Here is a 55846-nt window from a genome sequence, read left to right on the forward strand (position 1 = left end):
GACGCCGTTGACTGCCAGGGTCAGGAACGCTCCGACGCCGTCCGCGCCACGGTTGTACGCCTCGTAGACGGTCGCCTCAATGCCGGCCCGTCGCAGTGCCATCGCCGTGACCGGACCGGCGATGCCGCCGCCGATCACCAATGCCTTGATAGTCATAACATAACTATACATATCATGACTATCGAGTCAAGGCGGCGGTTAAGGTCGTTGGCGTGGCGAGGAGCATTCATCGGCGGTCCGTGCTGGCACTCGTGCTGCTCTCCCTGCTGGCTGAGCAGCCCATGCACCCGTACCGCATGCGCGAGCTGATCAAGGGGCGCGGCAAGGACCGGATCGCGAACGTTGCGCAGCGCAACAGCGTGTATCAGACCATCGACCGCCTGTTGCGCGCAGAGCTGATCGCCGTCCGGGAGACCGAGCGCGACGAGCGCCGTCCCGAGCGCACCGTCTACGAGATCACCGACGCCGGCCGGGCGGCCCTCCGCGACTGGACCGCCGAGATGCTCGGCAGCCCAGCGCGCGAGTTCCCGGAGTTCCCGGCAGCGCTCGCCACCCTCATGGTCCTGACCCCGGACGAGGCGCTCGCCCGGCTGTCCGACCGTGCGGCCGAGCTGTCCGCCTCGCTGGCGGCCGACCGCGCGGCACTCCAGGCGGTTCCCGGCCTCCCGCGCCTGTTCCTCCTGGACGAGGAGTACTCGATCGCCGTTCGCGAAGCGGAGCTGAAGTGGGTCGACCGCCTGCTGGCGGCGCTCCGGTCCGGCGAGCTCACCTGGTCGGAGGCCTCGATACGCGCCGTGGCGGAGAAGTTCGCGTAGGTGTCAGCGGCGGCGTCAGCGCGGTGGCGGCCCGGTGTCAGCGCTCCCGGCGAAAGTTGTCCTCGACAGCAGGAACAACGACCACAGGAGAGCACGATGCAGAACTTCGGCACCCCCGCCCCGATCGCCGCCGTCGCCGACATTCCCGCCGGGAGCATCCGGTTCGTGGCCGCCGACCGGGCCGGCACCACCGTCGAGGTCCGGCCGGGGGACGCCGCGAAGAGGCGGGACGTGCGGGCGGCCGAGCAGACGACCGTGGCCTACGCCGACGGCGTGCTGCGGATCGCCGGCCCGGCCGGGAACCAGGTCCTCGGCAGCTCCGGCTTCGTCGCGGTGACGGTACAGCTGCCCGCGGGGTCGCGCGTCGAGGCGACCGGCGCCGGCCTCGATCTGCGTGGCACCGGGCGGCTCGGCGAGGTCGTCGTCGAGGGCGCGCACGGCGAGGTCGAACTCGACGAGGCGGCGGCCGTCCGGGTCGAGACGCAGGCAGGCGACGTCACGGTCGGCCGCCTGACCGGCTCTGCGCGGATCAGCACCCGCAAGGGCGACATCCGCATCGCCGAGGCCGAGCGCGGCGAGGTCGTGCTCCGCACCGAGGCCGGTGACGTGTCGGTCGGCGCCGCCGCGGGGGTTTCCGCCTCGCTGGACGCGGGCACCAGCTTCGGCCGGATCCGCAACGCGCTCCGCAACGACGGGACCGCCGGCCTGACGATCCGCGCGACCACGGACTACGGCGACATCCACGCGCACAGCCTGTGAAGCGGGTCAGGTCCCGAGCCCCAGGGCCGCGCACGCGCCGTCCACGGCAAGGCGCAGCGCGTCCTGGGGCACATCGGGGAACTGGACGGTGCAGTCCTGGATCCCGCCGAACGCGATCACCGCGCGGGCGGCCTGCTCCAGGGTGGGCTCGGGATCTTGCAGCAGCCTCACCAGCCGATCGCGCCAGGTGAGCACGCGGTCGATCAGGCCGAGGTCGACTTCGACTCGATGCCCAGCTCCGCATGGAAACCTGGTCCCGGGGGAGGGTGACGCTCGTCGGCGACGCGGGCTACTGTCCCGGCCCGGCCGTCGGTGGCAGCACCAGCCTGGCCGTCGTCGGCGCGTACGTCCTCGCGGGAGAGCTGGCGCGCGCTCAGGGCGGCGAGAACCCTGGTTCCCCAGTCGCCTGGGCGTGCGGGCTCTGGTCCGCGTCGAGGACTACGGCGCCGCGCGTTGAGAGGTGCGGCTCAGGTGCGGTCGCGCCCCGCGACGAGGCTGGAGATCCGGCGGAGCAGGCCGCGCGGCAGCAGGCCGCCGATGGCGACGATCGCCTTGTACTGGGGTGACGGGATGGAGATGACCTTCCCGCGCCGCAGGTCGGCCAGGCCCTCGGCGACCACCCGGTCGGCCTTGAGCCAGAACGCCTTCGGGCCCGGCTTCTCCAGCCCGGCCCGCTCGTGGAACTCGGTCTCGGTGAAACCCGGGCACAGCGCGGTCATCCGAATGCCGGCAGGCAGCGCCGCCGCGATGCCTTCGGTGAATGAGGTGACCCAGTTCTTGCTCGCGGTGTACGTCGAGCCGCGGCCGGAGAAGAAACCGGCCACGCTGGACACGTTGATGATGTCGCCGCGGCCGCGCTCGATCATGCCGGGCAGGGCCGCGCGGGTCAGCCGCAGCACGGCGGTCACGTTCACGTCCAGCTGCGCCTGCAGCTCGTCCACCGGCGCGGTCCAGAACTCGCCGGCCAGGCCGAACCCGGCGTTGTTGACCAGCATGTCGACCGGCTCCGCGGCCAGACGCTCCTCGACGGCCGCCCGGCCCTCCGCCGAAGCGAGGTCCGCGGGCAACGTGACCGCCTTGATCCGGTGCCGCCGCGACAGCTCACCGGCAAGCGCTTCCAGCCGCTCCGCGTTGCGGGCGACGAGGACCAGGTCGTAACCCTCCTCGGCGAGCCGGCGCGCGAACGCGGCGCCGATCCCGGCGGTCGCGCCGGTGACGAGCGCCGTGCTCACTGGGCGGGCCCGGCCGGCGGCGGCGTGCTCAGGCCCGGCTGCTCGGACTGACCGGGCTGCCAGTGGCGGCCGGCCGCCGGGTACTCCTCGTCGAACGGGTCCACGATGTCGGCGATCTCGCCGAGGTCGCGGAGCAGGCGCTCCAGCCGGGACGGCCCGGCCTGCGGCGCGACGCTGGCGAGCACCCACTCGTTCTCCAGCCACGCCACGCCGACGTCGCCGCCGAGCGCGTCGGCGGCGTCCACGAGCTCCTGGGTGATGACCGCGCGGGCGCCTTCGGGGTCGTCGGCGAACGCGTAGCGCTGGCCCACCGGACCGAGCAGCTCCGGCATGTCCGCGCGCTGGAACGGCACGCTGGCCAGCCACAGCTCGACGAGCACCGGGTGCACGCGGTTGCAGCGCACGGCGACCACGACCGCCGGGATCTGACCGTCGGCCTCGATGTCGAACACGAACACCGGGCGGCGGCCGTCGGCGGTGAAGGTCGAGCCGACGACGACGTTGACCGCCGTCTCGGCGCGGAAGTACCCGAGCGCGCCGCCGGACCACTGCCGGACGAGCCGCTCGTCCTCCTCCACGAACTGCCATCCGCGCAGGTCGGACCAGCGCATCCGCTCCCGGTTGCGGGAGCCCTCCCTGGTCCGGTCGACGGCGAGCAGCAGCAGCCCCGCCACCAGTGCGACGGCGGCGATGACGAACCAGACCCACGCCGGAATACCCACGAGGGTGAGGGTAGCGCGCCGGGCCGCTGAACCAAGGTCAGCGGCCCGTGTCGCAACCCGTTAGTCCGCCCGGGTGACCACGAGCGTGTCGCCCGCGTTCAGGTCCGGCACGTCCACGCGCACGGTGTCACCGTCCCGGACCTCGCCTGCCAGCAGCTTCTTCGCCAGCTGGTCGCCGATCGCCGACTGCACCAGCCTGCGCAGCGGACGGGCGCCGTAGATCGGGTCGAACCCGTTCAGCGCGAGCCAGTCGCGGGCGCCGGGGGTGACGTCCAGCGTCAGGCGGCGCTGCGCCAGCCGGGTGGCCAGCTTCGCGACCTGGATGTCCACAATGGACGTCAGCTGCTCGGTGTCGAGCGAGTGGAACACCACGATGTCGTCCAGCCGGTTCAGGAACTCCGGCTTGAAGTGCCGCTGCACCGTGGACAGCACCGCGTCCCGCCGCTGCTGCTCGTCGAGGGAGGCGTCCGCGATCGCCTGCGAACCGAGGTTCGAGGTCAGGATCAGGATCGTGTTGCGGAAGTCGACCGTGCGGCCCTGGCCGTCGGTCAGCCGCCCGTCGTCGAGCACCTGCAGCAGCACGTCGAACACGTCCGGGTGCGCCTTCTCGACCTCGTCCAGCAGCACCACCGAGTACGGCCGCCGCCGGACGGCCTCGGTCAGCTGACCGCCCTGGTCGTAGCCGACGTAGCCCGGGGGAGCGCCGACCAGCCGCGCGACGCTGTGCTTCTCGCTGTACTCGCTCATGTCGATGCGGGTCATCGCGCGCTCGTCGTCGAACAGGAACTCCGCCAGCGCCTTGGCCAGCTCGGTCTTGCCGACGCCGGTCGGGCCGAGGAACAGGAACGAACCGGTCGGCCGGTCCGGGTCCGCGACGCCGGCGCGCGTGCGGCGCACCGCGTCCGACACCGCCTGGACCGCCTCGCGCTGGCCGACGACCCGCCTGCCCAGCTCCTCCTCCATGCGGAGCAGCTTGCCGGTCTCGCCTTCGAGCAGGCGGCCGGCCGGGATGCCGGTCCACGCGCTCACCACGTCGGCCACGTCGTCCGCACCGACCTCTTCCTTCAGCATGACGTCGGCGCCGGACGAGCTGTTCGCGGTGTTGCGCTGCGCGGCTTCCAGGTCCTTCTCCAGCGCCGGGATCTTGCCGTAGCGCAGCTCGGCGGCGCGGCCCAGGTCGGCGTCGCGCTCGGCCCGGTCGGCCTCGCCACGCAGCTGCTCCAGCTGCTCCTTCAGCTCGCGGACCTTCTCGATCGAGCCCTTTTCGTTCTGCCACCGGGCGGTCAGCGCGGAGAGCTCCTCGCGCTTCTCGGCCAGCTCGGCGCGCAGCGCGGCCAGCCGCTCGATCGAGGCCGGGTCCTCCTCCTTGGACAGCGCCATCTCCTCGATCTCCAGGCGCCGCACGGCGCGCTCGACCTCGTCGATCTCGACGGGTCGGGAGTCGATCTCCATGCGCAGCCGGGACGCGGCCTCGTCGACCAGGTCGATCGCCTTGTCCGGGAGGAAGCGCGCGGTGATGTAGCGGTCGGACAGCGTCGCGGCCGACACCAGCGCGGCGTCCGTGATGCGGACACCGTGGTGCACCTCGTAGCGCTCCTTGAGGCCACGCAGGATGCCGATGGTGTCCTCGACCGACGGCTCGCCGACCAGCACCTGCTGGAAGCGCCGCTCCAGGGCCGCGTCCTTCTCGATGTGCTGGCGGTACTCGTCGAGCGTGGTGGCGCCGACCATGCGCAGCTCACCGCGGGCGAGCATCGGCTTGATCATGTTCCCGGCGTCCATCGCGCCCTCGCCGGTCGCGCCCGCGCCGACGATGGTGTGCAGCTCGTCGATGAACGTGATGACCTGGCCGGCCGACTCGGTGATCTCCTTGAGGACGGCCTTGAGCCGCTCCTCGAACTCACCGCGGTACTTCGCGCCGGCGACCATCGAACCCAGGTCCAGCGCCACGACCCGCTTGCCGCGCAACGACTCCGGCACGTCGCCGGCCACGATCCGCTGGGCGAGGCCCTCGACGATCGCGGTCTTGCCGACGCCCGGCTCGCCGATCAGGACGGGGTTGTTCTTGGTGCGCCGCGACAGCACCTGGACCACGCGGCGGATCTCCGCGTCGCGGCCGATCACCGGGTCCAGCTCGCCCTTGCGGGCGCGGTCGGTCAGGTCGACGCCGTACTTCTCCAGCGCCTTGAACGTGCCCTCGGGGTCGGGGCTGGTGATGCGGGCCGAGCCGCGCACCTTGGTGAACGCCTCGCGCAGCGCGTCCGGGGTGGCGCCGTGCCGCTTGAGCAGGTCCGCCACCTGACCGCCCTCCGCGGCGAGGCCGACCATCAGGTGCTCGGTGGAGACGTACTCGTCACCGAGCTCGGTCGCGAGCTTCTGGGCGTGCGTCAGCGACTTCACCGCGGGCGGGTCGAACTGCGGAGTGGACACGGTCGCGCCGGTCGCCGAGGGCAGCCCCTGCGTGATCGGCTCCAGCTCCTTGTGCACCTGCCGCGGATCGGCGCCGACCGCCGTCAGCAGCGGGCCGGCCAGCCCGTCGCCCTGCGCCAGCAGCGCGCCGAGCAGGTGTGCGGCGGTGACGCTGGGGTTGCCCGCCACGGTCGCCGCCTGCGCCGCCGACGAGATCGCCTGCTGGGTCTTCGTCGTCGGGTTGAAAGCGTCCATCCCACACTCCATGTCGCATACCTGCCGGAGACCTTCCTCCAGGTCCCTCGACATCTACAACGTCAACAAACTTGAGCGTGTTCCGCTCAACCCTGATTTTTCCCCTTGCGTAATGGTCAAGAATCGTTGACCATTGCTGGCATGCCTGCCGATGATCAGTCCGAGACGTTCCGCGTCACCACCGACGAACAACTGCGCGCCGTGTCCAACCTGACGCGCCACCGGATCATGGCCGTGCTCCGCTTCGAGCCGGCCACGATCACGCAGATCGCCGAGCGGGTCGGTCTGGCGAAGGGGAGTTCCAGCTACCACGTGCGGCTCCTGGAGAAGGCCGGCCTGGTGAAGGTCGTGCGGACGCGCAAGGTCCGGGGGGTCGTCGAGCGGTACTACGCGATGACCGCGCGGAGCATCGAGCTGCCTGATCCGGGCGAGGGCGGGCCGGACGTGCTGATGCGGCACGCCGTGGCGGACCTGGAGGCATCGCCCGCGGACGGCGAGCGGCACGTGCGGATGGCGCACCTGCGGCTCACCGACGAGCAGTTCGCGGAGCTGGGAGCGCGGCTGCACGCGCTGGCGGACGAGTACCGGAAGCTGTCCGATCCGTCGCTGCCGGACACCTCGCTCGTCTTCGCGTTGTTCCACCCGGCGCAGGGCGCCAAGCCCGAAGGAGGCGCCAGATGACCTCGGACGTCCGGAAGACGCTGCCGACCGGGTTCGGCCGGCTGTGGACCGCGCAGACGATCTCCTCGCTCGGCGACGGGGTCACGCACGCCGCGCTGCCGCTCATCGCGTTGACGCTGACACGGGAGCCGATGGCGCTCGCCGTCGTGACGGCCGCGGGAACGCTGCCGTGGCTGCTCTTCGGGGTGCTCGGTGGTGCGCTGGTGGACCGCTGGGACCGGCGCCGCACGATGTGGGTCGCGGACGCGGCACGCGCGGTGCTGCTCGCGGTCCCCGCCGCGGCGGCGGTGTTCGACCTGCTGTCCATCCCGCTGCTCGCGATCGTCGCTTTCCTGCTCGGCCTCGGCGGGCTCTTCTTCGACACGGCGGCCTCGGCCTACCTGCCGGACCTGCTCCGCCGCGACCCCGCGCTCCTGGAGCGGGCCAACTCCCGGTTGCGTGGCGCCCAGACCGCCATGTCCGGCTTCGCGGGACCGCCCGCGGGCAGTGCGCTGCTCGCGCTCGGGCGGGCCGTCCCGCTGGTCGCCGACGCGGTGTCGTTCCTGTTCTCCGCACTGCTCGTGCGGACGCTGCCCGCCATGCCCAGGCCCGTGCCGGAGGTCCGCGAGTCGCTGCTCCGGCAGGCGCGGGCCGGCGCCTCCTACGTCTTCCGGGACCGCGTGCTGCTCGGGCTCGCGCTCCGCCCGGCGGTCGGGAACGTCGCCTTCCTCGCCGTGGAGACCGTTCTCGCCCTCTTCGCGCACGACCGCCTCGGCATCGGCACCGCCGGCTTCGGCCTGCTCCTCACGGCGGAGGCCACCGGCGGCCTGCTCGGTGCGGCCATCGCCTCCCCGCTGGGCAGGCGCCTGGGCACCGGCACCGCGCTGACCTGCACGGCCGCCGTCGAGGGGCTCGCCATCCTGGGCCTGGCCACCGCGTCGAACCCGTACCTGGCCGGGCTGGCGCTCGCCGTGTGCGGGGCCGGCATGGGCGCCACGATGGTGCTCGGGCCCTCCCTCCGGCAGGCCATCGTCCCGGCCCACCTCATGGGCCGGGTCGCCTCCACCTCCCGGATGCTGGCCATGTGCGCCGCCCCGCTCGGGGCCTTCCTCGGCGGCTGGCTGGCCGCCACCTACGACGTCCGCACCCCGCTCTACGCCGCGGCCATCCTCCTACTGACGATGACCGCCGTCACGGCGTCCATGACCAGCAACCGCCGGGTCGAAGCGGCGTTGCGGGCCGCCGCCCCGGCCGCCGTGTCGTGACGCTGCCGCGGCCGCCCCGGAAAAGCACGAAGACCGCCTCCCGGGGGATTGAGGCGGTCTTCGCGGGTCTGTAGTTCGCGGGTCAGCGCGGGTGCGTCAGCTCCACGTCACGCGAGAGCGGGGCGCCCGCGACGACTTCCAGCGGCGCCGCGACCGGGGCGTATCCGCTGGTCACGAGCGTGTAGTCGCCCGCGGGGAGGTCGCTGAACGAGTACCGGCCGTCCTCGTCGGTCAGCGTCATCGCGACCACCTCGCCGCCCGCGTCGAGCAGCGTCACCTGGGCCTCGGCGACCGGGCGGTCGTCCCGGCCGGCGCGAACCACTCCGCCGAGCCGGGCGGTGAGCCCGAGTTCGACGTCGTGCGTGGCCTGCTCGCCCTCGGTGGTCGCCAGCGGCACCGCGGCAGGCTGGTGACCGGCGGCCGTGACGGTCAGCGTGTGCACGCCGCCCGGCACGTCGTCGAAGTGGTACCAGCCGTCGCCACCGGTGACGACCGACGACACCACCTCGCCCCGGTCGTCGGTCAGCACGAGCGTCGCGCCGCCGACCGGCTGGCCCGCGCTCGACCGCACCACGCCGCTGAGGCCACCGGCGCCGCTCATCTCGACGTCCCGGCGCACCGGCTGCCCGTCGACCGTGACCATCACGGCGCTCGGCTGGAACCGGGCCGCCGAGGTGATCAGCAGGTAGATGGCGTTCGGCGGGGCCGGCAGCCGGTAGCTGCCGTCGGCCGCGGTCAGCGTTCGCGCCACCTGCTGCCCGGACGAGTCGGTCAGCGTCAGGGCGGCCCCGGCCAGCGGACGACCCGACTGGCCGGTCACGACGCCGTGGACGGCCGGACCGGCGACCGGGGCCGCGACCGCCTCGGTGCTCTCGGTCAGGTCGATGCTGCGGCGCAGCGGGACCTCCTTGATGAGCACTACCGCGATCAGCGTCGCGATCGCGACGATCCCGCCTGCGAAGAAGATCGAGCCGATGCTGTCGCCGTAGGCGGCCCGCACGATCGACTGGATCGGCTCCGGCAGCGCGGCCAGGTTCAGGCTGCTGCCCGCGCCTGCCGATCCGCCCTGGATGCCCAGCGCGGCCAGCGCGCTCGACACGTGGCTGCTGACCTTCGCCGCGAGCAGCGCGCCCAGCGCGGACACCCCGGCCGAACCGCCCAGCGTGCGGAAGAAGGTCACCACCGAGGACGAGGAACCCATGTCCTTCATCGCGACGGTGTTCTGCACGACCAGCACCAGGTTCTGCAGCAGGGTGCCGACGCCGAGGCCGAGCAGTGTCAGGTAGGTGCCCATCAGCACCAGGTTGGTCTGGTGGTCGATCGTGCTGAGCAGGAACAGGCTCGCCACCAGCAGCACCGCGCCGCCGAGCATCCACGCCTTGGTCTTGCCGGTGCGCGAGATGACCTGGCCCGAGATGGTCGAGGACAGGAACAGCCCCAGCATCATCGGGATGGTCATCAGCCCGGCGTGCGTCGGGGAGTAGCCGCGGGCGAGCTGGTAGTACTGCCCGAGGAACACCGCGCCGCCGAACATCGCCGTGCCGACCGACAGGCTGCCGATCACCGCCAGTGTGAAGGTGCGGTTGCGGAACAACTTCAGCGGCACCACCGGGTCCGGCACCTTCGACTCGACGAACACCGCCAGCGCCAGCGCGACCAGTCCGCCGAGCACGTAGAACAGGGTCGACCAGGACCACCAGGCGAAGCTGCCGCCCGCCAGCGACACCCAGATCAGCAGCAGCGAGACGCCGCCGACGAGCAGGGTCGCGCCCAGCCAGTCGATCTTCACCTGCTGCTTGAGGACCGGCAGGTGCAGCGTCTTGCCCAGCACGATGAACGCGACCACCGCGACCGGGACCGTGATCCAGAAGTTCCAGCGCCAGCCGAGCGGCGAGTCCACGATCACGCCACCGAGCAGCGGGCCGGCGACGGTCGCCAGCGCGAACACCGCGCCGATGTAACCGCTGTAGCGGCCGCGTTCCCGCGGCGAGATCATCGCCGCGATCACGACCTGGATCAGCGCCTGCATGCCGCCGAGGCCGAGGCCCTGGACGGCGCGGAACGCGATCAGCTCGGGCATGGACTGGGAGATGCCGCCGAGCACCGAGCCGACCGTGAAGATCACGATCGACAGCTGGTAGAGCATCTTCTTGCTGAACAGGTCCGACAGCTTGCCCCAGATCGGGGTGCTCGCCGTGGACGCCAGCAGGGTGGCGGTGACCACCCACGTGTACTGGCTCTGCGAGCCGTCGAGGTCGGCCAGGATCGTCGGGAGTGCGTTCGAGACGATCGTGGAGGACAGCACGGCGACCAGCAGTGCCAGGAGCAGGCCGACGAACGCGCGCCCGACCTGGCGCCGCGTCATCGCCTCCTGGTTCGCTGTCGTGCTCACTTCGGGGATCACTTCCTCTTCTCCGCCGCCGGGTCCGGCGGGCAGGTGACCGGCGTCTGGCCGAGGGCCTCGCGCAGTCCTTGGTTCATCAGGGTCAACCGGGCGGTGAGTGCTTCGACCTCGTCGTCGGACCAGTCCGCGAGCGCGCGCCGGATGAAGTCGACGTGCAGCTGCCGCCACCGCTCGAGCTCGGCGCGGCCGGCTTCGGACAGGCTGATCAGGCTGGCGCGCCCGTCCTCTGGCGCCGGCCTGCGCTCGACCAGCCCGGCGGCGGTCAGCTGGCCGATCTGCCTGCTGATCACCGAGATGTCGACCATCTTGCGCTTCGCGAGGTCCGACGGGCGGCTCTCGCCGTGCACGTTGAGATCGGACAGCAGCATGGCGGCCGCGGGGTGCAGGCCGTCGTGCTCGCGCTGCCAGGACTGGTTGATCCAGGCGTGCTGCAGCTGGCCGGCCGCGCGCAGTTCGCGCATCAGCTGGACGGCCTTCTCGTCGCGGTCCCCCATGGACCCACCTCCTGGTTGGTTGTCACATACAACTATAGGAGCAGTAGTTGTATGCCACAACTATCTAAGTTGGTGACTTGTCCCACTGATGGAGGGGATCTCCGAACCACCCGGAAGGAGCAACTTCGCGAGGATTGCGACTGAGGCGGTTACCCTGCGACGGATCGTGTTCGCATTACCTGGCTACGATTAACCGAGTAGGGTGGATTATTCATGATCTTTTCACACGCTCACGTGCTATTGCGTGTTCATGAATAATCGACGGCGAGCATGAACGCGCACTACGGAGCAGCCCCGATCCCATGACAGCCGACCCCGTCAGCCCCGTTCCCCGGTCCGTGCACCGGGAGGCGCCCCCTGCCGTCACCGCGATGGTGCGCCTGATCCGGGACTCCTGGGTCAAGGCGGAGCCGTACCTGCCCGAGGTGACGCAGTTCTTCTACGGGATGCTGTTCACCCTCGCGCCCGCGACGCGGGACTTCTTCCCGATCAACATGGAGGTCCAGCGCAACCGCATGGTGCGCGCGCTGGTGCACGTCGTGCAGATGGTCGACCAGCCCGACGACCTGGTGCCGTTCCTGCGGCAGCTCGGGCGCGACCACCGCAAGTTCGGCGTGGTGCCGGGCCACTACGAGGCGGTGGGCACCGCGTTGCTCGCGGCGATGAAGACGCAGCTGGGCCCGGACTGGACCGACGAGGTCGAGCGGGCGTGGGCGGAGGCGTTCACGATCATCGCCCGGCAGATGCAGGAGGCCGCGGCCACCGACACGAACCCGCCGAACTGGTCGGCGCGGGTGGCCGAGCACCGGCGGCTGAGCTGGGACCTGGCGATGGTGCGGCTGGAGCCGGAGCAGCACATCCCGTTCCGGCCGGGGCAGTACCTGAGCGTCGAGGTGCCGCAGCGGCCGCGGTTGTGGCGGTACCTGTCGCCGGCGAACGCCCCGCGCCCGGACGGCTCGCTGGAGTTCCACATCCGCGCCATCGAGGGCGGCTGGGTGTCCCGGGCGATCGTCAGCCACACCCAGGCGGGTGACGTGTGGCGGTTCGGGCCGCCGCTGGGGACGCTGGGCGTGGACCGGGAGAGCGGCCGGGACGTGCTGATGGTCGCGGGCGGCACGGGTGTCGCGCCGATGCAGGCGATGCTCGACGAGCTGGGCCAGTGGGGCGAGAACCCGAAGGTGCACCTGTTCTACGGCGGCCGGACGCGCGAGGACCTGTACGCCCTGGAGGGGCTGCGGATGGTCGCGTCGTGCAACCCGTGGCTGACGGTGACGCCGGTGGTGGAGAACGGGCCGGGCCTGGTCGGCGGCGAGCAGGGCACGCTGGCCGACGTGGTGACCCGGTACGGCGCGTGGCCCGGCCACGACGTGCTGGTGTCCGGTTCGCCCGCGATGATCCGCGCGACGGTTTCCCGGATGCTGGTGGCCGGAACGGCACTCGATCAGATCAGGTACGACCCGTTCACGATCGACTAGCCTGCGACGGATGGACATTCCTGTCGCAGACGGAACCATCCGCGGCTATCTGGCCACCCCGCAGAGGGAGGTCTCGGGCGAGCCGCCGTGGCCAGGGGTCGTGATCGTGCACGACGCGGTCGGCCTGTCGCAGGACGCGAAGAACATCACCGACCGGTTCGCCACCGCCGGATATCTCGCGCTGTCGCCGGACATGTACTCGCGTGGCGGGCTCGTGCGGTGCGTGAAGTCGGTGTTCAAGGAGCTGGCGGCCGGGAAGGGGCGGGCGTTCGACGACCTGGACGCGGCGCGGTCGTTGCTGGCTGCGCGATCCGACTGCACTGGGCGGGTCGGGATCGTCGGGTTCTGCATGGGTGGCGGGTTCGCCCTGGTGGCGGCTTCCCGGGGGTTCGACGCGTCGGCTCCGTACTACGGTCAGCTGCCGAAGGATTTGTCTGTTTTGGACGGTGCTTGCCCGGTGGTGGCTTCGTTCGGGAAGAAGGACTTTTCCTTGCGTGGAGCCGCGGCGAAGCTGGAGCGGGAGTTGTCGGCTCGGGGGGTGCCGCATGACGTCAAGGAGTACCCGGGGGTCGGGCACAGTTTCGCCAATCAGTTCCACGGGCCGGTCAATGTGCTGCTGAAGATCGCCGGGATGAGCTATGACCGGGAGGCCAGCGAGGACGCTTGGCGGCGCGTGTTGGCCTTCTTCGCGGAGCACTTGGGGCGCGAGGCGGCGTAGAGCGCGTTCTGCTGAATGAAAGAAGGGCCCCGCGTGCTGCGGGGCCCTTCTGTGTTTTCATCGCCTGCGGCGTGGTTTCCACACCACCAGGGCGGTTTCCTGCTTCATCGGCACCAGGTCCTTGCGGTAGGAACGGTGCACGGCCGCCGCGGCTTGTTCGGCTGCCGCGTACGCGGTGGCGAGTTCTTCGGTCAGTTCGGCGATCCGGGACTGCAGCGCTTCGACCTGGTTCTCCAGCTCGATGATCCGCTTGATGCCCGCCAGGTTGACGCCCTCCTCCTGGGACAGGCGCTGCACCTCACGCAGCAGCGCGATGTCCCGCATGGAGTAGCGCCGCCCGCCGCCCGCGGTCCGGCCCGGGGAGACCAGGCCCATGCGGTCGTACGAGCGCAGGGTCTGGGCGTGCAGGCCGGACAGCTGAGCGGCCACGGAGATCACGAAGACCGGCGTCTCTTCGTCGGCCCCGTGCGGCAACCCGCCGAACACCTAGATCAACCCCTTTCGCGGAGCAGCTTCGTGATCTCCGGCCGCGGGTCGTGCTTCTCGGCGATCTTGGCGTACGCCTCGAGCGCCTCCCGCTCCGAAGACTCCAACCGCGACGGCACGGCCACCTGCAACGTGACGAGCAGGTCGCCCTGCGAGCCGTCCCGCTTCTTGATGCCCTTGCCGCGCACCCGCAGGACCCGGCCGCTGCCGGTGCCCTCGGGCACCTTCACCGAAACCTTCCCGTCCAGCGTCGGCACGGTGATCGTCGCACCCAGAGCGAGTTCGGGGTAGCTCACCGGGACCGTGATCGTCAGATCATTACCCGACCGGCCGAACACCGGGTCCGGGTTCACGTGCACCCGCACGTACAGGTCACCGGCGGCCGCGCCGCCGCGGCCCGGCTCGCCCTGGCCGGCCAGCCTGATCCGCTGGTTGTCGTCCACGCCCGCCGGCACCCGCACGGTCAGCGTGCGCGTCTGGGTGCTGACACCCTCGCCGCCGCACTCCGGGCACGGGTCGTCGATGATCCGGCCGCGGCCACGGCAGTCCGGGCACGGCTCGGAGAACGCGAACGCCCCCTGGCTGCGGCTCACCAGCCCGGCGCCCTTGCAGGTGGGGCAGGTGCGCGGCGTGGTGCCCGGGCGGGCGCCGTTGCCGTGGCACGTCGAACACGTCGCCGGGCTGGACAGCCGCAGCGGCAGGGTCGCGCCCTTCACCGCCTCGGCGAAATCGATCCGCACGTCCGTCTCGACGTCGGCGCCGCGCTGGCCGCGGGCGCCGGGGTTCTGCTGGCCCCGCCGGCCGAACAGGCCGCCGAGGATGTCGCCGAGCCCGCCGAAACCGCCCTGCGCGCCCGCGCCCGCGGTCTGCCCGAAGATGTCGCCGAAGTCGAAACCACCGGTGCCGCCCGCGCCGGGGAAGCCGAAGCCACCCGGCCCGCCGCCCGAACCGAACAGCCGCCGCGCCTCGTCGTACTCCTTGCGCTTGGCCGGATCCGACAGCACGCCGTAGGCCTCGGACACGGCCTTGAACTTCTGCTCGGCCTCCGTGTTGCCGGGGTTGGCGTCCGGGTGGTTCTCCCGCGCCAGCTTGCGGTAGGCCTTCTTGATCTCGTCCTGCGAAGCGTCGGAGGAGACGCCCAGCTCACGGTAGAAGTCCTTACCGATCCACTCCCGTGCACTCACCGGACGTCTCCTCCTCTCGCCTGTTCGTTACTGCTGTGCGTTCTCATCCGACAACTGCTCGACCGGGAGCTCACCCTCGACCGGGGCCTCGCCCGGCTCGTGGTCGGTGACGCCGACCAGCGCGGCCCGCAGCGTCCGGTCGCCGAACCGGTAACCACGGCGCAGCACCGTCGTCACCGTCGGCCCCGCCACCTCCGGCGAGGTGTTGTGCTGCACGGCCTCGTGCACGCTCGGGTCGAAGGGCTCGCCCTCCGCGCCGAACGGCTCGAGCCCGATCCGCTGCAGGCTCGCGACCAGCTTGTCCGCGACCGCCTTGAACGCGCCGGTGAGGTCGCCGTGCTGCTCCGCCCGCTCGAAGTCGTCGAGCAGCGGCAGCAGCTCGTTCACCACCGACGCCTTCGCGGCGCTGACCACGGCCTCGCGGTCGCGGTCGACGCGCTTGCGGTAGTTCGCGAACTCCGCCTGCAGGCGCTGCAGGTCGGCGGTGCGTTCCGCCAGTTCCTTCTCGACCTCGGACGGAGCCGCCACCGCGTCGTCCACGATGGACTCACCGAGCGACGGGCCCGCGTGGGCCGCCGGGGCTTCCGCGGCGGGCGCCTCGGAAGCCTCCGGCTGGGTCCGCACCTGGCCGGTCTCGGGGTCGATCTTGCGCCGGTCCCGCACGACCAGAGGCTCGGTGACCGGCTCCTGCTCGTCGATCTCGTTCGAGTGGCGTCCCGTCACTTCTTCTCGTCCTCGTCCACGATCTCGGCGTCCACCACGTCGTCCGCGCCCTTGTCGCCGGACGCGCCCGCCGCACCCGAGTCAGCGCCCGGGTTGGCGCCACCGGCCTGCTGCGCGTTGGCGTACAGGGCGGTGCCCAGCTCCTGCGACGCGGTGTTCAGCTTCTCGATGGCTTCCTTGATCTTGGCCGTGTCGGTGCCCTTGAGCGCCTCGTTGGCCTCGTCGATCGCGGTCTTGACCTTGCCCTTGAGGTCCTCGGGCAGCTTGTCCTCGTTGTCCTTGACGAACTTCTCGGTCTGGTAGACCAGCGTCTCGGCCTGGTTGCGGGTCTCGGCCTCCTCGCGGCGCTTGCGGTCCTCCTCCGCGTGCGCCTCGGCGTCCTTGACCATCCGCTCGATGTCCTCCTTCGGCAGCGCGGAGCCACCGGTGATGGTCATCGACTGTTCCTTGTTCGTGCCCAGGTCCTTCGCCGTGACGTGCACGATGCCGTTCGCGTCGATGTCGAAGGTGACCTCGATCTGCGGCACGCCGCGCGGGGCCGGCGGGATGCCGGTCAGCTCGAACATGCCGAGCTTCTTGTTGTGCGCGGCGATCTCGCGCTCGCCCTGGAACACCTGGATCTGCACCGACGGCTGGTTGTCGTCCGCCGTGGAGAAGATCTCGGACCGCTTCGTCGGGATGGTCGTGTTGCGCTCGATGAGCTTGGTGAACACGCCGCCCTTGGTCTCGATGCCCAGCGACAGCGGGGTCACGTCGAGCAGCAGGACGTCCTTGACCTCACCCTTGAGCACACCGGCCTGCAGCGCGGCGCCGACGGCGACGACCTCGTCCGGGTTCACGCCCTTGTTCGGCTCGCGGCCGCCGGTCAGCTCCTTGACCAGCTCGGCGACGGCGGGCATGCGGGTGGAACCGCCGACCAGCACCACGTGGTCGATCTGGCCGACCGAGATGCCGGCATCGCGGATCACGTTGTTGAACGGCGCCTTGGTGCGGTCCAGCAGGTCGGAGGTGATCCGCTGGAACTCCGCACGGGACAGCGTCTCGTCCAGGAACAGCGGGTTCTTGTCCGCGTCGACCGTGATGTAGGGCAGGTTGATGTTCGCGCTGCTCGAGCTGGACAGCTCGATCTTCGCCTTCTCCGCGGCCTCGCGGATGCGCTGCAGCGCCATCCGGTCCTTGGTCAGGTCGATGCCGTGGCTGGCCTTGAACTTGTCCACCAGCCAGTCGACGATGCGCTGGTCCCAGTCGTCACCACCGAGGTGGTTGTCACCGCTGGTGGCGCGCACCTCGACGACACCCTCGCCGATCTCCAGCAGCGACACGTCGAAGGTGCCGCCACCGAGGTCGAAGACCAGGATGGTCTGCTCCTTCTCGCCCTTGTCCAGGCCATAGGCCAGCGCGGCCGCGGTGGGCTCGTTGACGATGCGGAGCACGTTCAGGCCGGCGATCTGGCCGGCCTCCTTGGTGGCCTGCCGCTGCGCGTCCTCGAAGTAGGCGGGGACGGTGATGACCGCGTCGGTGATCTCCTCACCGAGGTAGGCCTCGGCGTCGCGCTTGAGCTTCATCAGCACGCGCGCGCTGATCTCCTGGGCCGTGTAGGCCTTGCCGTCGATCTCGGTCTTCCAGTCGGTGCCGATGTGCCGCTTCACGGACCGGATCGTCCGGTCGACGTTGGTCACGGCCTGGTTCTTCGCCGGCTGGCCCGTCAGCACCTCGCCGTTCTTGGCGAACGCGACGATCGACGGGGTCGTGCGGGAGCCTTCCGAGTTGGCGATGACCGTCGGCTCGCCGCCCTCCAGGACAGCGACGACCGAGTTGGTCGTGCCGAGGTCGATGCCGACCGCTCGCGCCATGGTGTGTTCCCTCCTGGTCATGCTGTGTGCGCAGCCCCGGTGAGCTGCGGTTTCGCGCCCGCGTTGAGCGGGTGGTACTCAAGTTCTATCTCGGGCGCGTGTTGGGCGTCAATCAGACTTGAGTGCTGCTCGCTCAACCTTTCTGACAGGGTAACGAGCGGGTCTGCGGTGTTGTTCCCGGCGTACCCGAAATCAGGTAGACCGCCTCGTGGGACCGCGCACAGGCGGAGTTGTAGACCCCGGTGTGGCCGTCCTCGGGGTAGGTGAGCAGCACGCTGCGCTCGATCCGGGCGGCGAGGCTGCGCGCCCAGGTCAGCGGCGTGGCCGGGTCGTGCTCCCCGCCGACCACCAGGATCGGCGGGGCCCCGCGAACGGGCTCGGCGTGCGGCGGGTTCGCCGCCGGGACGGGCCAGCCGAGGCAGCCCGACGCGAAGTCCCAGAACTCGGAGTAGCGCCAGCTGTGCGGCGCGGCTTCCCGGACCCGGTCGGCCGTCCGGCGCAGGTCCGCCGGGCCGGTGAAGGGCGACGGGAAGTCCTGGCAGCCGACGGCCCGGTAGGCGGGGTACTCGGCCGAGCCGAAGGGCATGGCCGAGGTCAGCGTGCTCGCGTCCGCCGGCGCGGCGCGCAGGGCGTCGGCCAGCCGCGGCCACAGCTGCGGGAAGTAGAGGTGCGAGTAGACGCCCGCTGCCAGCTCCTCGGGCGTGGCGTTGCGGCCGAGCTGCGCGGAGGGCGCGCCGGTGGTCATGAGCGCGTCGTAGCGGGCGAGCACGTCGTCGTCGCCGCAGTTGCTCGCGCACCACCGCGCGAAGCGCAGCAGGGCGTCCTCGGTGGCCGCGGCCGCGTCGAGGACGGCCCGCCGCATCGGCAGGGCGTGGTCGACCGCGCCGTCCAGGACCATCGCGCGCACGTGCTGCGGGTGGCGGGCGGCGTAGAGCGCGCCGATCTCGGTGCCGTACGAGGCGCCCAGCCAGGAGATCCGCTCCTCGCCGATGGCGAGCCGGATCCGCTCGACGTCCTCGGCGACGGTGGCCGTGTCGACGTCGCGGGGTCCGCGGCAGCCGAGGCCGACGTTCCGGTTGTGCGCCGCGAGCCGCGCGTAGCCGGCGTCGTCGGCGGGGAAGCGGCTGACCGCGGGGTCGTGCACCGGGCCGCATGTGATCGCCGGGGTGCTGCCGCCGACGCCGCGCGGGTCGAAGCCGATGACGTCGAACCGCCGGGTGAGCTCGGCGAACTCCGGCGTGGCGAGGCCGAGCCCGCCGTACGCGACGACGTCGGCCCCGGATCCGCCCGGGCCGCCCGGGTTGACCAGCAGCGAGCCGATGCGGCGGGCCGGGTCGAGCGCGGGCAGGCGGGCCAGCCGCAGCGTCGCGCCGGGCACGTCGAGCTCGGCGCACTGCAGGCGCTGCGCGGTCTGCGGGGTGGCGCAGTCGCGCCAGGTCAGAGCGGGCGCGGCGGGGGTGGCGGCGGGTGTGACGAGCAGGGTGGCGGCGAGGGCGAGTGCCGGGATCATGCCTGCTTCACGCTCGCGTCGCCGCTGGAGGTGCTGACGTCCAGGACGTACGGGGCCGACGGGTCCTGGACGACCTCGATCGACCGGTCGCCGCTCCTGGTCTCGCCGGTGACCCGGTAGCGGTCGGCGGGCACGACGACGCGGACGTCGCCGCTCTGGGCCTCGGCGCGGACGTTCTGGGCGGTGGCGAGGTCGACCTCGATGCTGCCCGACTTGGTGCGGGTCGTGACCGGGCCGGTGACGTCTTCGACGCGGATGTCGCCGGAACTGGCGGCCAGGTCGACCGCGCCGACCCCGTAGACGGTGAGGTTGCCGGAGCGGACCTCGCCGGTCACGGTGGTCCCGCGTGGGACCACCACCTCGTAGTCGACGGTGCAGTCCCCGCCGCAGCCGTCGAGGACCAGCTGGGCGCCGTCCAGGCGGAAGGCGCGGGCGGGCTGGTCGCCGTCGTAGTGGAGGACCTGGTTGACCGACGTCGTGGCGGTGTCCTCGACGCGGATCCGCACGTCACCGGAGTTGTTGTCGATGCGGACCGAGGACACCGGCTGGGCGACGGTTTCGGTGATCTCGGCGCGGTCCGAGATGCGCCACCAGTTCCAGTTCCACCCCAGTGCGAGCCCGATCCCGGCGACGATGAGCGCGATCCCGCCTATCGCGAGTGCCGGCTTGCGCATTGCGTCCTCCCCAGTGAACTTTGCTGTGCCGGTCACGCTATGGCCTGCGCGGGGCGCGCCGGTATCAGGGAAGCCCCCGGTTCGTCCCGGGGGTCACCCCGAACGGCACTAGGGTGATCACCGGCCACTCTGTGACGAGGAGGAATCGATGCCACAACCACCGAATCCGTACGAGTTCCTGCCGTCGGTGCCCGCCTTCACGGTGCGCAGCGACGACGTGGCGGACGGGGAGACGCTCGCGGCGCCGCACCTCAGCGGCATCTTCGGCGTCCCGGGCGGCGAGGACCGGTCGCCGCACCTGGCGTGGGAGGGCTTCCCGGCCGAGACCAAGAGCTTCGCCGTGACCTGCTACGACCCGGACGCCCCGACGGCCAGCGGGTTCTGGCACTGGGCGGTGTACAACATCCCGGCCTCGGTGACTTCGCTCCCGTCGGGCGCCGGGGACGCGTCGGGGTCCGGCCTGCCGTCCGGCGCCGTGACGGTGACCAACGACGGTGGCGTGCGGCAGTTCCTCGGCGCCGCGCCGCCGCCGGGGCACGGGCCGCACCGCTACTTCTTCGTCGTGCACGCGCTGAACGTGGAGTCCCTGGACCTCCCCGAGACGGCGACGCCCGCGTTCCTGGGCTTCAACATGTTCGGGGCGACGCTGGCGCGCGCGATGGTCGTGCCGGTGTACGAGAACAAGGGCTGAGTCCTTTCACCCCCGGATGAGGCGCCGCGTGGCGGCGGCCGCCATGGTCGCCGGACCACGGGAGGCGGGATGTCCACGACCAGCGCGGTGAAGACCGGCGGGGTGCTCGGCACCGCCTGCGCTCGTCGGGGCCGCGACGATCGTGAGGTCCGGCGCGCTCGGCGACGTCTTCGGGCGCCGGATGTTCGTGCTGGGTCTCGGGCTGTTCGTGGTGTCGTGCGCCCTGATGGCGCTCGCGCGCGGCGGGTGGATGGTCGTCGTCGGCCGGGTCGGGCAGGGTGCCGCAGGCGCGGCCTGGTGGTCGGTGCCCACCGCGGTCTGCCTTGCCGTCACGGCGCTCGCCTTCCCGGTGGTGGAGCGCCGGATGGCCGCGCCGCTGGTCGACCTGCGGCTGCTGCGGAACCCGGTGCTGGTCGGCGCGACGCACCCAGCGGCCGAAGGCGTGACCGCGACCGCGGCGGTCGCCCACACGGTGCCGGTCCCGCACTGATCACCGGGGTTTCAGCAGGTACTCCACGGTCGGCCGGAGCTCCTCGGCGGTCGGCGGCTCGTCGTCGATCAGGCCCTGGATCAGCAGCCCGTCGATCCCGGCCAGGAACACCCGCAGCGCCACCAGGTCGTCCGGCCGCACCATCGTGGTCAGCACGTCCAGCCACCGCCGCGCCGCCGGCCGCAGCTCCGGCCGGCGCGCGGCCAGCAGGTACAACTCGTACTCCGCCATCGTCCGGCCCCGCCGCGGGCCCAGCGCCTCCGCGAGCAGCGTCGCCACCTCGGACGCGCCCCGGCTGCCCCGCGACCGGGCCCGGTCGATCGTCCAGTACACCTCGGTCGCCATGTCGCGCGCGCACGCGATCAGGGTCGCGATCAGCAGGTCGTCGAGCGTCTCGAAGTGGTAGGTCGTGGACGTCGTCGGCACCCCGGCCTCGGCCGCGACCGTCCGGTGCGTCACCCCGGCCACGCCGTCCCGCTCGATCACCCGCAGCGTCGCGTCGATGATCTCCTGCCGCCGCTTCTCGCCGCGGGCCCGCCGCCCGTCGCGCTGGGGCTTCACGCCGAACCCACCTCGATCAGCACCACACCGCCGATGACCAGCGCCAGCCCGGCGACGATCGTCGGGTTCACCGGCTCGCCCAGGAACAGCACGCCGATGATCGCGACCGCCGCGACGCCCACCGCGGCCCAGATCGCGTACGCCACCCCGACCGGCATCCCGCGCTTCAACACGCTCGCCAGCGCCGCGAACGCGACGAGGTACCCGGCCACGACGATCACCGACGGCCACAGTTTGGTGAAGCCCTCGGACAACTTCATCGAAACAGTGGCGGTGACCTCGGCCGCGATGGCCAGAGCGAGCAGCAGATAGGCGACCATCCCGCCAAACTACCGGTACGATCGTCCCGATATCCAGCGAGTCCTACGCCACACTCGTGGGACTCAACTCGCGCCGATCGGTTACTCATGAGTAAATCCGGTTAGGCTCCCGCCAACCCACCACATCACGGACGAAAGGCCCCGATCATGGGTGCACTGCAGATCACGCTCGGCGTGGTCGGCGTCGCCGTAAGCATCGTCGCTTGGATCATGTTCGGCACCGGCGTGTACCGGATGGTCCGGATCATCCGGCTCGGTCAACCGGACGCGACGCGCAACGGCCCGTTCGGGCCGCGCATCATGACGCTGATCAAGGAGTTCGCCGCCCACACGCGGATGAACAAGTTCCGCCACGTCGGCCCGTGGCACTGGCTGGTCATGTGGGGCTTCCTGATCGGCTCGCTGTCCTGGTTCGAGGCCTACGGCGAGACGTTCGACCCGCACTTCCACTGGCCGATCATCGGCAACTGGAGCATCTGGCTGCTGCTCACCGAACTGCTCGGCCTCGGCACCGTCGTCGGCGGTCTCGCGCTGGTGATCATCCGCCAGCTGAACCACCCGCGCCGCGCCGACCGGCAGTCGCGCTTCGCCGGGTCGAACTTCAAGCAGGCCTACTTCGTCGAGACCGTGGTGATCGTCGAGGGTCTCGGCATCCTCGGCGTGAAGGCGTTCAAGATCTCCAGCGGCATCGAGGACCCGGCGCTGTGGACGAGCTTCGTCACGAAGCCGCTCGCCGAGATCCTGCCCGCCAGCACGGTCGCCGTCACGATCACCGCGCTGGTCAAGCTGCTGTCCGGCATGATCTGGCTCTACATCGTCGGCCAGACGCTCACCATGGGCGTTGCCTGGCACCGCTTCAGCGCCTTCTTCAACATCTACTTCAAGCGCGAGGCCGACGGCGGCACCGCGCTGGGCGCGCTGAAGCCGATGATGAGCGGCGGCAAGCCGCTCGACTTCGAAGAGGCCGACCCGGAGAAGGACGTCTTCGGCGCCGGCCAGATCGAGGACTTCAGCTGGAAGGGCTGGCTCGACTTCACCACCTGCACCGAGTGCGGCCGCTGCCAGTCGCAGTGCCCGGCGTGGAACACCGGCAAGCCGCTGTCGCCGAAGCTGGTCATCACCCAGCTCCGCGACCACGCCTACGCGAAGGCGCCGTACCTGCTCGCGGGCGGCAAGAAGGACGTCACGGGTGAAGAGGTCGGCCTGACCGGCGAGAACCCGTACGCCGGAATCGACGTGCTGGCGCTGGCCGAGGCCGAGCGCCCGCTGGTCGGCGACGACGGCGGTGTCATCGACCCCGAGGTGCTGTGGTCGTGCACCACCTGCGGCGCGTGCGTGGAGCAGTGCCCGGTGGACATCGAGCACGTCGACCACATCGTCGACATGCGCCGCTACCAGGTCATGATCGAGTCGAACTTCCCGACCGAGCTGAACGGGATGTTCAAGAACCTGGAGAACAAGGGCAACCCGTGGGGCCAGAACGCCAAGGACCGGATGGCCTGGGCCGAGGACCTGGACTTCGAGGTGCCCGTGTTCGACGGCGAGCTGGGCGACACCGAGTACCTGTTCTGGGTCGGCTGCGCCGGCGCGTTCGAGGACCGGGCGAAGAAGACCACCCGCGCGGTGGCCGAGCTGCTGCACATCGCGGGGGTCAAGTACACCGTGCTCGGCCCGGAGGAGTCGTGCACCGGTGACCCGGCCCGCCGCGCAGGCAACGAGTTCCTGTTCCAGATGCTCGCGCAGCAGAACGTCGAGGTGCTGAACTCGGTGTTCGAGGGCCGGGAGGCGGGCAGCCGCAAAATCGTCGCGACCTGCGCGCACTGCTTCAACACCCTCGCCAACGAGTACCCGGACCTCGGCGGGAAGTTCGAGGTCGTGCACCACACGCAGCTGCTCAACCGCCTGGTGCGGGAGAAGCGGCTGGTGCCGGTCGCGCCGATCGCCGACGACGTCACCTACCACGACCCGTGCTACCTGGGCCGCCACAACAAGGTCTACGAGGCGCCGCGTGAGCTGGTCGGCGCGTCGGGGGCGCAGTTCCGCGAGATGCCGCGGCACGGCGACCGGTCGATGTGCTGCGGCGCCGGTGGCGCGCGCATGTGGATGGAAGAGAAGATCGGCAAGCGGATCAACATCGAGCGCGTGGACGAGGCGCTCGGCACCGCGCCGTCGAAGATCGCGACCGGCTGCCCGTTCTGCCGCGTCATGCTCACCGACGGTGTGACCGCGCGGCAGAACGACGGCAAGGCGAGCGAGAAGGTCGAGGTCGTCGACGTCTCGCAGCTGCTGCTGTCGGCGGTGAAGCGCCGCCCGCAGCCCGCGCCTGCGCCCGGTGCGGACTCGCTGCCGGCCGTCGAGTCGGACCCGCTGGAGGCCGACGCCCCGACGGACAAGGTGTCGACCGGCACGCCGCTGCCGACCGAGGACAAGTAACTTCCGGTGCACACGAAGGCCACCCCGCCGCGGCGGGGTGGCCTTCGTCGTTACCGCCCGCGGGACGGTTCGACGGGAGTGCCTCGGGTGCCGCGCGACCCGCCGGGGCGGACGTGCGGCCGGGGGGGGCGCCTTCACCGTCACCACCCGCAGGGCCGCCACCGGCGGCGGATTGCCGCCCACCGCGGTGCGGAGTGGGTGCGTCGCTGGCCGCGCGGCTCGGTGGGGCGGCCGGTCGGGTGCGCTGTCGCCCGCGGGGCAGGTGCGCGCGCGTGGGCGGGTGCGTCGCTGACTCCGAGTTCCACCCTCGCGCACGCGGGTTCCACCCCGCGCCAGCGCGTTCCGCACGGCGGGCGCCTTCACCGTCACCACCCGTTGGGGTCTCGACACCCGGGTTATCCTGTTCGTCACGCTGCCGACGCTGCCCGCGGAGGATGCTGACGCGCGCGAACGGGGCTGAGCATGGGAGTACCCGACGGGACCGGACCGGCCGGTGAGCCGGTGGTCGCGCGCGCCGGTGCCCGGTTCCCGTCCGTGAAGCAGTTGCGGAAGCTGACCGGCGAACACGCCGACCCCCCTGGCCCGGAACCACAAGCTCCGGGCCCTGTCCCCGCCGAGACCACGACGACCAAACGGGCCGCAGGCGCGCGGTTCCCGACCGAGAAGCAGCTCGCTCGGTTCGGTGAACCCGAGCCGCGGCCCGCGCCCGAACCGGAGCCCGAACCGTTGCCGGACCCCGAACCGCGCGAGGAGTTCAAACCCTCGCCGCGGCCCCGCCCCGAGCCCGCGCCCGCCGCCGAGCCGGAGCCCCCCGAGCTGCTCGACCCCGACGACGAGAACCGGCTGCGCGTGCGGCCGTACGTGCTGACCAAGGGGCGCACGCACTCCGTCTACGAGCTGGCGATCGAGACGCTGGTCTCGGTCCGCGCCGACGCGAAGTGGACCGGTCCCGCGCTGAGCGCGGAGTACCAGCCGGTCCGCGCGGTGGTCGACACCCCGCGCTCGCTGGCGGAGGTCGCGGCGCTGCTGTCGATCCCGCTCGGCGTGGCCAGGGTGCTGTTGTCCGACATGGCCGAACTGGGGTTGCTGCACATCCACGGCATCGAGCGGACCGCCGAGGGGCGGCCGCCGCTCGAGCTGATGAAGCGCGTGCTGGACGGCCTGCAGCGGCTGTGATCCGCTCGTAGGATCGGCCGGTGAGCGAGGAACCGGAGCGCCGGGACGCGGGCGGCGAAAGCACCCTCACCGTGTTGCTGGCGGGTGGGGTGAACCTGGCCATCGCCGTGATGAAGGCCGTGGCCGGCGTGATCACCGGTTCGGGGGCGATGCTCTCCGAGGCGGCGCACTCGGTGGCCGACACGTTCACCGAGATCCTCCTCCTCACGGCGCTGCGCCGGTCCGGCCGCCCGGCGGATGTCGTGCACCCGTTCGGGTACGGCAAGGAGCGGTACTTCTGGTCGCTGCTCGCGGCGGTGTCCATCTTCGCCTCCGGTGCGACTTTCGCGCTGTACGAAGGTTTCTCGACGGTGTTCGGGGAGCCGGTGGAGCAGACCAGTCCGATCGTCGGGTACGTCGTGCTGGCGCTGGCGTTCGTCCTGGAGTCGGTGTCGTGGACGCAGGCGTTCCGCCAGGTGCGGCGGGGCGCGGCGGAGCAGAACCGGACGATCTGGAAGTTCCTGCGCTACATCGACGACCCGGCGCCGAAGACGGTGTTCCTGGAGGATTCGGCCGCGTTGATCGGCCTGGTGCTGGCCTTCGCCGGGTTGTTCCTGCACCACGTCACCGGTTCCGCCGTGTACGACGGGGTCGCGTCGATCCTGATCGGCGTGCTGCTGGCCGTCGTGGCGTACGTGCTCGGCCGGACGAACCTGCGGCTGCTGATCGGGCGGCAGGCGGATCTGCCCGTCCTGCGCGGGATCCGCGAGCACCTGGCCGGAGCGCCCGAGATCGAGTCGGTGGTCGACCTGCAGACGATGCTGCTGGGGACGGACCAGATCCTGGTGTGCGCGCGCGTGGACTTCGACGACGCGCTCGGGGCGGCGGACGTGGAGCGCGCGTGCGTCCGCCTCGCCGCCGAGCTGCACGACGAGTTCTCCGACGTCACCGAGGTCTTCATCGAGCCCGTGCCGCGCAGCGATCCCGAGCTGCGCGCCGCGGTACTTGCGCGGTACGGCGAGATCGCGAAACGCTACGGGCGGTAGGTGACCGGGCTGGGGAGGGCGGAATGTCGCGTCGGTGGCTGCTGGTCTTCCCCGTGCTCTTCGCGCTGGCCCTCGTGACGTTGCCGCTCTACGGGGAAGCCCTTTTCGAGGACGAGCCGGTGTCCTCGGAACCGGCGCCGGTGCTCCCGCCGAACCCGTGCCCGGTCGGCCGCCCCGACGCCGAGGTGCGGCACCCCAACGCCTACACCGACCGCGCCGCGCCCTACAGCGGCAGCGGAGTGCACCCCGTGCTCTTCGTCAACGCGGGAGATGGCGTCGGCGATGTCGGCCGGCCCTACGACACGTGGAGCCTGCGCGTGCCCGTCGAGTGGGACGCCGAAGGCGAGCCGGAGTCCGCGGTCCAGCTGATCGTCTGCGAGTACGCCGTTTCGGCCGGCGAGGTCGCGACCACCTGCACGTACGGCGGAGCCCACGAGGTGGATTTCCTGCGCACCTCCTACGCCTACCGCGTGTTCGAAGCACGCACCTCCCGGCCGGTCGCGGAGTTCACCCTGGAGAGCGGGGACGTGTGCCCGAGCTCGGTCTCCGCGGACAACGGTGGCCGCCCGGACTACCGGATGCTGCAAAGCCCCCGCGAGGAAGATCTGGTGAACGCACTGCGCCCGCTGGTCGAAACCTGACGAGGCGATAGTGTGCGCCTCACCAATTCGATCATCGATCTGTGGGGAACCGACGTGCGTAAGATCCTGAGCCTCGCCGCCGCGTTCGTGGCGTCGACGGCGCTTCTGGCCGTGCCCGCGCAAGCCGCCGAACTGCCCGACGGCATGACCGCCGGGTACACGGTGCTCGACCGTGAAACCGGTGCGGTCCATGCCGCGAACGAACACCGGCAGTACCGGTCGGCCTCGCTGGTGAAGCTGTTCATCGCGCTGGACTACCTCGAATCGCACGGGCCGGACTACGAGATCCCGGCGGACGACCTCGCGCTGCTGGAACCGATGCTGCGCTCCAGCAACGACGACGCGGCCAGTGTGCTGTGGGTGCGCGACGGCTGGGAGGAGATCGTCAACCGGATGGTCGCGAAGATCGGTCTCACCGACACCGCGCCGCCGCCCGCCGAGAAGCGCGGCACGTGGGGCTACACCGCGGTCAGCGCCGCGGACATCGCGAAGACCTACTCCTACGTCCTGGAGGAGGCGCACCCGAAGTTCCGCGACTTCATCATGGACAACCTGGAGCAGTTCACGAAGTGCGGCGACGACGGGTTCGACCAGTCGTTCGGCATCCCGAGCGCGCTCCGGCGGCCGGGCGCGGTGAAGCAGGGCTGGTCCGGCTTCGGCGCGGCACCGGCCCCGGGCGAGGAGTGCGTTTCCGAGAACACCAAGCGCGTGCTCGCCTCGCCCGAGGCCCGGTCGGCACTCGCCGTCGCCTCCAGCGGCGACGTGGACCTGACCAGCCGGGTCATGCACACCAGCGGCACTGCCGACGGCGGCCGGCGCATCGTCGTCGTCCTCACCTCCGAACCGACCACGCTGAGCTGGGCGGACTCCGCGGACCGGATCACCGGTCTGACTCGCGCCGTCTACCGGGAGGCCCTTGCGTGAAGCGCTGAATCAGTGCTTCACTTCTTCCCGTGCCCTACCGACGCACCCCTCAGGTCCAGGCTCGCCTCGACGCGCAGCGCGAGGCGATCCTGACCGCCGCCGGTGAGATCCTCGCCGAGCGTGGCTACGCGGGCTGCTCCGTGAGTGCCGTCGCGGAGCAGGCCGGCGTCGCCACCGGCACGGTCTACCGCCACTTCCCCGGCAAGGCCGAGCTGGTCGTCGAGCTGTTCCGCAACGTCGTGAACCACGAGGTGGAGGCCGTCCGGCAGGCCGCGGAGCGGCCCGGCAGCCCCGCCGAGCGCGTCGCCGCCATCGTCGAGACCTTCGCCGAGCGCGCGCTCAAGGTGCCCCGCCAGGCGTACGCCCTGCTGGCCGAGCCGGTCGACGCCCCGATCGAGGCCGAGCGCATCGTCTTCCGGCGCGTCTTCCGGGACGAGCTCGCCCGCCACGTCCGCGAGGGCGTCCGCACCGGCGGGCTGCCGCCGCAGGACGCCGACCTCACCGCGGCCGCACTGGTCGGTGGCGCCGCCGAGGTGCTCATCGGCCCCCTGACCACCGACAGCGCCGACGCGGTCGGCGCGCTCCGCACGTTCATCTTCCGCGCACTGGGAGGCAAGGATGCCTGACACGCACGAGGTGTTGAACCAGGTCCCGCCGCTGGTCGACTACGACGTCGCCGACGACGCGGCCCTCCTCGACGGCCTCCGCCGCGAGGGCGCGGCCTGGGCCGAGAACGAGGTCCACGAGCTGGGCCGCCTCGCCGGCAGCGCCCAGGGCCAGGAGTGGGGCCGCGTCGCCAACGAGAACCCGCCGAAGCTGCACACCCACGACCGCTACGGCAACCGCGTCGACGAGGTCGAGTTCCACCCCTACTGGCACGAGCTGATGACCGTCGCCGTCGGCCACGGCCTGCACGCCACCCCCTGGCGTGACGACCGCGAAGGCGCGCACGTCGCGCGCGCCGCCAAGGTGCTGGTCTGGAACCAGGCCGAGGGCGGCCACATCTGCCCGATCTCGATGACCTACGCCGCGGTCCCGACGCTGCGCCACAACCCGGAGCTGGCGGCCGCCTACGAGCCGCTGCTCGCCGCCACCGAGTACGACTACGGACTGCGCGTCCCGGCCACCAAGCGCGGCCTGATCGCCGGCATGTCGATGACCGAGAAGCAGGGCGGCTCCGACGTGCGCGCCAACACCACCACCGCGCGGCCCGCGGGTGACGGCACGTACGTGCTGACCGGCCACAAGTGGTTCACGTCGGCGCCGATGTCCGACATGTTCCTCACCCTCGCCCAGGCGCCCGGCGGCCTGTCCTGCTTCCTGCTGCCGCGCGTGCTGCCCGACGGCTCCCGCAACCGCATCTTCTTCCAGCGCCTCAAGGACAAGCTGGGCAACAAGTCCAACGCCTCGTCCGAGATCGAGTACGACGGCGCGGTCGGCTGGCTCGTCGGCGAGGAGGGCCGCGGCGTGCCGACCATCATCGAGATGGTCAACAACACTCGCCTCGACTGCGTCCTCGGCAGCACTTCGCTGATGCGCCAAGGCGTCGTGCAGGCCGTGCACCACGCGCGGCACCGCAAGGCGTTCGGCGCGAACCTGGTGGACCAGCCCGCGATGGCGAACGTGCTGGCGGACCTGGTCGTCGAGTCCGAGGCGGCCACCACCGTCGCGCTGCGGCTGGCCGGCGCGACCGCGAACCCGGACCAGCAGGCGTTCCGGCGGCTGGCGCTCGCGGTCACGAAGTACTGGGTGTGCAAGCGCGGCCCCGCGCACACCGCCGAGGCGCTGGAATGCCTGGGCGGCAACGGTTACGTCGAGGACTCCGGCATGCCGCGGCTCTACCGCGAGGCGCCGCTGCTGTCCATCTGGGAGGGGTCCGGCAACGTCGCGGCGCTGGATTCCCTGCGCGCCATGGGCAAGCAGCCGGAGTCGGTGGAGGCGTTCTTCGCCGAACTCGACCTCGCCGCGGGCGCCGACGCCCGGCTGGACGACGCGATCGCGCGGGTGCGCAAGGAGCTGTCCGACCTGGAGGACCTCCAGTACCGGGCGCGGCGGCTGGCCGAGATGATGGCCCTGGTGCTGCAGGGCTCGCTGCTGGTGCGCTTCGCGCCCAAGGCGATCGCGGACGCGTTCTGCGCGTCCCGCCTCGGCGGCGACTGGGGCATCGCGTTCGGCACGCTGCCCGCGGGCGCCGACACCAGGGCCATCATCGAGCGGGCGTTCGTCAGCTGACGTCCTCGATCGCGGTGCCCTTGGTCTCGCGGACGAAGCGCAGCGCGAACGGGATCGACAGCAGCGCGAACGCCGCGTAGATCCAGTAGGTGATCGACAGATTCCAGTCGGCCATGCTCGGGAAGCTGACCGTGACCGCCCAGTTGGCGACCCAGTTCGCCGCGGTGCCCACGGCCAGCGCGGCGCCGCGGATGCGCAGCGGGAACATCTCGCCGAGCATGACCCACAGGATCACGCCCCACGACATCGCGAAGGAGATCACGAACAGGTTCGCGAACACCAGCGCGATCGGGCCCCAGGCGCCCGGCAGGCTCAGCTCGCCGCCGACGGTCTGCGCGTTGCCGAACGCGATCGCCGCCACGCCGAGGCCGACCAGCATGCCGACCGAGCCGATCAGCAGCAGCGGCTTGCGGCCGACCTTGTCGATGAAGGCGATCGCGATGAACGTGCCGATGATGTTGATGACCGGGCTGACCATCGAGATCAGCAGCGAGTCGGTGTTCTGGCCGACCGAGTGCCACAACGTGTCGCTGTAGTAGAAGATCACGTTGATGCCGACGAACTGCTGGAACACCGCCAGCGCGATGCCCACCCACACGATCGGCAGCAGCCCGAACCGGCCGCCGACGAGGTCGCGGACCCGGGACCGCTTCTCGGTCTTCAGGCTGCGGCGGATGTCTTCGAGCTTGGCGTCGACGTCACCGCCCTCGACCTCGCGCAGCACCTTGCGCGCCCGCTCGATCTTGCCGTTGGCCAGCAGGAAGTGCGGCGACTCGGGGATGATCGAGGCGAGCACGAAGTAGATCACCGCGGGCACCGCCGCGGCGCCCAGCATCCACTGCCACGGCTCGATGCCGCCGAGGTTGCCGTTGAGGTCGTGCGCGCCGTCCGCGCCGATCGGGGCGAGGGCCTTGATGACCCAGTTGACCAGCGCGGACACCCCGATGCCGAGGACGATCGCCAGCTGTTGCAGCGAGGCGAGCCTGCCGCGGTAGGCGGGCGGCGCGACCTCGGCGATGTAGGCCGGGCCGATCACGGACGCGACACCGATCGCGATGCCGCCGACCACGCGCCAGATCGCCAGGTCCCACACGCTGAACGGGAACATCGCTCCGAGGGCGCTGACCAGGAACAGGACCGCCGCGAGCTGCATGGTCCGGATGCGGCCGATCCGGTCGGACAGCAGCCCGCCGAACCAGGCGCCGACGGCCGAACCGATCAGCGCGCTCGACACGGTCAGCCCGGTCACCCCGTCACCGACCTCGAAGTGCCGCTGGATGCCGAGGACGGCACCGTTGATGTTCGAGCTGTCGTACCCGAACAGGAACCCGCCGACCGCGGCTGCGCCGGCGATGAACACGACATGGGCGAGATGTTGCTGACCGGCTCGCTCCCCGGTCGTCGTCGAACTCACGACCCGTGCTCCTTTGCCTGAGGTGTTTCCTCCATTCGGAGCAACCTACAAAATGGTCCAGTCCATGCCGTACCACCGGGTGACATGGACCACCCGATCATGGGAGTTTGGACGCATGACCTTCGAAGACGAGGTGGCCGAGCGACTGGCCGGCCTGCCCGGCGTCCAGGCCGCGACGCTGGGCGGCTCACGGGCGACGGGCACTGCGCGCCCAGACAGCGACTGGGACTTCGCGATCTACTACCGCGGGCGCTTCGACCCCGCCGACCTGCGTGCGCTGGGCTGGCCGGGTGAGGTGTCCGAGATCGGCGGCTGGGGCGGCGGCGTGTTCAACGGTGGCGCGTGGCTGACGATCGACGGGCGCCGGGCCGACGTCCACTACCGCGACCTGGACGTGGTCGAGCACGAGCTGGCCGAGGCGCGGGCGGGCCGGTTCCACTGGGAGCCGCTGATGTTCCACCTGGCCGGGATCCCGAGTTACCTGGTCGTCGCCGAGCTGGCGGTGAACCGGGTGCTGCGCGGTTCACTGCCCGAGGTCGAGTTCCCGGAGGCGCTGCGGAAGTCGGCGCCCGCCGTCTGGCGCGAGCGGGCGTCGCTGACACTGACCTACGCCGAACACAACTACGCGCCGCGCGGGCAGGTGGCGGAGTTCGCGGGCGCGCTCGCCACGGCGGCGATGCAGGCCGGGCACGCGGTGCTGGCCGAGCGCGGCGAGTGGGTTCTGAACGAGAAGCGCCTGCTCGACCGCGCCGGCCTGCGGGGGGTCGACTCGCTGATCACCGGGGACCTGGTGGAAGCCGCCCGGCGGGCCCGTGAGCTGCTCGGGCTTTAGCGGTTGGTGTCGGCGATGTGGAAGTTCAGGTGGGCGCGCGACGGCGTCGGGCCGCGCTGGCCCTGGTAGCGGGAGCCGACGGCGGCCGAGCCGTACGGGTTCTCGGCCGGGCTGGTGAGCCGGAACAGGCACAGCTGGCCGATCTTCATGCCCGGCCACAGAGTGATCGGCAGGTTCGCGACGTTGGACAGCTCCAGCGTGATGTGGCCGGTGAAGCCGGGGTCGATGAAGCCGGCGGTGGAGTGCGTGAGCAGCCCGAGGCGGCCGAGGGAGGACTTGCCCTCGAGGCGGCCCGCGAGGTCGTCGGGCAGCGTGACCAGCTCGAACGTCGAGGCGAGCACGAACTCACCCGGGTGGAGGACGAAGGCGTCCTCGCCGTCCTTCTCGACCAGCGACGTCAGCTCGTCCTGCTGGAGCTTGGGGTCGATGTGGGTGTACTGGCTGTTGTTGAACACGCGGAAGAACCGGTCCAGCCGCACGTCGATGCTGGACGGCTGGAGCATCGCCGGGTCGAAGGGGTCGATGCCGAGACGGCCGGCTTCGAGCTCTTTGCGGAGGTCGCGGTCACTGAGCAGCACGGCTTCACCTTAGCTAGCCTGCCTAGGCAAGCCAGTCAGGCCATCATGGCCAGCCTGCCTACACAAGTTGGCGAGGTCAGGAAAGCTAGCTGCCGCCCCATTTGATATCGGTTGCGCCCGAGGTCAGTTGAAACCCAGGCTCAGCTCGCCGGCGAGGGCCGAGTGGCACTGCTGGCGCAAGGCGGTGCGGGCTGCGGTGAGGAGGGAAGTGATGTCCTGCCACCTGGCTTCGCTCTCCGCTCCGACGCGACCGGCGAAGACCTCCAGGCGGCTGGTGGGGAGGTCGCAACATCCACTTCGACCGGAGGGCCTCCCTCTACTCGCACCAACCCTAGCTAGGCCGCCTTCATGTGGCGGGCGTAGGTGGGATCGAGTTTGAAGGTCTTGCCGAGGCGGTCGACGTAGCGGCGGCGTTCGAGGGTGCCGAGGTACTCCTGCAGCGCCGTCGCGCCCGGGATGAAGCGGCGCGCGGTCTCGGCGGCGAAGTTGCCCGCGGCCACCGCGAGGATGGCGCCCTGTGCGATCGGGTCGTTGGGGATCTCCAGGAAGTCGGCGTTGGACTTGCCCAGCACCAGGCGGCTGATGGAGGAGTGCACGGCGACCGAGACGTGGGAGAGGACCTTGCCGACGGCGCCGCGCCCGTCGCCGATCGCCGCGTGCGTTTCGAGCAGGGCGCGGGCGAGGCGTTTGCTGTCCTCGTCGGGGATGAACTCGGTGGACGCGAGTAGCCAGAACAGGCGCCAGGCGTCGTCTTCTGTGGCGGGCAGGAGCTCCTCGTCGACGCCGAGCAGCCAGCCGACGTAGCGCCAGAGGTGCAGGATGTCGGCGCGTTCGCGGTCGCTGTAGCGGATGCCGAGCAGCCGGGTGCCGTAGACGAAGACGAGGGAGAACAGGAGCAGCGTGCCGGCGGTCTGGACCTGGTTGACCGGCTTGTCCCACTCGTCGTAGTCCCAGTCGGGGCGGCGGTTCAGGGCGGCGCGGACGTGGGCGTGCACGAGGCGGACGCGCAGGGCGGAGGCGTAGCCCGTGCCGTGCATGGCCAGCGCGCCCGGGGTGGTGACGTCCATCCACCAAGCCGCGGTCTCCACGAGGCGCTGGCTGGCCATCCGTTCGATCTCCCCGGTGGCGACGAGGGCCTTCGTCGCGCGCGAGGCGAGGTAGCCGCCCATGAGGGACATGTCGCCGAGCGGGAAGAGGCCGAGCACGCCGGTGCGGATGATGGCCCGCGCGCCCCGGTCGAGCCGGGCGGGGTCGACCCAGTACGGGGTGGCCTCGACGTGCTCGAAGAAGTCGACGAGTTCCGGCGGCGGGTTGTCCAAGCTGTGGATGCCGTCGGCGAGCGCCTGTTCGAACAGCTGCCGCCCGCGGTTCTTCGGAAGACGACGGAACAGCGCGACGACCGCGTCGGCCCTCGGGTCCTGCACCTGGGCGAACTCCCGGAAGCGGCGCACCTGGCGCTCGGTGGCGCGGATGTCGTGCTTGACGAAGACCTTGGCCGCGAGGCTGAAACCCCCACGGCGGAACAACTCGGGATCCGGCAGTCGCTCGTCCATGCACCCACCACCCTCTCGACAACGAGTGTTGTCACTTGCGACCCACAGAGTCAAGGGGGTGCTCTCACCAGGGGGCGACGTTTGTGTATGCTGTGCGTCGCTGCGGATGTAGTTCAATGGTAGAACATCAGCTTCCCAAGCTGAGAACGCGGGTTCGATTCCCGTCATCCGCTCTTCGCAGGTCAGAAGGGGTGCCACCCGATCTCGGGAGGCACCCCTTCTGCTATCTCCAGCAACATCCCAACAACATCACGCGGGCCCTCTGCGGTGCTCCTCGACGAGCTTCGAGAGCCGGTCCGCGATGTGCTGATCCGCCTCGCTCGTAGCCCGCTGGTAGATCAACGCCGCCCGCATGTCGTCGTGCCCCATCCGCGCCATGAGGTCCCGGGTCGACATGCCCGCTTTCGACGCCCAGACGTTGCCCGCGTGCCGCAGGTCGTGGAAGTGCAGCCCCTCCAGCCCGAGCTTGGTCACGGCCTCGGTCCACCGGGTCCGCTGGTTGAAGTTCGGCCGGCGAATCGCTCCACCGGACTTCTCCCCGGTGAAGAGCAGCGCCTCCGGGTCCGGTCCCACGAACTCCGACATGTGCCTGAGGATGTCCGGCCGGATCGCCTGCGGAAGGGTCACGGTCCGCACCCCGGCCCGCGACTTCGGCGGCCCAGCCACCACACCCTGACCGGGCACCTCCACGAACTGCCGCACCACCCGAACCTGACTCGCGTCCTCCGCCACGTCGCACCGCCGCAGCGCAGTCACCTCCCCGAACCGCAGCGACCCGAACGCCGCAAGCAGCACCATCGCCGAGAACCGCTCAGGAAGGGCCGCCGCGATCTCGAAGACCTGCCCCACCGTGACCAACGGCCGCTCCTCCGGCGTCTCCTTCTCCGCGCCCGGAATCTTGCACGGGTTCTTGGCGATCAACTCGTCCGGATCGACCGCGGTGTTCAGCACGCCCCGGAGCAGCCGGTAGCACTTCGCCAGCACCGACGCCGACACCCCGGCCACCAGCCGATCGGCCCGCCACTGCCGAAAAGTCGCCGCCGACAACCGGTTGAGCGGGACGTCGCCGATGTACGGCGTGATGTGCTTACGCAGCAACCACCGGTACAGCTCGACCGTGCGCGGCCGCAGCCCCGGCCGTTCGACGATCCACCGCTCCGCGTACTCGGCGAGCGTGATCTTCGCCCGGTCCGGATCAGTCCAGTCCCCGGCGACGATCACCGCCTCGACCCCGTTCAGCCAGCGGTCCGCATCCCGCTCCTTCTTGAACCGATGCGGGGCGAAGTGCCGCTTCCCATCCGGCCCGAGATAGCTTGCCTGGAACTCACCGAGCGAGGTCTTGCGGATGCTCCCGAACCGCCGCTTGCGTCCCTTGTTGTTGGGCATCAGGCCGCCTTCCCGAGGTCCCGCAGCACCGACGCCCGCGTGATCGGCTCAACCCGCCCGGCCGCCACGAACGCCTCCAGGTCCTCCACCGCCAACCGGACGTGCGCCCCGACCTTGTGGAACGCGATCCGCCGCTCCGCGATCAATCGCCGGATGAACCGAACACCGGTGTTGATGTAGTCCGCCGCTTCCTCGACGGTCAGGTACTTGGATTCCAAGGTCTCGTCCCCCAATCGATCAGGCCGCCAGTGGAGTTGCCGAAGTTTCTGGACCGGGCGGATGGGCCGCGAGTAGTGCTCTGTCGTACTCGGCTTTCCAGGTGATCCGCTCGGAGATGGCGCGCATGAGCAGGTGCGCGCGTGGTGGCGCGTCTCGGTCGCCGGGTTGGACCTTGCGCCAGATCAGCCGCGAGGTGTCCTGCTCGGGTTTGACGATGCCGACGTTGGCGAGCATGTCCCGCACGAACGCCTTCCGGTCGGCCTTGTGATCGGCCAGCGACTTGCCGGACCACTTGCGCGAGACGAGCACCCGCCGGCCGGGGAGCCCGAGGGTGGTCCGCCGGTGTGCCCTGCCTTTGCAGTGCCCTGGAGTCATCCGGCTGGTCGCGCCGAGGGGCTGGATGCCGTAGAGCAGCCAGACCGCGCAGCGGGGCGAGCACGGGGTGATGGCGAGTTCGGCGTGGAGCCGGTCGTGGTGTTCCCGCTGCCGGGCGCTCGTGGCTTCGACCACTTCGCCGGTGGACTTGGTGAGGTATTTGGTCAGGTAGCCGATGTGGCGTCCGGCTTCTTCGGTGCCGCCGAGGATGCCCTTGGAGTGCACCTGCCTCCCGAACGTGACCACGTGGGCGGGTTCTTCGACTTCCTCCACCGCCTCCTCCCACGGCGTCAACGGCTCGTGCTTCTCCGGATCCACAAACCCCTTGATTCGCGCGTCCCACGCGGGCAGCCGGTCCCCGCCGTAGACCGGTTCGTCGTGCCGGGGCCACCAGACTTGGTGGTAGGTGGCCTCGGTGACCTGCCGCAGCACGTCGTGCGGGATCGACCCCCGCAATGCCGCGTGCAGGTGCGGGGCGGTGCGCTTCTGGGGTTCAACGGTCGCGAAGTACTGGACGTCCCAGCCGACGACGCGGCGGAGGTTCTGCCACCACCGATCCACCAGGGACGAGAAGTGCACCGCATCCCGCGCCGCCCGCCGATAGTCATAGCTGCCCGGATCGACCGGTGTCCCGTCCTCCCGCACCCGCCCATAGGTGTCGCAGGTCAGCGTCACGAACATCGACGGCCGGAACTTCCCCGCATACTCCCGGCCCACCGTCGTTTTGGCGACCTTCTTCCGGGGCAGGTTCGGTGCGTCCTGCCGCCGCTTCGTCGACCGCTTCACCGGCCGCTTCGAGGGAAGATCCGGAGAGGGCAGGCGGCCGCGCATGCCGAGTTGCCGAAGTTCTCCATCGACTCCGCGGATCTCGTCGCGGAGTTCGTCGGCCTGGCCCTCCTCACCGTGCTCGACCGCCTCCCGATACCGCGCCACGAGATCGGCGCGGAACTCCATCAACTCCTTCTGCTCAGCCGTGGGCGGGGCCGGGGTGAAGTCCGGTTCCTCGGTGAGGTGCCAGCCCTCCCGGCACTGCGCCATCCGCAACGCCTTCGCCTTCTTCGCACACGGCCCGCACACGCTCTCCACGGTGGAGCCGCAGGGCACGGCGACGTAGCGGAGCTCGCCGGTGTCGGGGTCGCCGACCTCCATCGTGAACGGCCGCACGCACACCCCGTGCTTCTCCGCCGTGGCCTTCATGACTTCCGTGGACAGCGGTAGCCGCATCCGCTCAGCACGAGTGCTCACGCGGCCACCTCCACCGCCTGCTCGTCGAGCAGCATCCGCAGCGTGTACAGCTCGTCGATCGAGACGCCCTCACGAGCACCGTTCGCGAGCTGCACCAGGCCGCCGCAGTGCCGCCACGCAACCCCGCCGTACACAAGGAATTGCGCCCCGCCTTGCGACCGACCGCGAATGGTGATGTGCAGGTTGTTCTGCTCGGTGCGCCACCACGTCGCGGTGACCAGGTCGAGCGTGTAGGCCCACAGCAGCAGCTCGGCGAGATGCGTGCCGGCCTCACCGGGAGCCACCTGCACTTGGATCTCCGGCACGCCCGGGTGCAGCGTCACCCGGCACGGCTCCGGAAGCGGAAAGTCCCGCAAGTGCCCCCAGAACGCCCGAGTCAACGTCTCCAAGGCAGTCCTCACGCCGCAACACCGCCCTCAGGGCTGCGGAACGGCACGACAGCACCGCCGGTCACGAACGCTTCGAGCGCCTTGACCGCCTCATCCGGGACCCACCCAGCCCGGACCCGCAGCGGCTCACGGATGCCCTCGCCCCACACGTAGCCGGTGCCCGCTTCGGACTCGCCGATGCGGTTGGCCCACGCACCTCGCTCGTAGGCCTGGTCACCGAGAACCATGCCGACGTGAGACTTTGAGGTGACGCGGAGGCAGATACGGCGGGGGAACAGCTCCCGCACCGGAACCGTGTCCTTCGTCGGCTCCTGCACATAACCGCGCACCGTGAAGCCCAGAGCGCGGCCCTGCGTGGTCAGCAGCGCGACGCGTTCCACGATCTGCTCCCGCGTCTTGCGGTCGGTGTACTTGGTCAGCGCACCGATCTCGTCGAACTCGACCAGCTCCAACGGGTTCTCCGTGCTGATCGGGACGTTCCGGACCCGCCCGGCGAACTCGGCCTTGCGAGCGTCCATCGCGGCCACCAGCTCGTCCAGGACTTCGAGCGCGTCCCTCGGGGTGACCGCGTAGCGGTGGAAGATCCCGCGCCCGTACGCGAGTTCCATCCCCTTCGGGTCAATGCCGGAGACCCGCACCAGGCCATCCCGGATAGCCGGGGCGATGGACACCAGCGGGCACCACATCATCGAGTTCTTCCCCGCCCCCGAGGCCCCTGCTACGAGCGTGTGACTGCCGGAGCCGTGCAGCGGGACGCGCCAGTCCTGCCCGTACTCGGTCCGCCCGGACCACACCCGCCGCAGATCCACCGCCCGCTCCCCGATCTCCGGGCACGGCACGGGCGCGGCGAGCAGGTTGCGACGCTGAAAGTCGATCGACACGACGTTGGGGGCGATCTCCCGCACCTGGCACCGGCTGACCTTCCGGGCGGAGGCCAGGGCGCGGGCGGCGTCGTCGAAGTCCTCCGGCTTCTGCCCCGGCACCAACCGGACCTGCACCTCATCCCAGGACGGCCCGGAGCGCACCCGCTTCACCTTCGGGACGCGCACCCCGGCCGACCGCTGCTCCCTTGACACCTTCTTGCGCCCCACCAATGTCACTGTCACGTCGACGGGGATGGCGTCGTCTTTGACGCTCAGGCCGCAGGCGTGCAGCCACTCGGGCAGCTTGGGCATGTAGATCGCCCACTTCTGCCACCACGTCCGCAGCATCCGCCCGGCCCACTGGTCGTAGGACACCAGGTGGAACCACCGCCACGAGGCCAGCCCCGACGCCACCACGGTCAGGGTGACGACCAGCGAGAGCCAGCCGAGCCAGTAGCACCAGGCCGCCACGGCGATGACGGTGAGGCTGGTGCGCGGGTGCATCACGATCTGCGCGATGACCCAGAACGCGCCCTTGCACAGCCACCACAAGGCGAGGAACACCACCGCAGCAGCGGCCAGCGCTTCCGCGATCCCGGCCAGTGCCTTGCCGAGCTTGTGCAGCACCCAGACGACCACGGCCAGGGCACCACTGCCGAGCAGGAGAACTCCGAAGGTGTGCGCGTCCATCAGCGGCCACCCCCAGACGGAATGTCCAGGGGCAGCCGCCCCGCGCACGTAGCGCACTCAGTGTCCCCCGGTGCCAAACGGGCGAACCTGCGGCACGCACCACACCGCGCCGGGACGCGGTCTCTTGACGCTGGTTGTGTACGGTTGTCTATGGTCTTCAACGTCTGCTCCGTCAGGTGTGGACAGCGCAGAAGCGGGAAAGGTTGGTAGCCAGGTACCGCTTCTGCGCCTAACAACTCGGGACGTGAATCAGGGCGCACGACATCGCCGCACGAACCCTTCGCGCGTTAGCTTTAGTCCTATCTGGACTTAGAGGCCTTCGACCGACTTCCGTTGGCAGGCCTTACAAACAAGCACTCTGTCTCGCATCACTCGTTGCCGTCCTCCGCAGATCCAGCACCGACGCCGGATGAACCAGCGGCGTCGGGAGCGCGGTAGCCTCGGCGACACCACCATCACCTCCCCTCGTGGTCGTGGGTGGGATGGCACGGGGACGAGCGGGACGGTCACACTCCTTCACTCGTCCCCGTGCCGGGTTCAGGAACTCCGCCGGTCCGTCACGAACGTGCCCTTGGACGGGATCGTGACCACCAGGCCGCGCTTGCGCAGGATCTCGATCGCGTGGCGGGCGGTGCCGAGCGAGACGCCGTACTCCTTGGCGAACTCCCGCTCGCTTGCCAGCGGCGTGTGCGGAGGCAGCTCCCCCGCCTCGATCCGCGCCGCCACGTGGTTCGCGACGTTCTCGTACATGTAGCCCGGCGGACCCGGCTGTTCGTTCAGCCGAAACTTGGGCGGCTTGGTGTCGTGGCAGGTCATCGTGACCACACCCGTCACGCGGCCTTGGCCGACTCAGCCGGCCCGCCCTGCGACTTGCCCCGGCCGCCACCCGCGTTGACCGCCTTGAACCCGGACGCCCGGAACACGTACGACTGGTACTTGAACTCACCGTTGCCAGCCACACGCGGCTCCGCGGTCAAGCCCTCCAGCTCGACCGGGCGCATCCCCGGCAGCACCTCACCCGTCGTCGGCACCGGCTGCACATCAGCCAGCAACGTCACCTCGAACGAAGCCCGCTTCGCGTTCGGCTCCGACGGGTCGGTCACCGTGACCTTCCACTGCCGCTTACCGGTGATCTCGTCCACGCGCTGCCGCGCCGGACGACCCGCCGCCCGGTCCTCCCGCGACTGGTACTCGTTGTCCGGCGACACCTCACCCACCATCACCAGACCCTGCGGAAACGCCTCATCGAACTCGACCGGGAACCGGTGCCCCCTGCTGATCGCCATCTCTTCGAACTCCTCGTCTCGTGGCCATCTCGGCCGGTTTAGGCCCCTAAACACTCGCGCTATAGCGCGCCCTGCCGTGTCTAGGGGGTCTAAACAGCAATGTACCGGCCCCTGACGGAGAGCGTCAAGGGGGTCTAAACTCCGACCTTGTGAGCACCGAGGACTTCGATAGCGTCCGGCGCGACCCCGACCCGATCCGGCGGGGCAAGCGCGCTACCGAGCTGCTCACGACCTACCAGCAACGGGCGACCGAGCTGGCGCGGCTCCGGAAGGCCGCGATCGAGGAAGCGCATCGTGAGCTGGGCATGAGCTACACCGAGATCGCCGGAGCGCTCGGCATCACGAAGGGCCGGATCACGCAGATCCGCAGCACGGCACCCGCCGCGGAGCGCGCGTTCTTCGGCGTCGGCCCGGTGAGCATCGGCGTGCCGTACCGGTACCAGACGACCGACCGCGAACGCCCGTTGATCGCAGCCGAGGACGCCGAGACCGCCAATCAGCTCGAAGCGCTGTTGACCGCGCTCTCGCTCGCCACCTCCCGCTACCAGATCGAGCCCGACCGGACCGAGCCGCTGGCCGGAGACACGATCGTTGTGTGCGGTCCGAAGTCCGCTCCCATCGGCGCTGACCTGCTCTCCCGTGATCCCGCCTTGGCGATGAACGAGGACAACGGGCGGTGGTGGATCGAGCAGCGCGAGGACGGCACTCGGATCGGTTCGCCGTCCGACGAGCCCGCGCCGCAGTCGGCCGACGTGGCATATGTGGCCCGGCACATGATCGACAACCGTGTGATCGTCCACATCGCGGGTATCCACGGGATCGGATCACTCGGCGCGACGCACTACCTCCGAGCGCATCTCGCCGACGTGTTCCGGCAGGTCGGGCAGCAGCCGATGTCGCTGGTCGTGCGAGCGACCTACGACGGGCTCACCATCACCGACAGCAAACTTGCCGCAGGACCCTACGTTTGGTGAACACATGCGAGTCACAACCGCGCAGCTCCCGCCGATGGAGGAGAGCGCCGACAAGATCTTCGTGACCCCGCACGCGGTCATCCTCCTCGACGGCGCATCCGCCTTCGTCCCGGTGCTCGTCCCAGCATCCGCCTACGCCGACTACCTCGGCCGCTTCCTCGCCGACGCCCTCACGGCTGATCCGACCGCCGACCTCCACGAGATCCTGGCCGAAGGCATCAAAGCCACCGCGGCTCACTACGACCTGAAGGCAGGGGAGTCGCCATCGAGCACGGTCACGATCGCCCGCGAACGCGACGAGCACCTTGACCTACTCCTCCTCGGCGACAACACGGTGATCCTCCCCGGCGGCGAAATCCTGACCGACGACCGGATAGACCGCCTGGACCTCGAACCCCGCCGCAAGTACCGCGAACGCCTCGCCGCCGGCCACGGCTACGACGACGAGCACCGCGCATTACTCCGCGAACTTCAAGCTCAGCAGGCCCGGCACCGTAACAGGGCAGGGGGCTACTGGATCGCCGAAACTAGCCCGTCCGCCGCAATTCACGCTCTCGCCTTCACCCGGCTAACCGGCGATACACCGTGGGTCGCCCTTGCGTCCGACGGTGCTTATAACACTATGTCACACCTCCGCTTGACAGACTGGGTCGCATACGCGCAGAAATCTAATTACCTCAATGAAGTGCTACGCGGATGTCGTCAGTGGGAGACTGTGAGCGATCCAAATGGCCACTTGCTGCCTCGTGCAAAGCCGCAGGACGATAAGGCTGCAGCTGTCGCGCTAATCGATCCGCAACTACTCAAATAGTTCCCATCCGTCGCCGGAGAAGGCGCGATAGTCAGGTGCAACTCTGCCTCGAAGCTCGACCAGAAGGCGCATATGAACTGGCGACTCCGGCCCATTGACATGACGCACGCGAACCTCTTCGCCGCCCAGTACGCGAACTTCGTGGACGTAGTCGACTAGCATGTTTGGCACCCAGCCGACGTCAATCAGGCCACGTTGACTCACCAGGATCGCACGAGGGTTAACCGGATTCTCGGGTTCATCACGTAGCCGAAGCAGCTCGCCAATTTGGATCTTGCTGAGAACTTTGTCGCGTACCTCAATATCAGGCAGTCGATGCCTAATTCCGGCCACTAAGAAGCAGCCAGAAGTTGTCCCATCGGGGTCAACGCTGGGTTCGGGGACAAGATGAATTGTGTCTCCAGCGAGACGTCCCTCAGTTCGTGCAATTTGTTCCCAGGTTGACGCCGTGTCATCCAGATCTAGACTACGCAAGAAGTGCGAGTAGTCCGGCCGTCGCGGGCTCATCGCCCTTTGCGCAAAGAGAGGAAATAAGCTCTCTGATTCGTAAAGAACGTCTAGACGGGGGAAGCCGACAAATGGTCGGAAACCGCCGATTCTTGTCGCACGTCGAAGGTAACGGAACCGATGGGTTTCCCCGTCGAACTCAAGCAAGCCGACCGCATCCACAGCTCGACTCACCGGGTGCTGCCATCCGACAGCCATCCGGCGCACGTTCCGATGGTGGGCAGCCTCGGGCTGCGTGCCTGTGATCACAGCAACATCAGCACTCATTGAGCAGCCTCTCTCGGTTCAGTCGAAGTACCTCCATAGCAAAGGTACGTGCTGGGTCTGACATCTTTGGAACCCGCGAGACTAGGTTCACTAGATCGTCGGCGTCTACGCTGAGTAAGCGATCAAGCCAGTAGGAGCGGACATCCTCACCTGCAGTCACCAGTGCTTCCCTGGCGAGTGCCACGAGCGTGGGCGGTGGCGAGGCCGGATCGTGCTCAAACCTCCACGCAGTGCCCTTCCGGACCCAGTCGCCGACCTGGTTGTTTTTCAACCTCAGCAGCCGTCGCCGGTCTGGCAAGTTGTAACCCAGGCTGCTCCCGTGGTCGTACGAACCACACAACATGTCAGGAGCGCTGGGATCCGCAGGCCTCAGGATCGCCCAGTTCTCGTCATGACGGTCACGATTAGCAACGAGGGCATCCATAACCAGGTAGCCCGCGAAGACTGCAAATGCGTTGAAGTGGGACGGCACGTCCGACCCCGGTGGAGGGACGCAGTCCGCCAGGGCGCGCCGGATGTTGGCCAAACTGTGACCGGGACGCCCCTTCACACGACTCGCGCCGACCTCGTAGTTGGGCACCACTCCTGGCATCACGAGCATGCCCGTAAAGAGTTCCAGAGGCGGGGGAGCCAAGTCGAGAGAGATCAGGCCGCGCTCGCCTTGACGCGTCGCAAGCTCCACCCTTGCACACGGCACCCCGAGCACGCGACCGACTTCAGACGTGATCTTCTCTGCCCAATCCTCGCCTTGATCGCCCCAGCTATGTCGCGTGATCGGCTTGAACAGCCATCGGCACGGTTCCCCCGGCATCGCAGTGGGGTCTTCAAACCACGTCTTCGCTTCCAAACCACGCGGCTCGATGGACGCTACTGGCCAGTGTGAGATGTCTATGACGCTGTACTGGTCAGTCACGGCCTGCACCAGGCTCGGAGCGAAGTTCTAGCCACGGCCTAAATAGCGTTCAAGGTGCTCCCACCGTTACTCTCGCCCGCTCTTGGGTTCGGGAACGCTTCCTACCGGAGGGCGTGGCGCGCCAAGACCTCCGCTTGGTGTGAGAGGCCACGCCTTCGCAACTCGTCGATGAACCGCGGCCAAGGTGGCGTGTTGCTCCTGTAGGGGTTCCCGCACGGACCCCTATACAGGCCTCCACCAGGTCCTGTGTAAAGACCTCCTCCTGGGCCCGTGTACAAGCCGCCACCGGGTCCGGTGTAGAGCCCGCCACCGGGACCGGTGTAGAGCCCGCCACCGGGGCCGGTGTACAAGCCGCCACCGGGACCGGTGTAAAGCCCGCCACCAGGCCCGGTGTACAACCCACCGCCAGGTCCCGTGGACGCTCCGCCGCCGGGACCGGTATAGAGGCCGCCTCCGGGGCCTCTGCTGAGGCCGCCTCCCGGTCCGGTGTACCGATCCCTCGGCCAGGTGTTTTTAGTCATGGTGAGATCGTAAGTACGGGGTACGACATAAATTGGCACGTTCACCGACTCAGGCCCAGGGGCTGCCGAACTTGGCTCTATGGGATCAAGGCGGCGCGCAAAGCGCGCCGCTGGGCCGCCCGGCCTGCCGCTCCGCTCCGGCCGGCGGCCCCTGGCGCTTGAGTCAGACCGCCGCGTCCCGCAAGGCCCGATTGGGCAGGCCGCTGTGCGATGCTCCGGCTGTGACATCCGACCCCGTTCGAAGCCTGGCCGCAGACCTCGATGCCCTGATAGCACTCCTGGAGCGTGTCGACGAACAGCATTGGGCAGGCTGGTTTCGGGCCGCAAGGGCGGAAATCATGAACCGCGACGCCCACGGCCTCACACGGATCTTGAGGGCCTACGGGGGCATGGGGAGCTTCAACGACCTACTGATTCACCCGCAGAACGGCCACACGGTCCGCTTCGCGGAGGCAGGGCAGGCGAGCGAACAACTGGACGCCCTCAGGGTGCGGATCCGCGACACGGCAGAGCTGCTGCGGAAACAGAGCTGGTAGGGGGGCCTCCGGCGGCCAGGGCTCCGCCCTGGACCCGGCACCGCTTCGGAGATCAGGGGAGGGCACCACCGGTGACCTCCTCGCGGCGCGCCCGAGGGCAGCCAGCCCGGCCGGCACCGGTCAAGGGCGCTTCGCGGCCTCCGGCAGACCCTTGACCGGCACCACCCGGCCCGGCAGGGATGAACCCGCGCCGCGAGGAGATCACCTCAGCAGGAGCCTGTGCGGGGGCAGCCCGCAGCAACATGCCAACAACATGCCCCGGTCAACCAAGGTCAACAGGGGTACCCCGCGCACACCAACAACCGCAGGTCAGGGCCGTCTTCCAGGCCTCCGGCTATGGTTCCCAAGCTGAGAACGCGGGTTCGATTCCCGTCATCCGCTCTTCGCGCGAAGGCCCAGGTCAGCGGGTGTCTACTCCGGACCTGGGCCTTCGTCGTTTCTTGATCAACTGTGGTCGCGTGGCATCAGCGGGCCATTAGGGGCCGGCGCGCCGGGCTCGTCGCCGTCCGGGCCATCAGATCCTTGGTCGAGGTTCCGGTCTTCGCCTGGCCCGCTTCCTCCTACGACATCCCAGTCGGCCAGCGAAGGTCGATGTCGGGGCATCGCCGGTACCACCAGGCCAACCCGAGAGGCGCGAGCGGATACGGCAGGGTGCGCTTCGCGTATTCACGGTCCAGCGGGTCGACGAGGCGTCTTAAGCGGTCGGCTGCGAACGCAGGTAGGTCCCAGATGATCTCGTCCAGCTCCGATCGGCAGTACGGCATCTCACAGCAATCGGAGTGGTCGGTACCCGGCCAGCCGTGTCGAGCGGCCTCGCGCCACTCCTCGAGCATCCGAGCTGTCCAGCCGGGCGAAGGCTCAACCCGTGCGATGTAATCACGGACCGCCGGAGACAGACCCCGAATCTGCGACGGCCGGTAACGGCGTGGGCGGCTGGGGAGCGTGGCACGTACCGCGCCTGCGGACCTACGCGGCATCGTCCTTTCGGAAGATCGTCATGCCGCCATCTTGGCACTCCTCGGACCTGCGCCGCCAGAGCGACAGGGCGCCTCCCGGAGGCAAGGCTCCGCCCCAGACCCCGGCGCCCCGTCGGGGATCAGGGGAGGTGATCTCTTCGCGGGCGCGCCGAGGGCAGCCAAACCGGCCGGCACCATCCGGTCGGTAGGGAGCCCTTGGTCAGGGAACACTGCTATTCGCCCGGGCTTTCCACAGCTCTTGCCGGGCGGGCGGGGTGCCGAGCTGCTCCAAGCCCCTGACAGCCAGGGATCGCAACGACTCCTCATCCTCGCTGTAAAGCTGCTCGGCGAGGGTGGGCAAGGCCAGCGGCGACCGAGCTTCACCGATGAGTTCGAGTAGCCAGCGGCGTAAGCCGTGATCGTCACGCTCGTCCTCGAACGCGGCAATCAGCTCTTCGACGTACTTGCCGAAGGCCTCTGTTTGGTGTTGCCGGTAGGCCAGCCTGGTGTACTTGCGCCACGCACCGCGGCTGTGCGGAACCGGGCACAGTAGGCGCGTGGACGATCGTGGGCTGGCGGCGGACGGGACGATCGCGCGCGAAGGCTCTTTGGAGAGAATCTCCGCCGAGTTCGCCCCCGTTGTCGAGGCTCTGCGGGTGCACGTCGCTGGGACTTTCGCTCGCCTGCACAGCGCTTACCTCTACGGCAGCATCCCGCGTGGCACCGCCGTCCCCGGGGTTTCCGACCTCGACGTCCTGCTCGCCCTCCACGACGAGCCCACCGACGCCGATCGCGCCGATGCCAGGCGGATCGAGGGCGCCCTCGACCGCGAGTTTCCCCAGATCAACGGCGTCGGCATTCAACTCGCCAGTGCCCGCACGCTCCTCAGCGACGCCGAGCGCCACGACGGCGGCTTCTTCGTCGCCTGCCTGTGCACGCCGCTCTTGGGCGACGACCTGGCCGAGCACCTGCCCCGCTATCGCCCCACCTCGCTGCTCGCGCGCGAGACGAACGGTGACCTCAGGACGCTGCTCCCGGGTTGGCGCGAGCGCGCCCAGACGGCGACGGACCACGAACGCCGCACCCTGAGCCGCTCGGTGGCGCGGCGCCTCGTGCGGACCGGGTTCACCCTGGTCATGCCCCGCTGGGGCGGCTGGACGAGCGACCTCGCCCGCTCCGCCGAGCTGTTCGGGCGCTACTACCCCGAGCGGCTCGAGCAGATGCGCACCGCTGCCCAGACCGCTCGCGAACCCACCGCCGATCCCGCGATCCTGGCGATGCTCATCGACAACCTCGGCCCTTGGCTCGCCGCCGAGTACACCGCCATCCACGGCGAACGGGCGCCCCGGCCCTGACGCGGCATACTGACGCCCGTGGCGAACCAGCCGGCCGACGAGCCCTTCCCGTTCCGCGGACGGGTCGTGTGGCTCACCCCGGAGCAGGGCGGTCGTCAAACCGGCCCACCGCGGCCCGACTTCTACGCGGCCAACGCCTTCGTGCCCCCGCACACCGCCCACTCGGGTCTCGCGTCCTTCGTGCTCCGGAACCTCGTCGCCGGAGCGCTGGTCACGCCGGCCGAGGCGCGCTGGTTGGTCGTGGAGAACTCGGGCCCGTACCGCATCGCGCCCGGGACGGTGGTCGTGGTCAGCGAGGGGCCCAAGCCGGTCGGCTACTTCCACGTCGAGGAAGTGCGGGCTTAGCGGCGTCACCCCGGCGTGAGCATTGCCCTGCGCGCCGCCCGTCCCCGGCTTAGCTTGGGCCGCATGGTGCGCCGTGTCCTTGTCACGACCTTGATCGCGCTCGCTGCTGCCGGCTGCTCGTCCGGTGGCGACGACCAGGCGCCCGACCCGGCGCCGCCCAACCCAGCGCAGCCCACTTCCGCGCCGCCGGTGTCCGCGGCGCCCACCAGCGCCGGTGCCTCGATCGTCGATGTGGCCTACCGGAACGGGCAGGTCGAGCCGGCGAACCTCGTGATCGCGGGGAAGGTCGGCCAGCCGCTCCAGGTGAACGTCTCCTCGGACCGCCCGGACGACATCGTGGTCGACGGCTACCCGGACGCGAACGCCGACGTCGACCCCACCGAGCCGGAGGACCTCGACGTCACCCCGAACCGCACCGGCACGTTCACCATCCGCCTCGCCGGCGCCAACGCCACCCTCGTCACCGTCGAGGTCAGCTGACCAGGCCACGCAGCGGCCCCGACAGCCGTGCGGCGAGCGACGCATCGACCCGGCCGGCCTCGGCGATCAGCAGCTCCACGACGACCCCGAACACGCGCCGCAGCTCGGCGGGCTCCACGGACCGGACCAGGGCGTCCGCGAACGGCGCCACGACCTCCGCCGGCAGGTCGTCCATCCCGCGCCCCTGCACGGCGCGCACCCCGTGCCGGAGGCAGGCCAGCGCGAGCACCTCGTCCCGCGCGCCGCTGATCATGTACTCCGCCTGCCACACCCGGCCCCGCGCGATCGACGACCGGGCGTGCAACGCGTACAGCCACGCCATCCCGACCACGTGCTCGGCCGACGGCGGCGAGATCCGCGGCAGGTCGTTCGGCTTCCCGAACAGCGTCCGAAATGTCGGACCGGTTGGCCCGAACTCGGACTCCGGCCAGAACGCGATGTCGACCTGCAGCGTGTCCGGCAGCAGGAACACCCGGAACACGCCGAGGTCCAGGTGGTGGACGGCGCCGTGGTCGCGGTACATCCGGTCGGTCCAGTCCGCCAGCACCTGATCGCGGTCGGCCGCCACCGCGAGCGCCAGGTCGATGTCCGACCACTGGTCCTCTCGTCCCACCGAAGCGGAACCGGTCAGAGCGGCGCCGCTGATCCGGTCGTCCGAGCGGGCCGACGCGATCAGCGAGTCGCGCAGCCGCGACCGGCTGTCAGGGGTGAACACGGTCCTCCTCCCGCGGGGCGCCGACCGTCCACCGCGCGGCCGCCCGCAACGCCAGCAGCAGCGGCACCGAACCGCTGTCGGTGAGCAACGCGGGCAGCGACGGCAGGTCCGCGCCGCCGGCCAGTTCCCGGCCGTACGCGGCGAGGTCGACTTCCACGAACCGCGTCGCGGCCGTGAACTCGCGCTCCGAGCGGTTCGGCCTGCGGGCCAGCAGGTCCTGCCGCGTCGCGGACAACTCCGTCAGCCCGAAGAACTCCGGCTTCGCGCCGCGGTCCATCCAGCGCGCGAACCCGGTGATCGTCGTGCGCACGATCTCGTCGCGGCGCAGCCCGGTCTCCTCGCACAGCTCGCGCTCCATCCCGGCGCGGACGACGTCGTGCAGGTCGTCCCCGTCGAGGTCACGCGGCTCCAGCGACCCACTGCCCGACGGGGCGAGCAGTGACTGGCTGGCCGAATTCCGGTTGGACTGGAGCACCACCAGTACCCAGCCGTCGGTCGTGACGGCCACCGTCGACACGCCGACGATGTCCGCCAGCCTGCTCTCGGCGAGCGTGTGCAGGCGGCCCGCGGTGTCGACCATCATCTGCCGCCGCAGGTCGAAGACCTCGTCGGTGTCCCGGCGGGCGATCCTCAGCGTGGCCAGCTCGTTCGAGCACTGGGCGTCGAAGAACCGGGTGCGCTGCAGCCGGATCGGCGCGCCGTGCCCGACCGACGGCAGCGGCTCGCCCCGCATCCCGACGACCTTGCCGTTGAACAGCAGCCGGCCGTGCGCGCGCAGCGGCAGCACGTACGGCGCGGTGGCCTTCAGCTCGGCGGGCAGGCGGTAAGTGTCCGGCGCGACCTCGACCGGGAACCGCTGTGTCCACAGTGCCCGGTCGATGGCGTCGCTGACCAGGGCGGTTCCACGTCCGGGCAGCTCGAGGTAGCGGGCTTCGGGGTAGCTCGCCGGGGGTGGCACGTCGGCGTGCGGGAACGGCGCGGCGATCGTGGCGAACTCCCAGGCGGCCCAGCGGCCGCGGAGCATCCGGACGTCGCGGGTGAGGGTCAGGACGCCGAGCACGAGCGCGATCACCGACAGCACGATGCCGACGGCGCTGGGCACGAGCGTGACCAGGCCGAGCAGCACGCCGAGGGCGGAGACGAACACCGGCCACTCGCGGGAACCGATGAACCAGAGGTAGTCGGCCTTCGCCCTGGCGCGGTTGGTCAGCTTGCCCATCGGTTCTGGTGTCTACCAGAAACCGGGTAACGATCCGGGCCAAATGATCGGGATCACCGCCCCGGCACGTGCGACGATCGCGCCGGACCGACGGGAGACGCAGATGTGGGAAAAGCGCATGGAGTGGCCGCTGACGGGCGTCGCGGTGCTGTTCCTCGGCGCCTACGCCTGGCCGATCCTCCAGCCGTCGCTCGGCAGCACCGGCCGGGTGTGGTGCGAGGTCGTCACGTGGCTGGCGTGGGGGCTGTTCGCGCTGGACTACGTCGTGCGACTGGTCCAGTCACCGGACAAGCCGCGATTTCTCCGCCGTCACGTGCTGGACCTCCTGGTCATCGTGCTCCCGCTGCTCCGCCCGCTGCGGCTGCTGCGCCTCGTCGCGATGCTGAACGTCCTCAACCGCACGGCCGCGCTCGCCCTGCGCGGGCGGATCGTCGTGTACTTCGTCGGCGCCACGGTGCTGATCGTCTTCTGCGCGGCGCTCGCCGTGCTCGAAGCGGAACGGCCGATCGAGGAGGCCGGCATCCGGAACTTCCCGGACGCGTTGTGGTGGGCGATCACGACGATCACGACCGTCGGCTACGGCGACCGCTACCCGGTGTCCGGCACCGGGCGGCTGATCGCGGTGGGGCTGATGGTCGCGGGCATCGCGCTGCTCGGCGTGGTGACGGCGACCTTCGCGTCGTGGCTGGTGCGCCGGGTGGAGGAGGTCGAGGCCGCGTCGCAGACCGTGACCCGCGCGGAGATCGCGGAGCTGAGCCGCGAGATCGCCGAACTGCGCGCCGCCCTCGCCGCGAGTGAGCGGAAGGAAACATGACGGTGCTGCTGCCGGGCTCGGCGCGCGTTGCGGTCACTGCTCCAGGCCAGCGGAGCGGGATGCGCAGCTTGTCGCTGAGTGCGACGCCGGACCGAAACGGGGGCCGGGGAACTGGTGGGGCTCGGATCAGCCGCCCGAGTGCATGTCCTCCGCTTCGGGCACCAGGTCGTCGTCCGGGTTGTCGAGCCAGCCGTGCGGCAGCGTGACCTTGCCGGGCGAGCCCTGGCGGCCGCGCGGGCCGAGGGCGTCCGCCGGGAAGGGCGCCTCGTGGTCCAGCTGGCCGATCAGCTCGTCCAGCTCGTCCATCGACGACACCATCGCGAACCGCCGGCGCAGCTCGGAGCCGACCGGGAAGCCCATGAAGTACCAGGCCATGTGCTTGCGCAGGTCGCGCATCGCCTTGTCGTGGCCGTCGTGCTGGACCAGCAGCTCCGCGTGCCGCCGCAGCACCTGGGCGACCTCACCCAGCCGCGGCCCCTCCGGGATCGGGCGGCCGGCGAACGCGGCCTCCAGCTCGCCGAACAGCCACGGCCTGCCGAGGCACCCGCGGCCGACCACCACGCCGTCGCACCCGGTCTCGGCCACCATCCGCAGCGCGTCGTCGGCCGTGAAGATGTCGCCGTTGCCCAGCACCGGGATGGTCTGCACGGCCTCCTTCAGCCGGGCGATCGCGCTCCAGTCGGCCTTGCCCGAGTAGCGCTGCGCGGCCGTGCGCGCGTGCAGCGACACCGCCGCCGCGCCCTCGGCCTCGGCGATGCGGCCTGCGTCGAGGAAGGTGTGGTGGTCGTCGTCGATGCCGATCCGGAACTTCACCGTGAACGGCACGCCCGCGGCCTCGGCCGCCTCCACCGATGCGCGCACGATCTGCGCGAACAGCTTGCGCTTGTACGGCAGCGCCGCGCCGCCGCCCTTGCGGGTGACCTTGGCGACCGGGCAGCCGAAGTTGCTGTCGATGTGGTCCGCGAGGCCCTCGCCGACGATGATCTTGACGGCTTCCCGCATCGTCTTCGGGTCCACGCCGTACAGCTGCATCGACCGCGGGTACTCGCCCTGGTCGAAGGCCATCATGTGCATGGTCCCGGGGTGCCGCTCGACGACGGCGCGGGCGGTGATCATCTCGCACACGTACAGCCCGGCGCCGTACTCGCGGCACAGCCGCCGGAACGCGACGTTCGTGATGCCGGCCATCGGCGCGAGCACCACCGGGGGATCGACCTCGTACGGGCCGATCTTCAGTGCGGGCTTGCTCAGGGTGGCGGTCACGTCCTCCATTGTCGCTGGTGACTCGCGCCACCCGCAGTCAGGCCTGTTCGACCGCCGGGATGTCGGCGGCGATCCGGGATTTCGGACGCGGCGCGGTGACCGTCCACAGGATCTTGCCGTCCGGCGAGGTGCCGCCCACGCAGGTCAGGCGACGGCACACCACCTGGGCGGCGTGACCGGTGGACCCGAGCTCGATCTTCAGGTGCGGGATGTCCACGGTGGGGCTCTGCAGCACCTGGTCCTCCGCGCGGCCGACCACGAGGCCGGTGAACCACAGCTGGTCGAAGCGCATCGACAGGACGCCCTCGAACAGCAGCTCTACCGGCTCGTCGGGGTTGTCGTCGGTGCGCAGGACCAGCTCCGAGTGCTCGACGCCGTAGCGCCAGACGCGGAAGGCCCGGGACGAGCTGAACAACGGCTCCGGCTGGTTCATGGCCCCAGTATGGGTCCTGATCAGCCGCGCCGCGGCCCAGCCGTCACCGGACCAGTTGACACCGGCTCACGCCAGCAGCTTCTCCAGCGCCCGCTTCGCGTCCGAGCCGTCGGACAGCGTCTTCATCGCCAGAAAATCGGCCAGCTCGGCCGCCGGGCGGTCCAGGTAGCGCCCGGCCCGGTGCGCGGCGTCCACCGCGTCCTCGGCGAGCCCGTGCGAGACCAGCAGCGACACCGCGTCCGGCCACTTCGGCGAGCCGATCAGGTCACGAATGGTCCGCACGCGCGGCTGCGACAGGCACGGGTCGTCGACCGTCCAGCTGTGCGTGCCGTGCCGCACCTCCGCCACCGGCCCGCCCGGGACGTGCACCTCGGCCCGCACGCCAGGCGGCACCACGACGTCGAGCGTCAGCTTCCCGTCCGCCCGGCGCCAGGCCACCGAAGCCGCACCGTAGGGCGTCTCGTGCCGGGCCGAGGCGTGGGTGAGCGCGGCGTCCGGCACCGGGCGCACGACGATCGACCGGTAGCCGGGCGCCGCGGCCGCCAGCCCGGCGACCGTGCGGTGCATCCAGTCGGCCACCGCGCCCAGCGCGTAGTGGTTGAACGAGGTCATCTCGCCCGGGTTGATCGAGCCGTCCGGCAGCATGCTGTCCCAGCGCTCCCAGATCGTCGTCGCGCCCATCGTCACCGGGTACAGCCACGACGGGCAGCCGCGTTCGAGCAGCAGCCGGTAGGCCAGCTCGGGATGGCCGGCCGTGGTGAGCGCGTCCGTGATGAGCGGCGTGCCCACGAATCCGGTCGCGATGCGGAAGCCGTTGGTCCGCACGAGATCAGCCAGTCGTCGACCCGCGACCGCCCGCTGCTCCGCCGTCGGCAGCAGTGCCCACTCGATCGCCTGCGCGTACACGGTCGGCGCGTCCGAGAGCACCCGGCCCGATCCGGTGACGTACTCCCGGGCGAACGCGGCGCGCGTCTGTTCGGACAGCGTCCGGTATTTCGAACCTTCCCGGCCGAGCACCTCGGCCGCCGCCGCCACGATCTCCGCGGACCGCGCGAGGTACGCCGTCGCGACCACGTCCGAGTCGGCCTTCGCGGCGAACGGGTCGTCCGGCGGCGCGGCCGGGTCCAGCCAGTCACCGAACTGGAACCCGCCCGCCCACACGCCGTCCGTGGTCAGCGACGCGATCTTGTCGACCCACCCGCGCATGCTGTCGAACTGCCGCGCGAGCACCTCCGCGTCGCCGAACCGCTGGTAGAGCACCCATGGCACGATCACCGCGGCGTCGCCCCAGGCCGTCGCGGTGGGGCTGTCGCCGGGCAGCACGTCCGGGATCACGAACGGCACCGCGCCGTCCGGGTGCTGGTCGGCGGCCAGGTCGGCGAGCCACGAGCGGAGGAACCCGGCGCAGTCGTAGAGGAAGGACGCGGTGGGTGAGAAGACCTGGATGTCGCCGGTCCAGCCGAGCCGCTCGTCGCGCTGCGGGCAGTCGGTCGGCACGTCCAGGAAGTTGCCGCGCATGCCCCACACGACGTTCTCGTGGAACTTCTCCAGGTCCGGGTCCGAGCAGCTGAACCAGCCGGTGCGCCGCAGGTCGCTGTGCACCACGACGGCCTCCAGGTCCTCGGCCCGCAGATCGTCCACTCCGGACACTTCCGCGTACCGGAACCCGTGGAACGTCAGGCTCGGCTCCAGCACGGTTTCGGTACCGCCGGGGAGGACGTAGGTGTCCGTCGCCTTCGCCGACCGCAGCGGCCGCACGCCGAGCTCGCCGTCCTCCAGCACCTCGGCGTGCCGCACGGTGACCTCGCGCGCGTCCCGCACCCGCAGCCGCACCCAGCCGACCACGTTCTGGCCGAAGTCGACCAGCGTCTTCCCGGACGGCGACGACCACACCCGCACCGCGGGCACCACCTCCGTCACACGCACCGGCGGCCCCTCGGGCGCGACGAGCCTGCTCAGATCGGCCTCGACGACCTCGACCTCGTCCACTTCGGACTCGGACAGCGTCAGGTCGGTGCGCTGCCCGTCGTACAGGTCGTCGGCGGTGATCCGGCTCTCCGTAGCCGACCACCGCTCGTCGGTGCCGATGACCTCGGTGGTGCCGTCGGCGTAGGTCACCTCCAGCTGGGCGAGCAACGCGAGGCGATCGCCGTAGAGCGCGCGGCGGCCGGACCAGGTGAGCCGTCCGCGGAACCAGCCGTTCCCGAGCAGGAACTCCAGGTCGTTGGTCCCCTCGCGGAGCAGCGAGGTGACGTCGTGGGTCTGGTAGCGCAGCCGGTGCTCGTAGCTGGTCCAGCCGGGCGCCAGCACCTGGTCACCGACCCGGGACCCGTTGATCGACGCCGTGTAGACGCCGTGCGCCGTCGCGTACAGCCGCGCGGACACGATCCCCGGCCGCAGCTCGACGCTGCGGGTGAGGATCGGCGCGCGCTGCCCGATGCCGCCGATCGTCCGTGGGCTGATGAACCGCGCCGACCAGTCTTCCGGGTGGAGCAGCCCGGTTTCCACGGTGGCCGGCTCGGACCACTCGTCGCCGACGCGCACCCGCACGGTCGCCCTGGTCCGCGACGGCAGCGGCTCGAACGGCCACGGCACCAGCGCCTGCTCGGCCGATTCGACCCGCACCGTCGCCGACCCGTTCAGCTCGACCTCGTACGCGGTCTGCGACCAGTCCGGGTCGTCGGTGCGCACCTGCCAGGACAGGCGTGGCGTGCCGGTGCCGATGCCCAGCGCGACGTCGTGGTGCTCGAAGCGGACGGCGGTGACGGTCAACGGT

General features: G+C 70.3%; 57 protein-coding genes, 1 tRNA gene and 1 pseudogene (2 of these 59 only partly in view). 25 read left to right on the forward strand and 34 right to left on the reverse strand.

From position 1 onward, the window contains the following. Positions 1-156 carry the beginning of an NAD(P)/FAD-dependent oxidoreductase gene (locus ABZ193_RS03520; protein WP_354708733.1) on the reverse strand. Its footprint begins 1062 nt before the window's first position, so only the first 156 of its 1218 coding nucleotides appear in the window; its start codon is at positions 154-156; its stop codon lies off the left edge, out of view. A 56-nt stretch (positions 157-212) separates the two neighbouring features. On the opposite strand from ABZ193_RS03520, the gene ABZ193_RS03525 reads away from it, so the two are divergent. Together ABZ193_RS03525 and ABZ193_RS03530 are read left to right on the forward strand one after the other, a co-directional pair. Next, positions 213-815 (forward strand): helix-turn-helix transcriptional regulator, encoded by a 603-nt coding sequence (locus ABZ193_RS03525; RefSeq protein WP_354708734.1) that lies wholly within the window; start codon positions 213-215, stop codon positions 813-815. A gap of 96 nt (positions 816-911) precedes the next feature. After that, positions 912-1574: a DUF4097 family beta strand repeat-containing protein gene (locus tag ABZ193_RS03530; RefSeq protein ID WP_354708736.1), complete on the forward strand. Its 663-nt coding sequence runs from the start codon at positions 912-914 to the stop codon at positions 1572-1574. Positions 1575-1580: 6 nt separating this feature from the next. Here ABZ193_RS03530 and ABZ193_RS03535 read toward each other — a convergent pair whose 3' ends face one another. After that, positions 1581-1745 (reverse strand): hypothetical protein, encoded by a 165-nt coding sequence (locus ABZ193_RS03535; RefSeq protein ID WP_354708737.1) that lies wholly within the window; start codon positions 1743-1745, stop codon positions 1581-1583. Between the two features lie 56 nt (positions 1746-1801). On the opposite strand from ABZ193_RS03535, the pseudogene ABZ193_RS03540 reads away from it, so the two are divergent. Beyond that, a pseudogene (locus tag ABZ193_RS03540) lies at positions 1802-1948 on the forward strand (FAD-dependent oxidoreductase); the annotation flags it as partial. Between the two features lie 93 nt (positions 1949-2041). Here ABZ193_RS03540 and ABZ193_RS03545 read toward each other — a convergent pair. The 3 genes from ABZ193_RS03545 to clpB are packed head-to-tail and all read right to left on the reverse strand — an operon-like array spanning position 2042 to position 6192. Further along, positions 2042-2806, reverse strand: coding sequence for an SDR family oxidoreductase (locus tag ABZ193_RS03545; RefSeq protein ID WP_354708738.1), 765 nt, complete (start codon positions 2804-2806; stop codon positions 2042-2044). Continuing rightward, positions 2803-3528, reverse strand: a complete 726-nt coding sequence (locus ABZ193_RS03550) for a hypothetical protein (RefSeq protein WP_020418377.1) — start codon at positions 3526-3528, stop codon at positions 2803-2805. The genes ABZ193_RS03545 and ABZ193_RS03550 overlap by 4 nt, the downstream gene beginning before the upstream one ends. Positions 3529-3588: 60 nt before the next feature. Beyond that, on the reverse strand, positions 3589-6192 hold the full coding sequence (gene clpB, locus ABZ193_RS03555; protein ID WP_020418376.1) for an ATP-dependent chaperone ClpB: 2604 nt from the start codon (positions 6190-6192) through the stop codon (positions 3589-3591). 141 nt (positions 6193-6333) lie between these two features. Between clpB and ABZ193_RS03560 the strand changes: the two genes are divergently transcribed. Both ABZ193_RS03560 and ABZ193_RS03565 read left to right on the forward strand, forming a co-directional pair. Next, the gene (locus tag ABZ193_RS03560; RefSeq protein ID WP_020418375.1) at positions 6334-6873 is read left to right on the forward strand and encodes a winged helix-turn-helix domain-containing protein; all 540 of its coding nucleotides are present in this window, start codon (positions 6334-6336) and stop codon (positions 6871-6873) included. Next, positions 6870-8117, forward strand: a complete 1248-nt coding sequence (locus tag ABZ193_RS03565; protein ID WP_237335559.1) for an MFS transporter — start codon at positions 6870-6872, stop codon at positions 8115-8117. Before ABZ193_RS03560 ends, ABZ193_RS03565 begins: the two co-directional genes overlap by 4 nt. An 82-nt stretch (positions 8118-8199) precedes the next feature. Here the strand turns inward: ABZ193_RS03565 and ABZ193_RS03570 are convergent, their stop codons facing one another. Both ABZ193_RS03570 and ABZ193_RS03575 read right to left on the reverse strand, forming a co-directional pair. Beyond that, positions 8200-10482: an MFS transporter gene (locus tag ABZ193_RS03570; protein WP_354708815.1), complete on the reverse strand. Its 2283-nt coding sequence runs from the start codon at positions 10480-10482 to the stop codon at positions 8200-8202. A gap of 35 nt (positions 10483-10517) precedes the next feature. Beyond that, entirely contained in the window at positions 10518-11015 is a 498-nt protein-coding gene (locus tag ABZ193_RS03575; RefSeq protein ID WP_354708741.1) for a MarR family transcriptional regulator, read from the reverse strand. A 302-nt stretch (positions 11016-11317) separates the two neighbouring features. Between ABZ193_RS03575 and ABZ193_RS03580 the strand changes: the two genes are divergently transcribed. Further along, complete coding sequence (locus ABZ193_RS03580; RefSeq protein WP_193354354.1) at positions 11318-12490, forward strand: globin domain-containing protein; 1173 nt, start codon at positions 11318-11320, stop codon at positions 12488-12490. A 10-nt stretch (positions 12491-12500) separates the two neighbouring features. After that, positions 12501-13208 (forward strand): dienelactone hydrolase family protein, encoded by a 708-nt coding sequence (locus ABZ193_RS03585; RefSeq protein WP_237335560.1) that lies wholly within the window; start codon positions 12501-12503, stop codon positions 13206-13208. A gap of 57 nt (positions 13209-13265) precedes the next feature. Here the strand turns inward: ABZ193_RS03585 and ABZ193_RS03590 are convergent, their stop codons facing one another. The 6 genes from ABZ193_RS03590 to ABZ193_RS03615 form a co-directional block, all read right to left on the reverse strand. Beyond that, on the reverse strand, positions 13266-13694 hold the full coding sequence (locus ABZ193_RS03590) for a helix-turn-helix transcriptional regulator (RefSeq protein ID WP_020418369.1): 429 nt from the start codon (positions 13692-13694) through the stop codon (positions 13266-13268). 5 nt (positions 13695-13699) lie between these two features. Next, positions 13700-14878: a molecular chaperone DnaJ gene (dnaJ, locus tag ABZ193_RS03595; protein WP_020418368.1), complete on the reverse strand. Its 1179-nt coding sequence runs from the start codon at positions 14876-14878 to the stop codon at positions 13700-13702. 27 nt (positions 14879-14905) lie between these two features. Next, positions 14906-15601 carry a nucleotide exchange factor GrpE gene (grpE, locus tag ABZ193_RS03600; protein WP_354708743.1) on the reverse strand — a complete coding sequence of 232 codons (696 nt, stop codon included), beginning with the start codon at positions 15599-15601 and terminating at the stop codon, positions 14906-14908. Beyond that, positions 15598-17454, reverse strand: a complete 1857-nt coding sequence (gene dnaK, locus ABZ193_RS03605) for a molecular chaperone DnaK (RefSeq protein ID WP_020418366.1) — start codon at positions 17452-17454, stop codon at positions 15598-15600. The genes grpE and dnaK overlap by 4 nt, the downstream gene beginning before the upstream one ends. 133 nt (positions 17455-17587) lie before the next feature. Further along, positions 17588-18964 (reverse strand): alpha/beta hydrolase, encoded by a 1377-nt coding sequence (locus ABZ193_RS03610; protein ID WP_354708744.1) that lies wholly within the window; start codon positions 18962-18964, stop codon positions 17588-17590. Continuing rightward, a complete protein-coding gene (locus tag ABZ193_RS03615) occupies positions 18961-19638 on the reverse strand; it encodes a DUF4097 family beta strand repeat-containing protein (RefSeq protein WP_020418364.1) in 678 nt (225 codons plus the stop codon). The genes ABZ193_RS03610 and ABZ193_RS03615 overlap by 4 nt, the downstream gene beginning before the upstream one ends. Before the next feature lie 148 nt (positions 19639-19786). Between ABZ193_RS03615 and ABZ193_RS03620 the strand changes: the two genes are divergently transcribed. Both ABZ193_RS03620 and ABZ193_RS03625 read left to right on the forward strand, forming a co-directional pair. After that, on the forward strand, positions 19787-20329 hold the full coding sequence (locus ABZ193_RS03620) for a YbhB/YbcL family Raf kinase inhibitor-like protein (protein WP_237335563.1): 543 nt from the start codon (positions 19787-19789) through the stop codon (positions 20327-20329). 142 nt (positions 20330-20471) lie between these two features. Beyond that, complete coding sequence (locus ABZ193_RS03625; RefSeq protein WP_354708746.1) at positions 20472-20819, forward strand: hypothetical protein; 348 nt, start codon at positions 20472-20474, stop codon at positions 20817-20819. Here the strand turns inward: ABZ193_RS03625 and ABZ193_RS03630 are convergent, their stop codons facing one another. Together ABZ193_RS03630 and ABZ193_RS03635 are read right to left on the reverse strand one after the other, a co-directional pair. Then, entirely contained in the window at positions 20820-21380 is a 561-nt protein-coding gene (locus tag ABZ193_RS03630) for a TetR family transcriptional regulator (protein ID WP_020418361.1), read from the reverse strand. Next, positions 21377-21700: an SMR family transporter gene (locus ABZ193_RS03635; RefSeq protein WP_020418360.1), complete on the reverse strand. Its 324-nt coding sequence runs from the start codon at positions 21698-21700 to the stop codon at positions 21377-21379. Before ABZ193_RS03635 ends, ABZ193_RS03630 begins: the two co-directional genes overlap by 4 nt. A gap of 147 nt (positions 21701-21847) precedes the next feature. Here ABZ193_RS03635 and ABZ193_RS03640 point away from each other — a divergent pair, with 147 nt between their 5' ends. From ABZ193_RS03640 to ABZ193_RS03670, 7 genes are all read left to right on the forward strand, one after another. Further along, positions 21848-24133, forward strand: coding sequence for a (Fe-S)-binding protein (locus tag ABZ193_RS03640; protein ID WP_237335564.1), 2286 nt, complete (start codon positions 21848-21850; stop codon positions 24131-24133). Between the two features lie 462 nt (positions 24134-24595). After that, entirely contained in the window at positions 24596-25309 is a 714-nt protein-coding gene (locus ABZ193_RS03645) for a DUF742 domain-containing protein (RefSeq protein ID WP_020418358.1), read from the forward strand. Positions 25310-25329: 20 nt separating this feature from the next. Then, complete coding sequence (locus ABZ193_RS03650) at positions 25330-26334, forward strand: cation diffusion facilitator family transporter (protein WP_354708748.1); 1005 nt, start codon at positions 25330-25332, stop codon at positions 26332-26334. Between the two features lie 23 nt (positions 26335-26357). After that, on the forward strand, positions 26358-26975 hold the full coding sequence (locus ABZ193_RS03655) for a hypothetical protein (RefSeq protein WP_354708750.1): 618 nt from the start codon (positions 26358-26360) through the stop codon (positions 26973-26975). A 54-nt stretch (positions 26976-27029) separates the two neighbouring features. Next, positions 27030-27899 (forward strand): hypothetical protein, encoded by an 870-nt coding sequence (locus tag ABZ193_RS03660; protein ID WP_354708751.1) that lies wholly within the window; start codon positions 27030-27032, stop codon positions 27897-27899. Between the two features lie 29 nt (positions 27900-27928). Then, on the forward strand, positions 27929-28525 hold the full coding sequence (locus ABZ193_RS03665; RefSeq protein WP_354708752.1) for a TetR/AcrR family transcriptional regulator: 597 nt from the start codon (positions 27929-27931) through the stop codon (positions 28523-28525). Continuing rightward, the gene (locus ABZ193_RS03670) at positions 28518-30131 is read left to right on the forward strand and encodes an acyl-CoA dehydrogenase family protein (protein WP_354708753.1); all 1614 of its coding nucleotides are present in this window, start codon (positions 28518-28520) and stop codon (positions 30129-30131) included. The genes ABZ193_RS03665 and ABZ193_RS03670 overlap by 8 nt, the downstream gene beginning before the upstream one ends. Here ABZ193_RS03670 and ABZ193_RS03675 read toward each other — a convergent pair. Beyond that, positions 30124-31545 (reverse strand): sugar porter family MFS transporter, encoded by a 1422-nt coding sequence (locus tag ABZ193_RS03675; RefSeq protein ID WP_202961425.1) that lies wholly within the window; start codon positions 31543-31545, stop codon positions 30124-30126. The two genes, ABZ193_RS03670 and ABZ193_RS03675, sit on opposite strands and share 8 nt — an antisense overlap. Before the next feature lie 115 nt (positions 31546-31660). On the opposite strand from ABZ193_RS03675, the gene ABZ193_RS03680 reads away from it, so the two are divergent. Next, on the forward strand, positions 31661-32377 hold the full coding sequence (locus tag ABZ193_RS03680) for a nucleotidyltransferase domain-containing protein (RefSeq protein WP_237335570.1): 717 nt from the start codon (positions 31661-31663) through the stop codon (positions 32375-32377). On the opposite strand, the gene dcd is transcribed toward ABZ193_RS03680, so the two are convergent. Together dcd and ABZ193_RS03690 are read right to left on the reverse strand one after the other, a co-directional pair. Further along, positions 32374-32955, reverse strand: a complete 582-nt coding sequence (gene dcd / locus ABZ193_RS03685; RefSeq protein ID WP_020418351.1) for a dCTP deaminase — start codon at positions 32953-32955, stop codon at positions 32374-32376. The genes ABZ193_RS03680 and dcd overlap by 4 nt on opposite strands. A 335-nt stretch (positions 32956-33290) precedes the next feature. Beyond that, entirely contained in the window at positions 33291-34508 is a 1218-nt protein-coding gene (locus ABZ193_RS03690; protein WP_354708754.1) for an oxygenase MpaB family protein, read from the reverse strand. Between the two features lie 102 nt (positions 34509-34610). On the opposite strand from ABZ193_RS03690, the gene ABZ193_RS03695 reads away from it, so the two are divergent. Continuing rightward, positions 34611-34681 (forward strand) — tRNA-Gly (locus ABZ193_RS03695). A gap of 76 nt (positions 34682-34757) precedes the next feature. On the opposite strand, the gene ABZ193_RS03700 is transcribed toward ABZ193_RS03695, so the two are convergent. The 7 genes from ABZ193_RS03700 to ABZ193_RS03730 all read right to left on the reverse strand — a co-directional run bounded on the left by ABZ193_RS03700 (position 34758) and on the right by ABZ193_RS03730 (position 40961). Beyond that, positions 34758-35894 carry a tyrosine-type recombinase/integrase gene (locus ABZ193_RS03700; RefSeq protein WP_354708755.1) on the reverse strand — a complete coding sequence of 379 codons (1137 nt, stop codon included), beginning with the start codon at positions 35892-35894 and terminating at the stop codon, positions 34758-34760. Continuing rightward, positions 35894-36112 carry an excisionase family DNA-binding protein gene (locus ABZ193_RS03705; RefSeq protein WP_116111020.1) on the reverse strand — a complete coding sequence of 73 codons (219 nt, stop codon included), beginning with the start codon at positions 36110-36112 and terminating at the stop codon, positions 35894-35896. The genes ABZ193_RS03700 and ABZ193_RS03705 overlap by 1 nt, the downstream gene beginning before the upstream one ends. A 19-nt stretch (positions 36113-36131) precedes the next feature. Continuing rightward, positions 36132-37712 carry a replication initiator gene (locus ABZ193_RS03710; RefSeq protein WP_354708816.1) on the reverse strand — a complete coding sequence of 527 codons (1581 nt, stop codon included), beginning with the start codon at positions 37710-37712 and terminating at the stop codon, positions 36132-36134. Positions 37713-37729: 17 nt separating this feature from the next. Beyond that, a complete protein-coding gene (locus ABZ193_RS03715; protein ID WP_354708757.1) occupies positions 37730-38056 on the reverse strand; it encodes a hypothetical protein in 327 nt (108 codons plus the stop codon). Between the two features lie 74 nt (positions 38057-38130). Then, entirely contained in the window at positions 38131-39675 is a 1545-nt protein-coding gene (locus ABZ193_RS03720; RefSeq protein ID WP_354708759.1) for an FtsK/SpoIIIE domain-containing protein, read from the reverse strand. 537 nt (positions 39676-40212) lie between these two features. Continuing rightward, positions 40213-40491, reverse strand: a complete 279-nt coding sequence (locus tag ABZ193_RS03725; protein WP_354708818.1) for a winged helix-turn-helix domain-containing protein — start codon at positions 40489-40491, stop codon at positions 40213-40215. A 14-nt stretch (positions 40492-40505) separates the two neighbouring features. Then, complete coding sequence (locus ABZ193_RS03730; protein WP_027933484.1) at positions 40506-40961, reverse strand: hypothetical protein; 456 nt, start codon at positions 40959-40961, stop codon at positions 40506-40508. A 149-nt stretch (positions 40962-41110) separates the two neighbouring features. Between ABZ193_RS03730 and ABZ193_RS03735 the strand changes: the two genes are divergently transcribed. Together ABZ193_RS03735 and ABZ193_RS03740 are read left to right on the forward strand one after the other, a co-directional pair. After that, positions 41111-41935 (forward strand): hypothetical protein, encoded by an 825-nt coding sequence (locus ABZ193_RS03735; protein WP_354708761.1) that lies wholly within the window; start codon positions 41111-41113, stop codon positions 41933-41935. 34 nt (positions 41936-41969) lie between these two features. Then, positions 41970-42746 (forward strand): hypothetical protein, encoded by a 777-nt coding sequence (locus ABZ193_RS03740; RefSeq protein WP_354708763.1) that lies wholly within the window; start codon positions 41970-41972, stop codon positions 42744-42746. Here the strand turns inward: ABZ193_RS03740 and ABZ193_RS03745 are convergent. Both ABZ193_RS03745 and ABZ193_RS03750 read right to left on the reverse strand, forming a co-directional pair. Beyond that, positions 42735-43520, reverse strand: a complete 786-nt coding sequence (locus ABZ193_RS03745; RefSeq protein WP_354708764.1) for a hypothetical protein — start codon at positions 43518-43520, stop codon at positions 42735-42737. The two genes, ABZ193_RS03740 and ABZ193_RS03745, sit on opposite strands and share 12 nt — an antisense overlap. Further along, the gene (locus tag ABZ193_RS03750; RefSeq protein WP_354708765.1) at positions 43510-44433 is read right to left on the reverse strand and encodes a hypothetical protein; all 924 of its coding nucleotides are present in this window, start codon (positions 44431-44433) and stop codon (positions 43510-43512) included. Before ABZ193_RS03750 ends, ABZ193_RS03745 begins: the two co-directional genes overlap by 11 nt. 742 nt (positions 44434-45175) lie before the next feature. Here ABZ193_RS03750 and ABZ193_RS03755 point away from each other — a divergent pair. After that, the gene (locus tag ABZ193_RS03755) at positions 45176-45490 is read left to right on the forward strand and encodes a hypothetical protein (protein ID WP_354708767.1); all 315 of its coding nucleotides are present in this window, start codon (positions 45176-45178) and stop codon (positions 45488-45490) included. Between the two features lie 1176 nt (positions 45491-46666). Here the strand turns inward: ABZ193_RS03755 and ABZ193_RS03760 are convergent. After that, positions 46667-47065 (reverse strand): HEAT repeat domain-containing protein, encoded by a 399-nt coding sequence (locus tag ABZ193_RS03760; RefSeq protein ID WP_354708819.1) that lies wholly within the window; start codon positions 47063-47065, stop codon positions 46667-46669. Here ABZ193_RS03760 and ABZ193_RS03765 point away from each other — a divergent pair. From ABZ193_RS03765 to ABZ193_RS03775, 3 genes are all read left to right on the forward strand, one after another. Further along, positions 47004-47801: a nucleotidyltransferase gene (locus tag ABZ193_RS03765; RefSeq protein WP_354708768.1), complete on the forward strand. Its 798-nt coding sequence runs from the start codon at positions 47004-47006 to the stop codon at positions 47799-47801. The two genes, ABZ193_RS03760 and ABZ193_RS03765, sit on opposite strands and share 62 nt — an antisense overlap. Before the next feature lie 18 nt (positions 47802-47819). After that, positions 47820-48146 carry a hypothetical protein gene (locus ABZ193_RS03770; RefSeq protein ID WP_354708769.1) on the forward strand — a complete coding sequence of 109 codons (327 nt, stop codon included), beginning with the start codon at positions 47820-47822 and terminating at the stop codon, positions 48144-48146. Between the two features lie 63 nt (positions 48147-48209). Next, positions 48210-48626 carry a hypothetical protein gene (locus ABZ193_RS03775; protein ID WP_157358554.1) on the forward strand — a complete coding sequence of 139 codons (417 nt, stop codon included), beginning with the start codon at positions 48210-48212 and terminating at the stop codon, positions 48624-48626. Here the strand turns inward: ABZ193_RS03775 and ABZ193_RS03780 are convergent. After that, positions 48619-49341, reverse strand: a complete 723-nt coding sequence (locus ABZ193_RS03780; protein WP_354708771.1) for a nucleotidyltransferase domain-containing protein — start codon at positions 49339-49341, stop codon at positions 48619-48621. The genes ABZ193_RS03775 and ABZ193_RS03780 overlap by 8 nt on opposite strands. Further along, on the reverse strand, positions 49328-50560 hold the full coding sequence (locus ABZ193_RS03785) for a hypothetical protein (RefSeq protein WP_354708773.1): 1233 nt from the start codon (positions 50558-50560) through the stop codon (positions 49328-49330). The genes ABZ193_RS03780 and ABZ193_RS03785 overlap by 14 nt, the downstream gene beginning before the upstream one ends. A 43-nt stretch (positions 50561-50603) precedes the next feature. On the opposite strand from ABZ193_RS03785, the gene ABZ193_RS03790 reads away from it, so the two are divergent. Next, positions 50604-51374 (forward strand): potassium channel family protein, encoded by a 771-nt coding sequence (locus tag ABZ193_RS03790; protein ID WP_354708774.1) that lies wholly within the window; start codon positions 50604-50606, stop codon positions 51372-51374. A gap of 126 nt (positions 51375-51500) precedes the next feature. Here ABZ193_RS03790 and dusB read toward each other — a convergent pair whose 3' ends face one another. From dusB to ABZ193_RS03810, 4 genes are all read right to left on the reverse strand, one after another. Continuing rightward, a complete protein-coding gene (dusB, locus tag ABZ193_RS03795) occupies positions 51501-52646 on the reverse strand; it encodes a tRNA dihydrouridine synthase DusB (protein WP_237335578.1) in 1146 nt (381 codons plus the stop codon). 28 nt (positions 52647-52674) lie between these two features. After that, a complete protein-coding gene (locus ABZ193_RS03800) occupies positions 52675-53070 on the reverse strand; it encodes a hypothetical protein (RefSeq protein WP_017985613.1) in 396 nt (131 codons plus the stop codon). Positions 53071-53136: 66 nt separating this feature from the next. Then, complete coding sequence (locus ABZ193_RS03805) at positions 53137-55842, reverse strand: family 78 glycoside hydrolase catalytic domain (protein ID WP_354708775.1); 2706 nt, start codon at positions 55840-55842, stop codon at positions 53137-53139. Continuing rightward, positions 55839-55846, reverse strand: partial view of a hypothetical protein gene (locus ABZ193_RS03810; protein WP_354708777.1) — the end only. 3544 nt of this gene lie beyond the right edge of the window; 8 of the gene's 3552 nt are visible here — the last part of the coding sequence; its start codon lies beyond the right edge, outside the window; it ends in the stop codon at positions 55839-55841. Before ABZ193_RS03810 ends, ABZ193_RS03805 begins: the two co-directional genes overlap by 4 nt.

Origin of the sequence: Amycolatopsis sp. NPDC006125 (assembly GCF_040614195.1) — a bacterium.
In the GTDB taxonomy this organism is placed as follows: Bacteria; Actinomycetota; Actinomycetes; order Mycobacteriales; family Pseudonocardiaceae; genus Amycolatopsis_E; species Amycolatopsis_E tucumanensis.

Bases quoted from the DNA above. Each gene is read 5' to 3' on its own strand.
- ABZ193_RS03530 (WP_354708736.1), top strand. From the start codon at position 912: ATGCAGAACTTCGGCACCCCCGCCCCGATCGCCGCCGTCGCCGACATT.
- clpB (WP_020418376.1), bottom strand. From the start codon at position 6,192: ATGGACGCTTTCAACCCGACGACGAAGACCCAGCAGGCGATCTCGTCG.
- ABZ193_RS03560 (WP_020418375.1), top strand. From the start codon at position 6,334: ATGCCTGCCGATGATCAGTCCGAGACGTTCCGCGTCACCACCGACGAA.
- ABZ193_RS03565 (WP_237335559.1), top strand. From the start codon at position 6,870: ATGACCTCGGACGTCCGGAAGACGCTGCCGACCGGGTTCGGCCGGCTG.
- ABZ193_RS03570 (WP_354708815.1), bottom strand. From the start codon at position 10,482: ATGACGCGGCGCCAGGTCGGGCGCGCGTTCGTCGGCCTGCTCCTGGCA.
- ABZ193_RS03575 (WP_354708741.1), bottom strand. From the start codon at position 11,015: ATGGGGGACCGCGACGAGAAGGCCGTCCAGCTGATGCGCGAACTGCGC.
- ABZ193_RS03580 (WP_193354354.1), top strand. From the start codon at position 11,318: ATGACAGCCGACCCCGTCAGCCCCGTTCCCCGGTCCGTGCACCGGGAG.
- ABZ193_RS03585 (WP_237335560.1), top strand. From the start codon at position 12,501: ATGGACATTCCTGTCGCAGACGGAACCATCCGCGGCTATCTGGCCACC.
- dnaK (WP_020418366.1), bottom strand. From the start codon at position 17,454: ATGGCGCGAGCGGTCGGCATCGACCTCGGCACGACCAACTCGGTCGTC.
- ABZ193_RS03610 (WP_354708744.1), bottom strand. From the start codon at position 18,964: ATGATCCCGGCACTCGCCCTCGCCGCCACCCTGCTCGTCACACCCGCC.
- ABZ193_RS03615 (WP_020418364.1), bottom strand. From the start codon at position 19,638: ATGCGCAAGCCGGCACTCGCGATAGGCGGGATCGCGCTCATCGTCGCC.
- ABZ193_RS03620 (WP_237335563.1), top strand. From the start codon at position 19,787: ATGCCACAACCACCGAATCCGTACGAGTTCCTGCCGTCGGTGCCCGCC.
- ABZ193_RS03635 (WP_020418360.1), bottom strand. From the start codon at position 21,700: ATGGTCGCCTATCTGCTGCTCGCTCTGGCCATCGCGGCCGAGGTCACC.
- ABZ193_RS03640 (WP_237335564.1), top strand. From the start codon at position 21,848: ATGGGTGCACTGCAGATCACGCTCGGCGTGGTCGGCGTCGCCGTAAGC.
- ABZ193_RS03645 (WP_020418358.1), top strand. From the start codon at position 24,596: ATGGGAGTACCCGACGGGACCGGACCGGCCGGTGAGCCGGTGGTCGCG.
- ABZ193_RS03655 (WP_354708750.1), top strand. From the start codon at position 26,358: ATGTCGCGTCGGTGGCTGCTGGTCTTCCCCGTGCTCTTCGCGCTGGCC.
- ABZ193_RS03670 (WP_354708753.1), top strand. From the start codon at position 28,518: ATGCCTGACACGCACGAGGTGTTGAACCAGGTCCCGCCGCTGGTCGAC.
- ABZ193_RS03680 (WP_237335570.1), top strand. From the start codon at position 31,661: ATGACCTTCGAAGACGAGGTGGCCGAGCGACTGGCCGGCCTGCCCGGC.
- ABZ193_RS03690 (WP_354708754.1), bottom strand. From the start codon at position 34,508: ATGGACGAGCGACTGCCGGATCCCGAGTTGTTCCGCCGTGGGGGTTTC.
- ABZ193_RS03700 (WP_354708755.1), bottom strand. From the start codon at position 35,894: ATGCCCAACAACAAGGGACGCAAGCGGCGGTTCGGGAGCATCCGCAAG.
- ABZ193_RS03710 (WP_354708816.1), bottom strand. From the start codon at position 37,712: ATGCGGCTACCGCTGTCCACGGAAGTCATGAAGGCCACGGCGGAGAAG.
- ABZ193_RS03720 (WP_354708759.1), bottom strand. From the start codon at position 39,675: ATGGACGCGCACACCTTCGGAGTTCTCCTGCTCGGCAGTGGTGCCCTG.
- ABZ193_RS03725 (WP_354708818.1), bottom strand. From the start codon at position 40,491: ATGACCTGCCACGACACCAAGCCGCCCAAGTTTCGGCTGAACGAACAG.
- ABZ193_RS03730 (WP_027933484.1), bottom strand. From the start codon at position 40,961: ATGGCGATCAGCAGGGGGCACCGGTTCCCGGTCGAGTTCGATGAGGCG.
- ABZ193_RS03740 (WP_354708763.1), top strand. From the start codon at position 41,970: ATGGAGGAGAGCGCCGACAAGATCTTCGTGACCCCGCACGCGGTCATC.
- ABZ193_RS03745 (WP_354708764.1), bottom strand. From the start codon at position 43,520: ATGAGTGCTGATGTTGCTGTGATCACAGGCACGCAGCCCGAGGCTGCC.
- ABZ193_RS03775 (WP_157358554.1), top strand. From the start codon at position 48,210: ATGGTGCGCCGTGTCCTTGTCACGACCTTGATCGCGCTCGCTGCTGCC.
- ABZ193_RS03785 (WP_354708773.1), bottom strand. From the start codon at position 50,560: ATGGGCAAGCTGACCAACCGCGCCAGGGCGAAGGCCGACTACCTCTGG.
- ABZ193_RS03790 (WP_354708774.1), top strand. From the start codon at position 50,604: ATGATCGGGATCACCGCCCCGGCACGTGCGACGATCGCGCCGGACCGA.
- dusB (WP_237335578.1), bottom strand. From the start codon at position 52,646: ATGGAGGACGTGACCGCCACCCTGAGCAAGCCCGCACTGAAGATCGGC.
- ABZ193_RS03800 (WP_017985613.1), bottom strand. From the start codon at position 53,070: ATGAACCAGCCGGAGCCGTTGTTCAGCTCGTCCCGGGCCTTCCGCGTC.